General features: G+C 64.5%; 50 protein-coding genes and 2 tRNA genes (2 of these 52 running past the window's edge). 25 read left to right on the top strand and 27 right to left on the bottom strand.

Going from position 1 to position 57,671, the window contains the following annotated elements; genetic code table 11:
* Together HBA99_RS07915 and HBA99_RS07910 are read right to left on the bottom strand one after the other, a co-directional pair.
* Window positions 1-316, bottom strand: partial view of a hypothetical protein gene (locus tag HBA99_RS07915; RefSeq protein ID WP_070918557.1) — the 5' portion only. The gene continues 257 nt to the left of window position 1, outside the view; the window shows 316 of its 573 coding nt (coding positions 1-316); its start codon is at window positions 314-316; the stop codon falls past the left edge of the window.
* Window positions 317-378: 62 nt separating this feature from the next.
* Window positions 379-1,104, bottom strand: a complete 726-nt coding sequence (locus HBA99_RS07910; RefSeq protein WP_070931157.1) for a hypothetical protein — start codon at window positions 1,102-1,104, stop codon at window positions 379-381.
* A gap of 56 nt (window positions 1,105-1,160) precedes the next feature.
* Here HBA99_RS07910 and HBA99_RS07905 point away from each other — a divergent pair, with 56 nt between their 5' ends.
* On the top strand, window positions 1,161-2,360 hold the full coding sequence (locus HBA99_RS07905; RefSeq protein WP_070922529.1) for an AAA family ATPase: 1,200 nt from the start codon (window positions 1,161-1,163) through the stop codon (window positions 2,358-2,360).
* Between the two features lie 12 nt (window positions 2,361-2,372).
* On the opposite strand, the gene HBA99_RS07900 is transcribed toward HBA99_RS07905, so the two are convergent.
* Window positions 2,373-2,639, bottom strand: a complete 267-nt coding sequence (locus HBA99_RS07900) for a hypothetical protein (RefSeq protein ID WP_070914463.1) — start codon at window positions 2,637-2,639, stop codon at window positions 2,373-2,375.
* A gap of 83 nt (window positions 2,640-2,722) precedes the next feature.
* Between HBA99_RS07900 and HBA99_RS07895 the strand changes: the two genes are divergently transcribed.
* From HBA99_RS07895 to cysC, 5 genes are all read left to right on the top strand, one after another.
* Window positions 2,723-3,664, top strand: coding sequence for a LysR family transcriptional regulator (locus HBA99_RS07895; RefSeq protein ID WP_070952293.1), 942 nt, complete (start codon window positions 2,723-2,725; stop codon window positions 3,662-3,664).
* 88 nt (window positions 3,665-3,752) lie between these two features.
* Entirely contained in the window at window positions 3,753-5,114 is a 1,362-nt protein-coding gene (locus HBA99_RS07890; RefSeq protein WP_070951297.1) for a sulfatase family protein, read from the top strand.
* Window positions 5,115-5,190: 76 nt separating this feature from the next.
* Entirely contained in the window at window positions 5,191-5,994 is an 804-nt protein-coding gene (gene stf0 / locus HBA99_RS07885; RefSeq protein WP_030095061.1) for a trehalose 2-sulfotransferase, read from the top strand.
* Window positions 5,991-6,917, top strand: a complete 927-nt coding sequence (gene cysD, locus HBA99_RS07880; protein WP_070951298.1) for a sulfate adenylyltransferase subunit CysD — start codon at window positions 5,991-5,993, stop codon at window positions 6,915-6,917. Before stf0 ends, cysD begins: the two co-directional genes overlap by 4 nt.
* On the top strand, window positions 6,917-8,794 hold the full coding sequence (cysC, locus tag HBA99_RS07875; RefSeq protein ID WP_070951299.1) for an adenylyl-sulfate kinase: 1,878 nt from the start codon (window positions 6,917-6,919) through the stop codon (window positions 8,792-8,794). The genes cysD and cysC overlap by 1 nt, the downstream gene beginning before the upstream one ends.
* Before the next feature lie 22 nt (window positions 8,795-8,816).
* Here the strand turns inward: cysC and HBA99_RS07870 are convergent, their stop codons facing one another.
* Window positions 8,817-9,158 (bottom strand): DUF732 domain-containing protein, encoded by a 342-nt coding sequence (locus HBA99_RS07870; RefSeq protein ID WP_030095058.1) that lies wholly within the window; start codon window positions 9,156-9,158, stop codon window positions 8,817-8,819.
* A gap of 133 nt (window positions 9,159-9,291) precedes the next feature.
* Between HBA99_RS07870 and HBA99_RS07865 the strand changes: the two genes are divergently transcribed.
* Entirely contained in the window at window positions 9,292-11,127 is a 1,836-nt protein-coding gene (locus tag HBA99_RS07865) for an APC family permease (RefSeq protein WP_057964999.1), read from the top strand.
* Window positions 11,128-11,142: 15 nt separating this feature from the next.
* Here the strand turns inward: HBA99_RS07865 and HBA99_RS07860 are convergent, their stop codons facing one another.
* Window positions 11,143-12,522, bottom strand: a complete 1,380-nt coding sequence (locus tag HBA99_RS07860) for a cation:dicarboxylate symporter family transporter (protein ID WP_057965000.1) — start codon at window positions 12,520-12,522, stop codon at window positions 11,143-11,145.
* A gap of 136 nt (window positions 12,523-12,658) precedes the next feature.
* Between HBA99_RS07860 and HBA99_RS07855 the strand changes: the two genes are divergently transcribed.
* Window positions 12,659-13,390, top strand: coding sequence for an MmpS family transport accessory protein (locus HBA99_RS07855; protein WP_070951300.1), 732 nt, complete (start codon window positions 12,659-12,661; stop codon window positions 13,388-13,390).
* Here the strand turns inward: HBA99_RS07855 and HBA99_RS07850 are convergent.
* Window positions 13,387-14,760: an MFS transporter gene (locus HBA99_RS07850; protein ID WP_070952294.1), complete on the bottom strand. Its 1,374-nt coding sequence runs from the start codon at window positions 14,758-14,760 to the stop codon at window positions 13,387-13,389. The genes HBA99_RS07855 and HBA99_RS07850 overlap by 4 nt on opposite strands.
* Before the next feature lie 56 nt (window positions 14,761-14,816).
* Between HBA99_RS07850 and cmrA the strand changes: the two genes are divergently transcribed.
* Window positions 14,817-15,620, top strand: a complete 804-nt coding sequence (cmrA, locus tag HBA99_RS07845) for a mycolate reductase (RefSeq protein ID WP_070951301.1) — start codon at window positions 14,817-14,819, stop codon at window positions 15,618-15,620.
* On the opposite strand, the gene HBA99_RS07840 is transcribed toward cmrA, so the two are convergent.
* Window positions 15,599-16,324, bottom strand: coding sequence for a TetR/AcrR family transcriptional regulator (locus HBA99_RS07840; protein ID WP_070951302.1), 726 nt, complete (start codon window positions 16,322-16,324; stop codon window positions 15,599-15,601). The two genes, cmrA and HBA99_RS07840, sit on opposite strands and share 22 nt — an antisense overlap.
* 79 nt (window positions 16,325-16,403) lie before the next feature.
* Here HBA99_RS07840 and HBA99_RS07835 point away from each other — a divergent pair, with 79 nt between their 5' ends.
* Complete coding sequence (locus HBA99_RS07835) at window positions 16,404-17,354, top strand: AurF N-oxygenase family protein (protein ID WP_070951303.1); 951 nt, start codon at window positions 16,404-16,406, stop codon at window positions 17,352-17,354.
* Between the two features lie 23 nt (window positions 17,355-17,377).
* On the opposite strand, the gene HBA99_RS07830 is transcribed toward HBA99_RS07835, so the two are convergent.
* Entirely contained in the window at window positions 17,378-18,901 is a 1,524-nt protein-coding gene (locus HBA99_RS07830) for a helicase HerA-like domain-containing protein (RefSeq protein ID WP_070952295.1), read from the bottom strand.
* A gap of 127 nt (window positions 18,902-19,028) precedes the next feature.
* Between HBA99_RS07830 and orn the strand changes: the two genes are divergently transcribed.
* The 3 genes from orn to HBA99_RS07815 all read left to right on the top strand — a co-directional run bounded on the left by orn (window position 19,029) and on the right by HBA99_RS07815 (window position 21,235).
* Window positions 19,029-19,655, top strand: a complete 627-nt coding sequence (gene orn / locus HBA99_RS07825) for an oligoribonuclease (protein WP_030095049.1) — start codon at window positions 19,029-19,031, stop codon at window positions 19,653-19,655.
* Between the two features lie 47 nt (window positions 19,656-19,702).
* A tRNA-His gene (locus tag HBA99_RS07820) sits at window positions 19,703-19,778 on the top strand.
* Between the two features lie 569 nt (window positions 19,779-20,347).
* Window positions 20,348-21,235, top strand: a complete 888-nt coding sequence (locus tag HBA99_RS07815; protein WP_057968570.1) for a DivIVA domain-containing protein — start codon at window positions 20,348-20,350, stop codon at window positions 21,233-21,235.
* Between the two features lie 69 nt (window positions 21,236-21,304).
* Here the strand turns inward: HBA99_RS07815 and HBA99_RS07810 are convergent, their stop codons facing one another.
* The gene (locus HBA99_RS07810) at window positions 21,305-22,522 is read right to left on the bottom strand and encodes a L,D-transpeptidase (RefSeq protein ID WP_070922536.1); all 1,218 of its coding nucleotides are present in this window, start codon (window positions 22,520-22,522) and stop codon (window positions 21,305-21,307) included.
* 157 nt (window positions 22,523-22,679) lie between these two features.
* On the opposite strand from HBA99_RS07810, the gene HBA99_RS07805 reads away from it, so the two are divergent.
* Both HBA99_RS07805 and HBA99_RS07800 read left to right on the top strand, forming a co-directional pair.
* Window positions 22,680-22,755 (top strand) — tRNA-Lys (locus HBA99_RS07805).
* 121 nt (window positions 22,756-22,876) lie between these two features.
* Complete coding sequence (locus HBA99_RS07800; protein ID WP_070951304.1) at window positions 22,877-23,692, top strand: aldo/keto reductase; 816 nt, start codon at window positions 22,877-22,879, stop codon at window positions 23,690-23,692.
* Window positions 23,693-23,698: 6 nt separating this feature from the next.
* Here the strand turns inward: HBA99_RS07800 and HBA99_RS07795 are convergent, their stop codons facing one another.
* Together HBA99_RS07795 and HBA99_RS07790 are read right to left on the bottom strand one after the other, a co-directional pair.
* Window positions 23,699-25,147, bottom strand: coding sequence for a flavin-containing monooxygenase (locus tag HBA99_RS07795; protein ID WP_070951305.1), 1,449 nt, complete (start codon window positions 25,145-25,147; stop codon window positions 23,699-23,701).
* Entirely contained in the window at window positions 25,144-26,001 is an 858-nt protein-coding gene (locus HBA99_RS07790) for an SDR family oxidoreductase (protein WP_057968574.1), read from the bottom strand. Before HBA99_RS07790 ends, HBA99_RS07795 begins: the two co-directional genes overlap by 4 nt.
* An 83-nt stretch (window positions 26,002-26,084) precedes the next feature.
* On the opposite strand from HBA99_RS07790, the gene HBA99_RS07785 reads away from it, so the two are divergent.
* From HBA99_RS07785 to HBA99_RS07775, 3 genes are read left to right on the top strand one after another with little or no spacing between them, the layout of a single operon-like run.
* Complete coding sequence (locus HBA99_RS07785; protein ID WP_046253032.1) at window positions 26,085-26,711, top strand: TetR/AcrR family transcriptional regulator; 627 nt, start codon at window positions 26,085-26,087, stop codon at window positions 26,709-26,711.
* Between the two features lie 59 nt (window positions 26,712-26,770).
* Entirely contained in the window at window positions 26,771-28,060 is a 1,290-nt protein-coding gene (locus HBA99_RS07780) for a magnesium transporter MgtE N-terminal domain-containing protein (RefSeq protein ID WP_030094986.1), read from the top strand.
* Window positions 28,057-28,545, top strand: a complete 489-nt coding sequence (locus HBA99_RS07775; protein WP_030094985.1) for a DUF1003 domain-containing protein — start codon at window positions 28,057-28,059, stop codon at window positions 28,543-28,545. The genes HBA99_RS07780 and HBA99_RS07775 overlap by 4 nt, the downstream gene beginning before the upstream one ends.
* A 2-nt stretch (window positions 28,546-28,547) precedes the next feature.
* On the opposite strand, the gene HBA99_RS07770 is transcribed toward HBA99_RS07775, so the two are convergent.
* Both HBA99_RS07770 and HBA99_RS07765 read right to left on the bottom strand, forming a co-directional pair.
* The gene (locus HBA99_RS07770) at window positions 28,548-29,204 is read right to left on the bottom strand and encodes a response regulator (protein WP_057968575.1); all 657 of its coding nucleotides are present in this window, start codon (window positions 29,202-29,204) and stop codon (window positions 28,548-28,550) included.
* Window positions 29,197-30,411, bottom strand: coding sequence for a sensor histidine kinase (locus tag HBA99_RS07765; protein ID WP_070949974.1), 1,215 nt, complete (start codon window positions 30,409-30,411; stop codon window positions 29,197-29,199). Before HBA99_RS07765 ends, HBA99_RS07770 begins: the two co-directional genes overlap by 8 nt.
* Before the next feature lie 134 nt (window positions 30,412-30,545).
* Between HBA99_RS07765 and HBA99_RS07760 the strand changes: the two genes are divergently transcribed.
* On the top strand, window positions 30,546-33,449 hold the full coding sequence (locus HBA99_RS07760; protein WP_070951306.1) for an MMPL/RND family transporter: 2,904 nt from the start codon (window positions 30,546-30,548) through the stop codon (window positions 33,447-33,449).
* On the opposite strand, the gene HBA99_RS07755 is transcribed toward HBA99_RS07760, so the two are convergent.
* Window positions 33,446-33,823 (bottom strand): hypothetical protein, encoded by a 378-nt coding sequence (locus HBA99_RS07755; protein WP_057965094.1) that lies wholly within the window; start codon window positions 33,821-33,823, stop codon window positions 33,446-33,448. The two genes, HBA99_RS07760 and HBA99_RS07755, sit on opposite strands and share 4 nt — an antisense overlap.
* Before the next feature lie 99 nt (window positions 33,824-33,922).
* Complete coding sequence (locus HBA99_RS07750; protein WP_070951307.1) at window positions 33,923-34,549, bottom strand: TetR/AcrR family transcriptional regulator; 627 nt, start codon at window positions 34,547-34,549, stop codon at window positions 33,923-33,925.
* A gap of 53 nt (window positions 34,550-34,602) precedes the next feature.
* On the opposite strand from HBA99_RS07750, the gene HBA99_RS07745 reads away from it, so the two are divergent.
* Complete coding sequence (locus HBA99_RS07745; protein WP_070931097.1) at window positions 34,603-35,433, top strand: class I SAM-dependent methyltransferase; 831 nt, start codon at window positions 34,603-34,605, stop codon at window positions 35,431-35,433.
* Here HBA99_RS07745 and HBA99_RS07740 read toward each other — a convergent pair.
* The 3 genes from HBA99_RS07740 to HBA99_RS07730 form a co-directional block, all read right to left on the bottom strand.
* A complete protein-coding gene (locus tag HBA99_RS07740; RefSeq protein ID WP_070951308.1) occupies window positions 35,430-35,996 on the bottom strand; it encodes a hypothetical protein in 567 nt (188 codons plus the stop codon). The genes HBA99_RS07745 and HBA99_RS07740 overlap by 4 nt on opposite strands.
* Window positions 35,993-36,562, bottom strand: coding sequence for a hypothetical protein (locus tag HBA99_RS07735; RefSeq protein WP_070931095.1), 570 nt, complete (start codon window positions 36,560-36,562; stop codon window positions 35,993-35,995). Before HBA99_RS07735 ends, HBA99_RS07740 begins: the two co-directional genes overlap by 4 nt.
* A gap of 71 nt (window positions 36,563-36,633) precedes the next feature.
* Window positions 36,634-36,870: a DUF3618 domain-containing protein gene (locus HBA99_RS07730; RefSeq protein WP_030094977.1), complete on the bottom strand. Its 237-nt coding sequence runs from the start codon at window positions 36,868-36,870 to the stop codon at window positions 36,634-36,636.
* An 83-nt stretch (window positions 36,871-36,953) separates the two neighbouring features.
* On the opposite strand from HBA99_RS07730, the gene bcp reads away from it, so the two are divergent.
* The 3 genes from bcp to HBA99_RS07715 are packed head-to-tail and all read left to right on the top strand — an operon-like array spanning window position 36,954 to window position 39,411.
* Window positions 36,954-37,427: a thioredoxin-dependent thiol peroxidase gene (gene bcp, locus HBA99_RS07725; RefSeq protein ID WP_057968580.1), complete on the top strand. Its 474-nt coding sequence runs from the start codon at window positions 36,954-36,956 to the stop codon at window positions 37,425-37,427.
* A 5-nt stretch (window positions 37,428-37,432) separates the two neighbouring features.
* Window positions 37,433-37,804, top strand: a complete 372-nt coding sequence (locus tag HBA99_RS07720; RefSeq protein WP_070931094.1) for a hypothetical protein — start codon at window positions 37,433-37,435, stop codon at window positions 37,802-37,804.
* 14 nt (window positions 37,805-37,818) lie between these two features.
* On the top strand, window positions 37,819-39,411 hold the full coding sequence (locus tag HBA99_RS07715; RefSeq protein WP_234798038.1) for a DHA2 family efflux MFS transporter permease subunit: 1,593 nt from the start codon (window positions 37,819-37,821) through the stop codon (window positions 39,409-39,411).
* Between the two features lie 90 nt (window positions 39,412-39,501).
* Here HBA99_RS07715 and acpS read toward each other — a convergent pair whose 3' ends face one another.
* The 6 genes from acpS to HBA99_RS07685 form a co-directional block, all read right to left on the bottom strand.
* A complete protein-coding gene (gene acpS, locus HBA99_RS07710; RefSeq protein WP_030094972.1) occupies window positions 39,502-39,906 on the bottom strand; it encodes a holo-ACP synthase AcpS in 405 nt (134 codons plus the stop codon).
* Window positions 39,903-49,157 carry a type I polyketide synthase gene (locus HBA99_RS07705; RefSeq protein WP_070952296.1) on the bottom strand — a complete coding sequence of 3,085 codons (9,255 nt, stop codon included), beginning with the start codon at window positions 49,155-49,157 and terminating at the stop codon, window positions 39,903-39,905. Before HBA99_RS07705 ends, acpS begins: the two co-directional genes overlap by 4 nt.
* 476 nt (window positions 49,158-49,633) lie before the next feature.
* Window positions 49,634-49,822, bottom strand: coding sequence for a hypothetical protein (locus tag HBA99_RS07700; protein WP_131821731.1), 189 nt, complete (start codon window positions 49,820-49,822; stop codon window positions 49,634-49,636).
* Window positions 49,823-50,060: 238 nt separating this feature from the next.
* Window positions 50,061-50,783, bottom strand: coding sequence for a glycoside hydrolase domain-containing protein (locus tag HBA99_RS07695; protein ID WP_070916401.1), 723 nt, complete (start codon window positions 50,781-50,783; stop codon window positions 50,061-50,063).
* Window positions 50,784-50,893: 110 nt separating this feature from the next.
* A complete protein-coding gene (locus HBA99_RS07690) occupies window positions 50,894-51,745 on the bottom strand; it encodes an alpha/beta fold hydrolase (RefSeq protein WP_070952297.1) in 852 nt (283 codons plus the stop codon).
* Window positions 51,746-51,787: 42 nt separating this feature from the next.
* The gene (locus HBA99_RS07685) at window positions 51,788-53,497 is read right to left on the bottom strand and encodes an alpha/beta hydrolase (RefSeq protein ID WP_078322314.1); all 1,710 of its coding nucleotides are present in this window, start codon (window positions 53,495-53,497) and stop codon (window positions 51,788-51,790) included.
* Window positions 53,498-53,800: 303 nt separating this feature from the next.
* Between HBA99_RS07685 and HBA99_RS07680 the strand changes: the two genes are divergently transcribed.
* Window positions 53,801-54,541: a TetR family transcriptional regulator gene (locus tag HBA99_RS07680; RefSeq protein ID WP_030094967.1), complete on the top strand. Its 741-nt coding sequence runs from the start codon at window positions 53,801-53,803 to the stop codon at window positions 54,539-54,541.
* A 7-nt stretch (window positions 54,542-54,548) separates the two neighbouring features.
* Here HBA99_RS07680 and HBA99_RS07675 read toward each other — a convergent pair whose 3' ends face one another.
* On the bottom strand, window positions 54,549-55,241 hold the full coding sequence (locus HBA99_RS07675; RefSeq protein WP_070951310.1) for a sensor domain-containing protein: 693 nt from the start codon (window positions 55,239-55,241) through the stop codon (window positions 54,549-54,551).
* A gap of 134 nt (window positions 55,242-55,375) precedes the next feature.
* Here HBA99_RS07675 and HBA99_RS07670 point away from each other — a divergent pair, with 134 nt between their 5' ends.
* A complete protein-coding gene (locus HBA99_RS07670) occupies window positions 55,376-55,831 on the top strand; it encodes a MaoC family dehydratase (RefSeq protein WP_030094965.1) in 456 nt (151 codons plus the stop codon).
* Here HBA99_RS07670 and HBA99_RS07665 read toward each other — a convergent pair whose 3' ends face one another.
* Together HBA99_RS07665 and HBA99_RS07660 are read right to left on the bottom strand one after the other, a co-directional pair.
* Window positions 55,832-56,956, bottom strand: a complete 1,125-nt coding sequence (locus HBA99_RS07665; RefSeq protein WP_070917164.1) for an AI-2E family transporter — start codon at window positions 56,954-56,956, stop codon at window positions 55,832-55,834.
* A 102-nt stretch (window positions 56,957-57,058) separates the two neighbouring features.
* On the bottom strand, window positions 57,059-57,671 hold the 3' portion of the coding sequence (locus HBA99_RS07660) for an ABC transporter permease (protein ID WP_070931092.1). It continues 185 nt past the right edge of the window; only the last 613 of its 798 coding nucleotides appear in the window; its start codon lies beyond the right edge, outside the window — the gene reads right to left on this strand; its stop codon occupies window positions 57,059-57,061.

Here is a 57,671-nt window from a genome sequence, read left to right as displayed (position 1 = left end):
CAATACGGGCGATGTTCTCGCCGTTCGACATTCCCGGCAACTCACCCGCGCAGGCGACATCAGCGGGTGGCATTTGGAAGGTCCCCCATGCCTGCAGACGTAACCGGCAATACACCCCATCGGCGGGCGAGAAGATGTTCTCGATCGGCCACTGTTTCCCGTCGGTCGGATCGAAGCCCGCGGGATATTTGATCGAGGCCATGGGCAGCGAGTCGATGTCCGGGAACGCGGGGTCCGCGTTCGCCGGTGCAACGGAACAAAGTGATCCGACCAGGTTGATCATTAAAACGGCTGTCGCGATGGCTAGCCTGCGCATCCCCCCGGGTCCCATGCCGGATGATGGTACCGAACACCTTTGAGGCGTAGAACCTGGTGACTCTAGGGCCGTTGACGCTCTTCGGTGCTAGTGCAGAAACGATCCCGCGCCTCGTCGGCCGCGAGACCGATGCGCGCAAGGTCGTACACCTTCTCCAACTGGCACGGACTCATGCTTCCGTCCATGCCGACTCCATCGTTCTGAACCGACACGATCGGTGCAAGCTCGTCACCATCGAACCGATAGATCCGCGTGAGCCAGCTGCGTGTTGGGCCGGTCCCGTACTCCGCGATAAAACCGTCTCCGGCATGCCAGAAGTCACTGCCGAACAGTGCACCGACATCATGCATCACGTCATCACGCAGGTGCGGAGCACGCACCGCACGGAACTGTGTGGAGTTACCCGTCGTCCGCCACAGCGCCCAGTGCGAATTCGGATGCGCGCCACCGGTGTCCAATGAAAGGAGCAGCTCATCGCGGCCGTCGCCGTCCAAATCTCGCAACAGCATGATGCCGGATTCAGGCGAGTCCTCGATGGCGTGGCTGACCGTTTGAACCATCACTCCGGAACGCGTGAAGATGCGAATCCGGGCAGATGTACCAACAATCCGTTTCTCGAACCGGAGCCCCAGCGCGTCGGTCGAGGTGAACTCGCAGTTCTTGGCACCGACGCTACTGAGGATGTTCCTGCACTGCGCCAGCGAATCGGTGCCGACACGGCACGACGGCACCCCCGCAGCGCAGAGCAGCGCCGCGACAACCGCGACCAAGCCTCGTACCCTGAGCACAGTCGCAGCGTAACCGTTCACCGTGAGATGTCGGTGCCCTTGGCTAACCTGACGCCGTGCTCACCACCGTCGCCATCCGGGGATACCGGTCCTTGCGCGATATTGCGCTGCCGCTTACCCAACTCACGGTCGTCACCGGCGCTAACGGCACCGGAAAATCTTCCTTGTACCGGGCACTGCAGCTACTGGCCGACTGCGGCCGCGGCGAGGTCATCGGCTCGCTGGCTCGCCAGGGTGGACTGCAATCGGCGATGTGGGCCGGGCCGGAGTTTCTCAAGGGCGCACGACGCACAGGCGCCGTTCAGCCCACGGTCCGCACGCGCCCCGTATCCATCGAATTAGGTTTTGCGTCAACAGATTTTGGTTACCTGGTGGACCTCGGCCTGCCGATACCCAGCGATTCGGCCTTCGGCCGCGACCCGGAGATCAAGCGCGAGGTCGTATTCACCGGACCATCGGTTCGCCCGAGTTCGACCCTGGTCCGCAGAACCCGCCCTGTGGTTGAAGCCCGCGCGGATTCGGGGCGCGGGTTCAAGGATTTCAGTCGCTCGCTGCCGACCTACCGCAGCATGCTCTCTGAATTCCCCGGCAGGTTCCCCGAATTGGGCGCCGTCCGGGACACGCTGCGCGGCTGGCGGTTCTATGACGGTTTCCGTGTCGACATGCTCTCCCCGGCACGTCAGCCCCAAATCGGCACGCGCACAACGGTGCTCTCGAATGACGGCAGCGATGTGGCCGCCGCTATCCAGACCATCATCGAGACTCGCAGTGACATGCTGGACAGGGTCATCGCCGACGCATTCGACGGCGCCTCGGTGGCCGTTGCGGTACGCGACGGGGTCTTCGATCTGCAGGTGCAGCAGGCCGGCATGCTGCGCGCATTGCGTGCGGCCGAGTTATCCGATGGCACTCTACGTTTCCTGCTGTGGGCGGCAGCGCTGCTGAGCCCTGAACCACCACCACTGATGGTGCTCAACGAGCCCGAGACCTCACTGCATCCGGATCTCATCGCACCGCTGGCGACACTCATTCGCGCCGCTGCGGCCAAAACCCAGGTGGTGGTAATCACCCACGCCAATGCGTTGGTGGATCATCTTGCGGCGCGGCCGCTGCGCGAGATCCTCGCCGGCGATGAGGATCGATTCGACGATGCGGGATCAGCGGTGCGGCTCGAACTCGTCAAAGACTGGGGCGAGACGCAGATCGTGGGACTTGACGCGCTGAGAGCCCCGTCATGGCATTGGGGTACCCGATAGGCAGAGGCCGCATCACCACTGGTTGTTGAGCTTGGCACCCCCACCATTGATGACGCTCTGGTGGCTGGCGTCGCCGGTCTGGGTAACGGCGTGATGATGATGTGCGCTCTGGCTGCTGCCTTCGGCCACGACACTGGGTGCGGCCATCATCCAGAGGGCGGCAATGACGGGGGCGAGAACGGCGAGTGCCAATCCGGCCCAGATGACGACCTTGCCGACTGCGTTGGCGACGAGAGTGTTCATGGTCATTTCCTTTGCGTTGGAGGATGTCTTGCTCATGAATCAATCGTCGATCTGAGGGAGATCCGGCAGTAGACCCCGCGAATTTGTGGGCTCACAAGGCTGATTTGTGCCTAACATGGATCATGTTGAGCAGCCGGATGCCAGAACTGTCCGCGTTCGAGGTGCTGCTGGGTATCGCAAGGACCGCCAGTCTCGGTGCGACGGGCCGTGACCTCGGCCTGACCCAGCAGGCCGTATCGGCGCGCATCGCCTCCCTTGAAGCACAGACCGGCGTGCCACTGGTCACCAGAACTCCACGCGGGTCTCAGCTCACCGCCACCGGCGTCGCGGTAGCCGAATGGGCCGCCAAGCTGCTGGCGGTCGCCACGCAGGTCGACACCGCGCTGGCATCACTGCGCGAAGAGAGCCGAGCCCGCGTCAAGGTCGCGGCGAGCCAGACCATCGCCGAGCAGCTGATGCCGCGCTGGTTGGTGTCGCTGCAGGCTGCGGCGGCACGCTTGGGTACCTCGGCTGCCACGGTGGTACTCACCGCGACCAACAGCGAGCACGCCGCCGAGGCGGTGCAGGACGGCAGCGCCGATGTCGGATTCATCGAGAGCCCCCTGGCACCCAAGGGCCTGCGCAGCAAGGTGGTGTCCCATGACCAACTCGTCGTCGTGGTAGCGCCGGATCACAAGTGGGCCAAACGAACCCGACCGGTCAACCCCATCGAGCTCACTCAGACACCGCTGGTCGCGCGCGAGGCCGGGTCGGGTACCCGAGACTCGCTGACCGCAGCGCTGCGCACCGCACTCGGCACCGTCGATCAGGCCGCGCCTGCCCTGGAACTGTCCTCCGCCGCAGCGGTACGGGCAGCGGTACGCGCGGGAGCCGGCCCGGCGGTGATGAGTGCGTTGGCGGTCGGCGACGACTTGGCCATGGGCAGACTTCGCGCCGTCGCAGTATGCGACATCGACCTGCACCGCGATCTTCGCGCCATCTGGCGCGGAGCGCGCGTACCACCCGCCGGAGCCGTCCGTGACCTTCTCAGCCATATCGTGGGATTCCGGGGCTCGCGTTGAGAGTTAGTTGCTCCGGGTGAGCCGAAGGGTTGCCAGATAACCGAGGCACACTGTTGGGTAGACCGTCGAACCTCAGGAAGGGAGCGCAGTGACCGAAGCGTCACGGGACAACGTTCTGATCGTCCATTGGCACGACCTCGGTCGCTACCTGGGCGTCTACGGGCATCCCGATGTGTCCAGCCCACACCTGGACCAGCTGGCGGCCGACAGCATCCTGTTCACCCGCGCACACGCCACGGCGCCACTGTGTTCACCATCGCGCGGCTCGCTTTTCACCGGCCGATACCCGCAAAGCAATGGCCTCATCGGCCTGGCCCATCACGGCTGGGAGTATCGCGCCGGCGTGCGCACACTCCCCCACATTCTGTCCGGATCGGGCTGGCACACAGCGCTGTTCGGAATGCAGCATGAAACGGCGTATCCCGCGACGCTGGGATTCCACGAGTACGACGTGTCGAACTCGTATTGCGAATACGTGGTGGAGCATGCATCCCGGTGGTTGCGCAATTCTCCCAAGGCACCGTTTCTGCTGACCGCTGGATTCTTCGAAACACATCGCCCGTTTCCACGGGAGCGCTATGAACCTTCCGACGCCGACACGGTGAACGTGCCCGACTATCTGCCCGACACCCCCGAGGTGCGCGACGACCTGGCCGAGTTCTATGGCTCAATCGCGGTGGCGGATGCCAAAGTCGGTGAATTGCTGGACGTGTTAACCGAGACCGGCCTCGACGAGAACACTTGGGTCGTCTTCATGACCGATCACGGCCCGGCATTGCCGCGCGCCAAGTCCACCCTGTACGACGCCGGCACCGGCATCGCGCTGATCGTGCGCCCCCCACGTGGCCGACGCACCGAGTCACTGCGCTACGACGAACTCTTCAGCGGCGTCGATCTGCTGCCCACGCTCCTGGAATTACTCGGTGTCGATATCCCCGGGGAAATTCAGGGAATTTCCCACGCCGGCAATATCCTGAAACCGGCGGAAGAATTAGAACAAGTCCGCTCCGAACTATTCACCGCGAAGACATATCACGATTCCTTTGACCCCATTCGGGCCATTCGGACAAAGAACTACAGCTATATAGAGAATTACGCACCCAGACCGGTCCTGGACCTGCCATGGGACATTGCCGACAGCCCCCCGGGCCGGGCTGTCGCCACGCACATCACCAACCCACGCCCGCACCGGGAGCTCTACGACCTTGTCGCAGATCCAGGAGAAGCACATAACCTGCTGGGACTCGATGCCGATCCGGAGGCGCGGGCCGTCGCCGACGACTTGGCGCTGCGCCTCAACGACTGGCGTGAGAAGACCCTCGACGTCATTCCCTCGGATTTTGCGGGCACACGCATATCTGAGCGTTACACCGAGACATTCCTGCGCATCCATGGCCGCCCTGGAGCGAACCGTTCCGCCATCGCCGACGAACGCGGCATCGAACAATAGTTATGTTCGCTATGATTGCAATTCACGGCGAACCCAATTAGTCGAATACAAAACAATTGCGGTTAGGCTACTGCGCATGCCCGAACATCCCACCGCATATCTGGTGCTCGCCTCGCAGCGCAGTGGCAGCACACTCCTGGTGGAATCTCTGCGCGCAACCGGTGTAGCGGGCGAGCCGCAGGAGTTCTTCCAGTACCTGCCCACCACAAGCCAGTCCCCGCAGCCGCGGGAGTGGTTCGCCGACGTCCAGGACGAGTCGATCCTGCGTCTGCTCGATCCGCTGGACGCGGGCAAGCCCGACCTGGCGCCCGCCACCATCTGGCGCGATTACATCCGCACCGTGGGGCGCACCCCCAACGGAATCTGGGGTGGCAAGCTCATGTGGAACCAGACCCCGCTACTGCTGAACCGCGCCCAAGGTCTTCCCGACCGATCCGGCGACGGTCTACTCGCCGCGATACGCGACGTCGTCGGCAGCGACCCGGTGCTGGTGCACGTATACCGACCAGACGTGGTGTCCCAAGCGGTTTCGTTCTGGCGCGCGGTGCAGACCCGCGTGTGGCGTGGACGCCCCGACCCGGTGCGCGATGCCCGCGCCGAATACCACGCGGGGGCCATCGCCCATGTCATCACCATGTTGCAGGCGCAGGAAGCCGGGTGGCGCCGCTGGTTCGCCGAGGAGAACATCCAGCCCATCGATGTCTCGTACCCATTCCTGTGGCGCAACCTGACGCAGGTGGTGGGCACCGTGCTGGAGGCATTGGGCCAAGACCCCCGGCTCGCACCGGCACCGGTGCTGGAACGGCAGGCAGATCAGCGGTCTGACGACTGGGTGGACCGCTACCGGAGCGATGCGGAACGAGAGGGACTGCCACTATGAGCGACACCGCGACAACGCCCGATCTCTTACAGGTCAACGAGCTCCGGCTGTTGGAGGCCGAGGCGGTGCACATCATCCGGGAGGTGGTTGCCGAGCTGCAACGCCCGGTACTGCTGTTCTCGGCGGGCAAGGACTCGATCGTCCTGCTGAGGTTGGCCGAGAAGGCATTTCGCCCGGCACCGTTACCCTTCCCCGTGCTGCATGTCGACACCGGGCACAACTTCCCCGAGGTCATCGAGTTCCGTGACCGCCGCACCACCGGGCACGGACACAAGCTGATCGTCGCCTCGGTGCAGGACACCATCGACGCCGGGCGCGTCGCCGACCCGGGCCCGGGGGCCTCACGCAACCGTCAGCAGACGCGCACCCTGCTCGATGCGTTGGAGGCCGGCGATTTCGACGCGGCATTCGGCGGTGCCCGCCGTGACGAGGAACGTGCCCGCGCCAAGGAGCGCATCCTGAGCTTCCGCGACGAGTTCGGGCAATGGGATCCGCGGGCACAACGCCCCGAACCCTGGTCGCTGTACAACGGCCGCATCCGCAAGGGCGAACAGGTCCGGGTCTTTCCGTTGAGCAACTGGACCGAACTGGACATCTGGCGCTACATACAGCTGGAAGACCTTGAGCTGCCCTCGATCTACTACGCACACCAACGCGAGGTGTTCGAGCGTGACGGCATCCTGCTGGCCACCTCCGAGTACGCCACCCCGCAGGGCGACGAGGCGGCAGCCACCGAATGGGTGCGCTACCGCACCGTCGGCGACATGACGATCACCGGCGCGGTCCGCTCCCAGGCCACCGAGATCGAAGGGGTGATCGCGGAGATCTCCGTGGCCACCGTGTCCGAGCGCGGCGAGACTCGCGCCGATGACCGCACATCCGTGGCCGCCATGGAAGACCGGAAACGAGAGGGCTACTTCTGATGAGCACCCAGACCGCGGTGGACACCCGCCAACTACTGCGCATCGCCACCGCCGGTTCGGTGGACGACGGCAAGAGCACCCTCATCGGGCGACTGCTGCATGACACCGACAGCCTGCCGGTCGACCACCTGGAGGCCGTCACCGACGACGAGGGAAACGCCGACCTCGCTGCGCTTTCCGACGGCCTGCGCGCCGAACGCGAGCAGGGCATCACGATCGACGTCGCGTACCGCTTCTTCTCCACCGCGACCCGCAGCTACATCCTGGCCGACACCCCGGGTCACGAGCGCTACACCCGCAACATGTTCACCGGCGCCTCTAATGCGCATGTCGCGATCCTGCTGGTCGACGCGCGAGCCGGGGTGCTGCGCCAGACCCGTCGCCACGCCCGCATCGCAAAGCTGTTGGGTATCAAGCATTTCGTGGCCGCGATCAACAAGATCGACCTGGTTGACTTCGATGCGCAGCGGTTCGCGGAAGTCGAACGCGAGCTGCATCTACTGGCCGACCGGCTCGGCAAGGTAGACATCACCGTCATTCCTATCGCAGCCAAGCTCGGCGACAACGTGGTGCACCGCTCCGAGAACACCGCCTGGTACACCGGGCCGACGCTGCTCGAATACCTTGAGAACGTCGAGCTTTCGCCCCCGCAACCGGAGGCCGCCAAACTGCGCCTGCCCGTGCAGTGGGTTTCGCGCCCAACGGCCGATCAGCGTCGGCGATACACCGGACGGTTGGCGGGTGGCACCCTCAGCGTCGGAGACCCGGTGGTGAACCTGCCGTCGGGAACCCGGTCGACGGTGACGGTGGTCGACACTCTGGATGAAAACCGTTCTACCGGTGTGGCTCCACTGTCGGTATCGATCGAATTGGCCGACGACATCGATGTGGGCCGCGGCGATGTGCTGGTGAGCGGCGTAGAGGATGCGGTGCTGCCGGTGCTGGCGCGCGAGCTGGACGCCACGGTCTGCTGGTTCACCAACGGCCCGCTGCGAGCCGGTGACCGGCTCGCACTCAAGCAGGGCACCCGGACGGTGCGGGCCACCGTTCAGGCTCTGCACACCCGGCTGGACCCGGAGACTCTCGACGAGCTGGACGGTCCGGTTGAGTTGGCGCTCAACGACATCGGCTCGGTGACTCTGCGCACCAGCTCGGTCGTGGTGGCCGACTCCTACGCCGACAGCAGGGACAGCGGCGCGTTCATCCTGATCGATGAGGCATCCAACGACACCGTCGGCGCCGGCACCATCACCGAGGCACGCGAGGTGAAACCGGAGACGCACTCGCGCACCGATATCCGGTGGCATCCCTCGGCCCTGGATCGCGAATACCGCTGGGATAGCACCACTCAGCGCGGCGCCATCATCTGGTTCACCGGCCTGCCCGCGTCCGGCAAGTCGACCATCGCAGTCGCGGTGGAACGGGCGCTGGTGGAGTCCGGCCAAGTGGCCTACCTACTCGACGGCGACAACCTGCGCCATGGACTTTCCGATGACCTCGGGTTCTCACCGGGCGACCGCGCCGAGAACATTCGCCGGGTATCACACCTGGCGCGGCTCTTCGCCGACGCCGGAGTGGTCGCGCTGGCATCACTGGTGTCGCCGCTGCGCTCCGATCGGGAGACCGCGCGCAGCATCAACGCCGCAGCGAAACTGCCGTTCATCGAGGTGTACATCTCCACCCCGCTGGCCGAATGCGAGAAGCGGGACCCCAAGGGGCTGTATGCACGGGCTCGCGCCGGCGAATTGAAGGGGTTGACGGGTGTGGAAGCACCCTACGAAGCTCCGGAAAATCCCGAACTCGTTCTCGACACCACCGGTGCCGATATCGACGGGCTGGTGGCGCAGGTCATCGACGTTCTTAACCGCGCTCGCTGAGCGCGGTTAAGAACGAACCGGCTTAGGTACGGCTGGCTGCGCGCTCGAGAACCGGACGCTGCTCGGGGCAGTACTCATCGATCGAAGCGCCCAGGAACTGCCACTTCTGCTCGGTGGAGGTGTTGCGGTCCAGGTTCTTGGTCAGGAAGCTGGTGGCCTGGTAGGCGTCCTTGTCCAGACCGGTGTCCAGACGGTGGCAGGCGATCTTGCCGAGGTATGCAGTCTTGTCCGGCGGCGCGTAGATGCCGTAGGAGTGCAGTGTCTCGTTGAAGCTGACGTCATCGGCATGCGCCGGGGAGGCCATGGCGATCGCGGCAGCACCCGCACCCATCGCGATCATCGCAGTAAGACTGAGTCCCTTCATGCCGGTGAGTCTACATCCGTTGACCTCATGGGACATAGGTTCGACGATGTCATCGTGATTGACACCACTATCCGGGCCTCAAGATCGCGTAAAGACCCACGAAAAGCGCTACCTCCGGGTCTACTCTCCCTCGGTGGTTTCTGCGCCCCCGACCCAGCCCGTACCGCCGCGCGTCGCCGACCCGCGGCTGCGCCGCGTCCTGAAGGATGACGCACACAAACTGACTGCAGTCGGCGGCCTCGCCGCGCTGTCCCTGGACGCGCTGTCCTCGGTGGCCTACGGCCCGGAGGCCATCGTCCTGGCCCTGATCGCGGGCGGGGTCGGCGCCGTCGCCTTCACCTTGCCGGTGGCCATCGCGATCTCGGTGCTGCTCATCGTGTTGGTGTTCTCCTACCGCCAGGTGATCGCGGTACACCCCGAAGGTGGCGGCTCCTACGCCGTGGCCAAGAAAGACCTCGGCCGGGGCGCGAGCCTGCTGGCGGCCGCGAGCCTCGTCGTCGACTATGTGCTGACTGTCGCGGTGAGCCTGGCTGCCGGGGCGGCGAGCCTGGCGAGCGCCTTTCCCGCCCTCGCCCCGCATCTGCTGTCCATCACGCTCATCGGACTGGCCATCCTGACCGTCCTCAATCTCATCGGCATCAGCGAGTCGGCCAAGGTGCTCATGCTGCCGACCTTCGTCTTCATCGTGTGCATCCTCGCGGTCATCGTCTTTGGGTTGTCGCATCCCACCCCCGTGGCCGTCATCGGCAAGGACCTCGGGCCAATCGAACCGGTCAGCGCGCTCGGAATCATCCTGGTTCTCAAGGCATTCGCGGCCGGATGTTCGTCGCTGACGGGTGTCGAGGCCATCGCGAACGGCGTCCCGGCGTTCAAGACACCCGCCATCAAACGGGCCCAGCACACCGAGGTCGCGTTGGGAATTCTCTTGGGCGTCATGTTGATCGGACTGAGCATCCTCATCAAGGCACACCATGTGGTCCCCCGCGGTGACGTCACCATTCTGGCGCAGCTTTCCGCTGCCGCCTTCGGCACTGGAATCCCCTTCTACATCACCAATGTGACCGTCGCACTGATCCTCGGGTTCGCCGCCAACACCAGCTTCGGCGGGTTGCCGGTGTTGATGAGCCTGCTCGCCAAAGACGATCGGATGCCTCATCTCTTCGCGTTGCGAGCCGAGAAGCCGGTCTACCGATACGGAGTGGCAGCACTGGCCGCCTTCGCGGCGGTGATTCTCATCGCCAGCGGCGCCGACACCCACCGGCTGCTGCCCCTGTTCGCGATCGGTGTGTTCATCGGATTCACCATCAGCCAAGCCGGTTTGGTCAAACACTGGTTTTGTGCCCGCACCCCGGGCTGGCACTGGAAGGCCGCACTGAACGGGTTCGGCGCGGCCCTGTCGGCCATCGCCATGGTCGTGTTCTTCAGCAGCAAGTTCACCGAGGGCGCGTGGCTGCTGGTCATCGTCATTCCCCTGCTGATTCTGCTTTTCGGGCGTACCGAGAACTACTACCAGGGCGTCAAACGCGAACTGGAGCTCGATGAATTGCCCACGCTGACACCCAATCCCCCCGATCAAACACCCCTGGTGATCGTGCCGATCGACGACATCAACAAACGAACGGTTCAGCTACTCGAGGCGGCACTGCACCTCGGTGGCGAAGTGGTGCCGGTCACCATCAGCCGCACGGATCAGAAGGCGCACGCCATGACCAAACGCTGGGATCAATGGAACCCCGGGCTTGAGCTCGTGGTGCTGCCGACCGCGCACCGATCGCTGGTGACACCACTGGTGGAGTACGTCAAGAAGCGTCAGTCCGACGGTCGCCAGGTGACCGTGCTCATCACCGAGATCAAGACCAAGCGCCGCTGGCACCAGATCCTGCACAATCAGACCGGAATTGTGCTGACGGCCAATCTCATTGATCGCACCGACGCGATTGTCGCCAACTATCCATACCGCATGAACTGACGGCGCACACCGCCGTCAGTTGGCTGCCTGCGCGGGCACCTTCTCGGCGACGGCGTCGTCTGTGTGATCGTCGAGCATGGTGGTTTCGTCGAACGGATCGGCACCGGAGAGCACCGTCTTGATCCGCTCACGATCCGTTGTCTTGGTCCAGGTTCCGATGAGCAACGTGGCCACCGCATTACCGGAGAAGTTGGTCAGCGCCCGCGCCTCCGACATGAACCGGTCAATGCCGACAATCATCCCGACCCCGTCGATCAAGTCGGGCCGATGGCTCTGCAATCCACCCGCCAGCGTGGCCATGCCGGCGCCGGTCACCCCGGCCGCGCCCTTGGAAGCGATGATCATGAACGCCAGCAGCGAGATCTGCTCACCGATCGATAAGGGCTTGCCCATCGCGTCGGCGACGAACAATGAGGCCATCGTCAGATAAATCGCCGTCCCATCCAGGTTGAACGAGTAGCCGGTCGGGACAACGATTCCCACCGTCGACTTCTCGACACCGAGGTGCGTCATCTTCGCGATCAGTCGCGGCAGCGCCGATTCGGAGGAAGACGTCGAGACGATCAGCAGATACTCACGCGCCAGATAGCGCACCAGCTTGAAGATCGACACCCGGGCCACCGCCCACAGCAGCGCGCCCAGCACACCAAAGATGAAGATCACACACGTGGTGTAGAAGCCGAGCATCAGTGCGCCCAGCTCCTTCACGGCGTTCCAGCCGGTCTGGCCGACCACATTGGCGATGGCACCAAAGGCGCCGATGGGCGCCAGCCAGAGCACCATGATGAGGACCTTGAACACCAGCTTCTGAAGCATCCCGACACCGCGCACGATCGACTCACCGGTGGATCCCAGAGCTTGCACCGCGAAACCGACCAGCAGCGCGATAAACAGCGTTTGCAGCACGCTGCCTGAGGTCAGCGCCGAGAACATCGTCTCCGGCACAATCGATTTGATGAAATGCCAGGTGCCACCGGCGGCATGCGCCTGGTCGGCGTACTTGGCACCCGCCCCCTGATTCGCCCCGGACAAATGCAACCCGGTGCCCGGCGCGAGCAGGTTGCCAACAACCAGACCGATCGCCAGCGCGACGGTCGACATCGCCAGGAAGTACACGAACGCCAGCCCGCCGACGCGGCCGACACTGGCGGCCTTGCGCACCGATCCGATGCCCAACACGATCGTGCAGAAGATCACCGGGCTGATCATCATCTTGATGAGGCTGACGAAGATCTCGCCAAGCACACCCACCGACTTGCCGAACCCCGGCCACAGCATGCCGACCACGACGCCCAGCACCACCGCGACGATGACCGCGATATAGAGCCAATGGGTGCGGTCCTTGCGTTTCTTGGGCGGGGTGCTCTCGGAGGCCGTGGATTCGGTCACTGTCATGGCCCCTATCGTGCCGTACCGTGACCGGGATCACAGCACGGCCCCGCCCATTGACCCACGTGCGGCGATGAACTGCCGGAAACACGGCCGACGGGCTTTCACCTGCATCGATAGGTTGGCGGGTACCCTGGCGGCCATGGACAGCAACCGCCGCGACGATGCGGCCGCCCAGGGCGGCTCCACGTCATACGGGTCGTGGTCGCAGTCCAGCCAACCGTTGGATTACCCCGATGACCCGGCCTACGCCTCGCAGGCGTTCGAGTATCCCGCGCTCTCCAGCACTGCCCAGCCCAACCAAACGGCTGTGCTGCCGCAGCAATACGGGTCTTACGGTCCTCCCCCACAGGATCCCCCGCCCCCGCGCCGTTCGAACACCTTCTGGCTGTGGGTCGTCGGCATCGGGGCGCTGGTCGTCATCATCGCGCTCATCGCCACGCTCGTCGTTCTGATCCAGCGCCAGGATGAGCAGCCCCCCACAGTTATCGCCACTCCCTCCACCCGAACCTCGACGACCACCGCGCCCAGCGTGCCGAGCCTCCCGCCGATACCGAGTTTCACCATTCCCCCCATTCCGGTGAATCCTCCGACACAGGGAAGTCAGGCGGCCACCGAGACTGTCGTCTATGAGGTGTCCGGACGCGGCCCCGCCCTCAACATCACATACTTCGACACCAGCGGCTCCCTGCAGATGGAGTTCAACGTCAAGCTGCCGTGGCGCAAGGAAGTCAAGCTCAACTCCGAACAGTTGACGAACGCCGTCGTGATCGCCGCCGATTTCTCGCACGACGTCTCCTGCACCCTGCTCGTCAACGGAGCGCAGAAGAGCACCACCTCGGGAAAGATGGCGACCTGTAGCGGTATGGGCTAGCTTGCGCCGCTGATGTTTTCGCCGGTCACCGGGTGGTACCGGGGAACCTTCACCAACATTACCGCCACCATTCCCAGCGCGATCATCAGCACCGGGCCGGCGATTCCCGCACGGGTGGCGTGGAACAGCAGCGCAAAGACGGCGAAAAGCCACGGACCGACGAAAGAGACCGCCCGCCCGGTCATGGTGTAGAGGCCGAAGACGAACGCCTCCCGGCCCGCCGGCGCCATGCGCAGCACCAGCGTTCGGGCCGCCGACTGGGGCGGACCGACGAACGCGGCGATCGCGAGCCCACAGATCCAGAACGAGAGCTCACCGGACAGGCACATCATCACGATGCCGAGGGTGACAATCGCGACCAAGGAGCCGACGATGATCCCCTTGGAACCCAAACGAGTGTCGATCAAACCGCCAACAATCGCCCCGGCCGCCGCCATCACATTCCCGGCCACACCGAACAACGTGATGTCCGCCCCGGATAAGTGGAAGACCCCGTTGGCGATGACGGGGGTCAGCGCGAACATCGCGACCATCCCGTCGCGGAAGATCGCACTTGCCCCCAGGAAGTAGATGATGCGCCGATCCATGCGCCACTGCTCCACGAGGTCACGCCACAACTCCCGATACACCCCGAAAAACCCGGGCGAGCTCGGCGGCGGGTCCTCCGGATCGGCCGCCGGACGGCTGAGCACCAGCGGCAGCGCGAACACCGCGAACCATGCCGCCGCCAACAACGCCGAGACCCGCACGTCGTATCCGTCGGCAGCGGGTATGTGAAAGAGGCCGCGGGTCGGCCCGTCCCCCGAGATGAAGCCCACGTAGCAGATCAGCAGAACGACCACGCCGCCGATGTAGGCGGCCGCCAGGCCGAGCCCGGATACCCGCGAGGCGTTGGCCGATGTGGTGAGCCCGTGCAGCGTCGCGTTGTAGGGAACCTGCGCTAGTTCGTTGAATACCGAACCCGCGCAATACAACCCGAGACCCAGCCAGAGGTAGCGGTTGTCCTCACGCACCAGGCTCATCGCCGTGGCGACCAGCACCACCAATGTGGTGAGTGTGCCCAGCGCGATACGGCGCCGCTGCGGCGTGTCGGCCCATACCCCGATCACCGGAGCGAGCAGGAAAACAAGGACACCGCCCAGGCCCATCATCCAGCCGAGGAGTCCCTGGGGGACGCCGTCGGGCATCCCGGCGCCGACTCGGCCCGTCAGATACGGCGTGAAGATGAACATCACGATGACGGTGTTGAAGGCCGCGGATCCCCAGTCAAACGCCGCCCAGGCAGCTATCCGGCCACGCGAGGTGGGGGTGTCCGATTGTCGGCTCGGTCCTGGGTCGTGACGCCCCACAGGCTCCTCGACGCCAGGCATGCTCATTAACGACAAGCGTAGCTTGGCCCACAATGGGCAACCTTTACGATTGCCCCATGCCGATACCCGCACCAAGTCCCGATGCCCGCGCCGTTGTCACCGGAGCCTCTCAGGGGATCGGAGCGGCGCTCGCCGAAGAGCTTGCCGCCCGCGGACACAGCCTCATCATCACCGCTCGCCGTGGCGAGATCCTCAATGACCTGGCCAACACCCTCACCGAGAAGACGGGGGTGATCGTCGAGGTGCGCGCAGTGGACCTCGCTGACCCCGGTGCGCGTGGCGCCCTCTGCACGGAGTTGTCCGAGCGCAACATCTCGATCCTGTGCAACAACGCGGGGACCGCAACGTTCGGGCCCATCCGCGGCCTGGATCCAGAGGGCGAACGCAAGCAGGTGCAGCTCAACGCCGTTGCGGTGCATGACCTTACGCTGGCGGTGCTGCCGGGCATGCTTGAGCGTGGGGCCGGCGGCATCCTCATCTCGGGATCGGCGGCCGGGAACTCTCCGATTCCCAACAATGCCACCTACGCCGCGACCAAGGCATTCGCGAACACCTTCTCCGAGTCGCTGCGCGGCGAACTCAAGGGCACCGGGGTGCATGTCACGCTGCTGGCACCGGGACCGGTGCGCACCGTCGAACCCGACCCTGCCGAAGCCTCGATTGTCGACAAGGTGGTCCCGGACTTCCTGTGGATCAACGGAGAGTACACCGCTCGCGTGTCACTGAATGCATTGGAATGCAACAAGATGCGCGTCGTGCCCGGCATCACTTCCAAGGCAATGTCGGTAGCCGCGGGGTACGCACCGCGCGCCATAGTGGCCCCGATCGTGGGCAGCTTCTATAAGAAGCTCGGCGACTGACCCTCGCCCCGCAAGTCACGTAGCGTGGCGCCGGCGGTCTCGACTCGGCTCTGATCGAGCACGTGGTCGGGGTCGACGATGACGCCCTTGGACCGCAGGAAGACGTCGACCGAGGCCCACAACGTCTCGGCAAGTCGTTGGCCCACAGCCTCCTCGGGCGTGGCACCCTGCGCTGCTTGCCATATCGCCGTCGTCGCCGCCGTGCCGATCAATGCGGCGGCCAGCTGATCGACACCGGCGGGATGCACGTTGACACGCTCGAGGAACGATGACATCGCCGCGGCCAGTTCGGCGATGGCCCCATCATGCCGAAGCGCCGGGGCGGACTTTCCGCGCACACTCACCATCTGATGTTCGAAAAGGAATCGGGTCGACTGCGGATACCGCCGCACCAGCTCGATGAAGCGGGATGCGGCGCGCTGCGCGGATTCTCGCGGCGGGACGGCGATGTCAACGGCCGAGGTCAGTCGCCGCCGGATGGCGCCCACCATGGCCTGCGCCACCGAGTCGAAAAGGTCGTTGCGGTCTTCGAAATGCCTGTACAGCTTGGGTTTAGCGGAGTGCGCCGCGCGGACGACGTCCTCGACCGTGGCCGACGGGCCGTTTCTCTCGATTGCCACCACCGCCGCCGAGACAAATTTTCGACGCACCCGGACCTTGTGCTGAGCCCACCGGTCGCGCCGCGCATCACCGCCATCCGCCATGCCATTGACGATACGCGAAGTACCCGGTACTTTTCGGTACTACCTACGGAATGGCGGACTGAGCAGCGGGAGGCATGTCATGTCGCAAACGCCCATCGATCACGACGACTCACCCATCGAACGCGCGGCGGTGCGGCTCCTGCGCTCATCGGTCGAGCGTTCCTACAACCCGGAAGTGGATGTCGATTGGGACGCCCCCGACGTGCCGGGCCTGCGCTACGTGCCCGACAAGTACATCTCGCTGTTCGGCACGAAAATGTTCGAGCGGATGACCGAGGACGAGAAGATCACACTCGGGCGGCTGGAGGCATCGGCCCTGGCCAGTTGGGGCATTCTCGCCGAGAGCGCCTTGATGCACCCCATGCTCAAACTGGCCTCGGTCAGCGATCCCCGCAGCGCCACAGCGCAATACGCTCTGACCGAAGTCGCTGACGAGTGTCGCCACTCGGTGATGTTCGGCCGCCAGATCAACACGTTGAGCGACCGCAGCTATAACCCGCCCAAGATCGCCCGGGCATTGGTGGGCATCACCGCGCTCGCACCGTTGTCCGCGACGATCTTCTCGATGATGCTCATGGTCGAGGAGATACTGGACCGATTGCAGCGCCAGACCATGAATGACGAGACGCTGCAGCCCCGCACCCGTGCGATCGCCAAGATTCACGTCATCGAAGAGGCTCGTCACATCAGCTACGCCCGCACGGCGCTGAACCGCGCGGTCACACGAACGGGCCGCGCCCGAATGGCCGTCGAGCGCGTAATCGTCGCCGCCGGGGCATCGGTAATCCCACTGGTCATGGTGCAACCGGCCGTGTACCGCGACGCCGGGCTTCCGCCTCTCAAGGCAACGTGGGCCGCGCTACGCAATCCGCACTATCACGCAAATCTACGGTTCTTCGGCGAGCGCCTTGTCCGCGCCATGGATGAGGCCAACATGCTGGAGGGCCGTCTGGTGCAGTTCCTCTGGCAGCGCTCCCGGATGCTGCCCGAAGGCTTTGTGCCACAGTCGAAACGGACAGCGGACGGCTAGATCGACGATCGACTCGACAGCCCTTACTTCTTGCCCATATTGCGGATGAGCTGCTTGCCCAGCGCGCTGAGGAAGCTCTGAAAGCTCCTGTTGCTGAGTAGGCGCCGCCACCAGCTGGGCTTCTCAGGTGCCGGCTTAGCGCCCTTCTTCGCGGGAGCCTCGATGGGTGCGTCCTGTGCTGCCTGGGCCGCCTTCTCGGCGAGAACCTCGAAGGCGGATCGCGAATCGACCGTCTGGCCGTACTTGGATTGCAGGGGGCTGGACGCGGCGGCGGCCTTGATGGCGTCGTCACCGATGGCGGCCATCAACGAACGCGGCGCGCGCATCCGGGTCCACGCCACCGGCGTCGGCGCGCCTCTCTCGGAGAGCACCGTGACGATGGCCTCGCCGATGCCCAACGAGGTCAGCGCCGTGCCCATGTCGTACACGTCGGTCTTGGGATAGGTCTTGACGGTCTTGGTAAGGGCCTGCTGGTCCTCGGGCGTGAAGGCGCGCAGCGCGTGCTGAATGCGCGCACCCAACTGCGAGAGCACGTTGTTGGGCACGTCAGTAGGCAGCTGGGTGCAGAAGAAGACGCCAACACCCTTGGACCGGATGAGCTTGACCGTCTGCTCCACCTGCTCCAGGAACGCCTTCGACGCGTCGGCGAACAGCAGGTGCGCCTCGTCGAAGATGAACACGAGCTTCGGCTTGTCAACGTCGCCGACCTCGGGCAGCTTCGTGAACAGGTTGGCCAGAATCCACATCAGGAAAGTGGAGAACAGAACCGGCCGCGCAGCCTGCGCCCCTAGCTCGACAAGCGTGATGACGCCCTTGTCTCCGGATGTACGCATCAGATCGTTCGGATCGATTTCGGGTTCGCCGAAGAACGTATCGCCGCCGTCGGCCTCCAGGTTGATCAGCGCACGCAGGATCACGCCCGCCGTCGCCGCCGACACGCCACCGAGGTTCTTCAGGTCCGCCTTGCCCTCATCGCTGGTCAGGTACGTGATGACCGCGCGCAGATCCTTCAGGTCCTGCAGTGGTAACTGCTGTTGGTCTGCCCAGTGGAAGATCAGCCCCAGCGTGGATTCCTGGGTGGCGTTGAGCCCCAGCACCTTTGACAACAAAATCGGCCCGAAGCTGCGGATGGTGGCGCGGACGGGCACACCGATTCCGGTGGTACCGAGGGAGACGAACTCTGCCGGGAAGTCCGAGGCCACCCAATCGTCGCCGGTGTCCTTGGCACGTGCCGCCGTCTTGTCGCTGGCCTCGCCGGGCTTGGAGATGCCGGACAGGTCGCCCTTGACGTCGGCCATGACCACCGGCACCCCCGCGGCGCTGAGCTGCTCGGCGATCACCTGAAGGGTCTTGGTCTTACCGGTACCGGTCGCGCCGGCGATGAGGCCGTGCCGGTTGAGGGTCGCCAACGGAATGCGGATACGCGCCGCAGGATCGACGTTGCCGTCGACCACGACCGACCCCAGTTCAAGTGCCTGACCTGTGGTGGCGTATCCGGCGGCGATCTGCTGTGCGGGCGTGGATCCCGCGGTGGTCTGCTCGGCCATGGCCACGACCCTAATGCCCCCAACCGTCTCCGTCATCGCTCAGTGTGGCGTCGACACGGGATTGCTCGCGAAATTCCGTGCTGACGTCACACTCACGGATCGCACGTACCGCTAATGTGGTCAGACTGTGAGTGCCCCACGCGATGAACTGGTCTGGATCGACTGCGAGATGACCGGGCTCGACCTCGGCTCAGACAAACTGATCGAGATCGCCGCCCTGGTCACCGACGGCGACCTCAACATCCTCGGCGAAGGCGTTGACCTCGTCATTCACGCCGATGATGCGGCGCTGGCCGCGATGCCTCCGGTGGTCAAGGACATGCATGCCAAGTCCGGGCTCACCAATGAGGTCCGCAAGTCGACGGTCACTCTGGAAGAGGCCGAGGCCCAGGTACTCGATTACATCCGCCAGCATGTGCCTTCGGCCAAGGTCGCTCCCCTGGCCGGGAACTCCATTGCCACCGACCGCGGATTCATCGCACGGGATATGCCGGCGCTCGACGAGTTCCTGCACTACCGAATGATCGACGTCAGCTCCATCAAGGAGCTCTGCCGCCGCTGGTACCCGCGGATCTACTTCGGCCAGCCCGACAAGGGCCTGGCCCACCGGGCGCTGGCCGATATCAAGGAGTCGATCCGCGAGCTGCGTTACTACCGGCGCGCGGCGTTCGTTCCCGACCCCGGGCCCTCTACCAGTGACCTTGTCGCGATCGTGGCGAACCTGGACAACGCTGCGGATACCGATTCGGCCTAAGGCGCCATCACCGGTTAAGATCTTTCACGCCGCTTCGCGCGGCAATGGTGGCTGTAGTTCAGTTGGTAGAGCACCAGGTTGTGATCCTGGCTGTCGCGGGTTCGAGTCCCGTCAGCCACCCCATTTCGGAATCGCCGTCTACGCAAGTAGGCGGCGATTCCGCTTTCTACGGACACAACCTGCCGCGTCATTCGGCGTCGGAACGGGCACTGCGGTTCCGTTCTTCCTCCTGGTCCGCGATACGGCCGCGGCACGATCACACCCCGGCTGCTCGCCGGTAACCCATACCGCGATCAGGTAATTCACACCATCGCTACCTGGGATTAAGCGATCAAGATCGATTTCAGGAAACGCCCTGTGTAGGCGATACGTTTCATTACGCGATCCATGGCAAACCGACAGGCTCCAAAAGTGCACGTCGACAGTGACCGCCGCCAGAAGCCGTCAGCTAATCATGAATACAGAGCATCGCGACCGCAGGAAACCTTCTGCCCGCATGCTGATGCCGATGAAATCCTGAACGTTCCGATCAATATTGGTGCTATGACCAGGCACGTCGAGTGATGACAAATCTGGTTACGTCATGACCCAGTCTTTACCAACAGGTGTATACGAGAACTGGTAACGCGTGTCATACTCTTCGCGGGCTAACGTCCATCCACTCTTTCCGCACCTGTTTCCAAGGGGTACCAGTGACCGCGACCACCACCAACGAGTCCACTCGGAACTTCACCCGCACCCGCAACGGGTACGACCCCATTGAGGTCAACGAGTACATCAGCCGGCTGACGATCATGCACCAGTCCGGGCTGAACGACGTCGAGACGCTCAAGAGCCGACTCGAGGACGCCACCAAGCAGATCGGCTCGCTCAAGGATGAGGTGTCCAACCTCAGCGACACCTCCCCCTCGGCGCACGCGATGACCGACCGGATGGCCAAGATGCTGCGCATCGCGGTCGACGAGGTCTCCGAGATGCAGAACGAGGCGCGCACCGAGTCGGCAGCCCTGGTTGCCTCGGCCAAGTCCGACGCGGAGGCCATGCGCACCAAGCACAAAGAAATGCTGGCCGATATGGCGGCCCGGCAGAGCGCGCTGGAGACCGAGTACACCGAGGTGATGGCCCGCGCCCGCGAGGAAGCCAATCAGATTGTTGCCCAGGCCGTCAGCGAGTCCGAGCGGCTACGCGCCGCCGAGACCAAGCGGCGCGAGAAGGCGGAAACCGAACTGGACGAAGAGCTGACCAAGCTGCGCACGGAGACCCAGTCAGCCGTCGACGAGCAGCGACGCAGCACCCAGGCCGAGTGCGAGAAGCGTCTCGCTGACGCCAAGGAAGAAGCTGACCGCCGCCTGCGTCTGGCCGACGAGCAGATCGAGCGTCGCCTGGACCAGGCCCGCCGCTCCGTGGAAGAGGTTGGCCAGCAACGTATTTCCATTCTGGAGCAGCTGATGAGCGTGCACGGCAAGCTCGAGAGCATCCCGTCCATCCTGGAGTCGGCCTACCGCGATCGTGACAACTCCAAGTCGATCATCATGGTGCCGTCCAAGCGGGTCCTCGACCAGAAGGTCATAGAAGGCTAGAAGCGGACCAGTTCGCAGAAAAGCCCCCGCACGCTCGACGTGTCGGGGGCTTTTTCGTCTGCGGCGACGCTAGTTCCGGGCGTTTCCGGCCTTCCACTGCGACCACGGAATGTTCCAGTCGCCAAGCCCGTCGGTGACAGGAAGAACGGGGCCAACCGTATTGGAAACAATCACAATGTCACCGCGCTTGGTGTTCTCGTAGAACCACTTCGCGTTCGCGGTGCTGACGTTCAGGCAGCCGTGGCTGGTGTTGGTGCGCCCCTGCGCGCCGACGGACCACGGTGCGGCGTGCACGTAGATCCCGCTGTAGGACATCTGGGTGGCGTACTGCACTTTGGTGCGGTAGCCGTCGGGCGAGTTGACCGCGACACCATAGGTCGAGGAATCCATGATCAGATCCTTGAACCGCTCACCAATGATGTATGTGCCGTTGTTGGTGGGCGCCTTGTCCTTACCCATCGAGGTCGGCATCGTCTTGATGATCTCGCCGTTGCGCTCGACGTTGACGACCTTGTTGTTGTCATCCACCCGGCTGATGATCGCGTCGCCGATGGAGAAGCGGGACGTCACGTTGTCCTGCCCAAAGACGCCGTTGCCCAGGTCCACCCCATAGGTGTTGACCTTCACATCGATCGACGTTCCGGGCTCCCAAAACGCCTCTGGGCGCCAACGCACTTCGCGGTTGTTCAACCAGTAGAAAGCACCCTCGACGGGCGGGTCGGTGGTGATCTTGATGGCCTTCTCCGCCGCCGCCCGATTCGGGATGCTCTCATCGAACCGGATGGCGACCGTTTGACCGATACCGACCACCTCACCATCACCCGGCATGACATACGGCATCGTCATGTTGTCCGGCGAATGAGTGCGGAACGACGCATTGGCGCGTGCCACGCCGCCAAGACCTCTGGCATCGGCCTTGATGGTGTACTGCTTGTCATAGCCGAGTGGCTCGGTGGTGGACCACGTCACACCGTCGGCGCCGACCTCACCGGCAATCTCTTTGCCGTCGGAGTTGACCATGGTGACGGTTCCGAGCACGCCCTCGCCCGCAGTCACCGTCACGGGCGCATCGACCGGGACGCCGACCGCTCCATCCTTGACCGACATCGCCAGCTTGGGCACCAGCAGATCCGCGTAAGGCGTTGCCTTGTCAATGACTTTCGGCGGTTCCTTGGAGGTGGCATCCGTGCATCCGGCCAGCACAGCCATGGCCACAATCGGGAGTGCGAGCGCGGTGGCCCACCGCCGACGCGCGCCAACCAGCAGGCGTGGACGACCCTGGGTCATGCTTTGCTCCCTTTGAAACTTGATGCGCAAACTCACCGATGATTGTACGGGTTCAGGATGGTCGGCGACGACCTCAATAACCGCGACCGGGCTATCGGGGGGATGACAATTTTCGTTACGGGCTCCGAGGCTGCTAAGGTCTTCCACGCACGTTCACGCGCCGTTAGCTCAGTTGGTAGAGCAGCTGACTCTTAATCAGCGGGTCCGGGGTTCGAGCCCCTGACGGCGCACCACCAGAAACGCCCCACTCCCAGCATTGGGAGTGGGGCGTTTCATTTACCCCGAGCCCCCCGGGAATACTCCGTGACGCCCCGCGTTGGGTTGACCGTGACGGTTCCCCAGATAGTCCCCAACGTGACGCTCAATTCCGGTACCACGATTCCCCAGCTCGGCTATGGCGTCTGGCAGGTGCCTAGCGACGAAGCCGAGGCGGCGGTATCGACCGCCCTGCAGGTCGGATACCGGAGCATCGACACCGCGAAGGTGTACGAGAACGAGGAAGGCACGGGCCGCGCCATCGCGCAGTCCGGGGTTCCCCGTGGGGATGTCTTCCTGACCACCAAGCTGTGGAATGCCGATCAGGGCTATGACAGCGCGCTACGCGCGTTTGACGCCTCCCTGGAGCGGCTGGGCACCGATTATGTGGACCTGTACCTGATCCACTGGCCGGTGCCTGAACTCGACGAGTACGTGGCCAGCTTCAAGGCGCTGCAGCGGATCCAGGCCGACGGCCGAGCCAAGGCCATCGGGGTCAGCAATTTCACCGTCGAGAATCTCCAGCGGCTGATCGATGAAACCGGAGAAGTGCCTGCTCTCAACCAGATCGAGCTGCATCCCCGGTTCACCCAGACCGAGCTGCGCGCCTTCCACGCCGAGTACGGCATTCTCACCGAGGCCTGGTCGCCACTTGGCCAGGGCACCATCCTGGATAGCCCGACCATCGGCGCCATCGCCGAGGGCCACGGGGTGAGCGCAGCGCAGGTGATCCTGCGTTGGCATCTTCAGCTGGGCAACGTCGTCATTCCCAAGTCGGTGACGCCGGCGCGCATCGCGGCCAACTTCGATGTGTTCGGATTCGAACTCAGCACCGACGAGGTAGAGCGCATCACCGGGCTCGACGCGGCCGACGGTCGCATCGGCCCCGATCCGTCGACGTTCAATCTGCGCTAACGCGCGTCACTGCACGATGTAGTGACTCTCCTCGGGTGAGGCGAGCATGCGCTCCATGGTCTTCCGATCGAAGGGCCACAGGTCTACCGATCCGTCCTCGGTGAGATACCAGGAGTTGCACCCGGTCGCCCACACCGTGGGTTTCATCGCCTCACGCGCTTGGACGTTGAACTCATCGGTCGCCTCGCGGCTCACTTCAACCGTGGTGATCTCGCCACGGGCGAAACGATGTAGCCAGCTGATGACGTATTCGGCGGTGCGCTCGGCCGTGTGCTGAAGCCAGATCGATCCGGTCGGCGAGTTGGGGCCGAGCACGGTGAAGAAGTTCGGGAAGCCGGGGATGGCGGTCATCCGGTACGCCTTGGGCCCCTTTTCCCATGCCTCATCAATCGAATATCCGTCTTTGCCAACCAGATTCATCGGCCGCATGTAGTTGTGCGCCTGAAATCCGGTGGCCAGCACAATCACGTCGAATTCGCGCTCGGCACCGTCGACCGTCACAATGCCGGTGGGCGTGACCCTGTCGATGCGGTCGGTGACGATCTCGACATTCGGCTTCTGGACAGCGCGATGGAACGACCCGGACAAGACCTGCCGCTTGCACAGCGGCTCGTAATCCGGGGTCAGTTTTTGACGCAACTCCTTGTCGCGGATCAGGTGCAGGCACGCCCGCGCGTACTGCTGCACCAGCCGCCGACCCCAGCTGGGCCGGGTCACGATGTTCACCAACGCGTCGGTGCCCGTCAACGCACTGAATCGCACGATGCGTTCGGTGGGCAACGCCTCCAGCAGCTTGGAGACGAACTTTGGCTGCCGCATCGCCATCGGTGCCCACAGCACCCATTGCGGTGTCCGGATGAATGAGGTCACCTGCTCGACGATGGGCTGCATCGCCGAAACCACTTGCACCCCAGTAGAGCCCGTTCCAATCGCGGCGACACGCTTTCCTTCCAGCTGCACCGAGTCATCCCACCGCGCGGTGTGCACCACCTTGCCGCGGAAGCTGTCGAGCCCTGGGATGTCGGGGATGTTCGGGTGGTGCAGCACGCCGGTGGCGGCAATCAGAAAATCGCATTCCAGCACCTCCCCCGCCGCGGTGGTAACCCGCCAGCCCGTACCGGTGAACTCTGCGGCGGTGACCTCCTGCCCGCACCGAATATGAGACATGACGCCCAGATCCTCGGCGACCGTGCGGTGATACGCCTGAATCTCTGGACCGGTGGCGAAGAGCCGTGGCCAGTCCGTGCGTGGCGCAAAGGGGTACTGATAGGCCTGGGAGGGCACATCGCAGGTCAGCCCCGGATAGCGGTTCCAGTACCAGACGCCACCGACGTCATCGCCCTTCTCCAGAATGGAGAAATCGTCGAAACCGGCCTCTATGAGTTTGTGCCCCACCGCGATTCCGGCCATACCGGCGCCGACGACGACAACTCTGGGACTGCGCCGTTCGCTCACTTCTGGTGCTCCTTGCTCTGCCGCTCGATGCGTTCGATGTACGCGCCGCGGGCGTTCAGGTCCAGTGAGGTCAGTGCACGACGGTCATCGATCAGCCGGCGGCCAAGTCGCTCAAGTGGTTCGGGCACAAAAAGATCCACCAGCCCCCATCCGAATGCGAGCCAGCCCGGCACCGAGATCTGCGCGCGACGAGTGTCGACACTGCGCACGATCGCGGCCGCCACATCCTCGGGATCGACGGTCGGCATCCCCTTGCCCAGCGGTGCGCCCGAGGCCAACTCGGTGCGGACCGCGCTCGGCAGCACCGAGCTGATGCTGACGCCGCTGTCTGCGTACTCCTTGCGCAGCGCCACGGAAAGCCCGACCGCACCGAACTTGGACGCGTTATAGGTGACCATGCCGGGGACGGCCAGCTTGCCTGCCATGGACGCCACGTTGACGATGTGCCCACGCCCCCGCGCCACCATCTCGGGCAACGCGGCCCGCGCACCGTTGAGCGGACCGCGCACGTTCACATCGAGAATCAGATCGGTGGTGCGTTCGTTCTCCTCGACAAATCCGCCCAGCGGCATCACGCCCGCGTTGTTGATCAGGATGTCGATCGGACCCGACTCGGCGCGCACCCGATCAAGAAACCCGGCCCAGGACTCGGGTTTGGTGACATCGAGAGCACCGGACTGTGCACGCGGAATCGTGTCCGCGGTCTCTTTGGCGACCACGTCATCGACATCGCCGATCCAGACATCGGCCCCCTTATCGGCGAAAAGACGCGCGGTGGCAGCACCGATTCCCCTGGCTCCACCGGTGATGACGACCACCGCGCCTGGCAGCTCAATCTTCGGATAACGACTCACATCAACCTCCAACGGAATGGCTTGTCAGTTTCGGAATGATATGTCATTCTCGACAAGTGTCAAGGTCGGTAGGATCGCCGCTTATGACGTCCAGCCCGTCCACACTCAGTCGCGCCGAGCGCAAGAAGCTCGAGATGCGGCAAGAGATTCTGGACGCTGCGTTCGCGTGCTTCTCCGAGCAGGGCTACCACGCGACAGGCGTCGCGGATATCGCCGGGCGGATCGGGATCGGCCATGGGACCTTCTACCGGTACTTCAAGAGCAAGCGGGACATCATCGAGCATGTCATCGACGACGTCACCGAACAGATCTTTCAGGCGATCGGCGCGGAAAACGCCGCGGGGCTGGCCGACGATATCGAGCAGTACCGCCAGCAGTCGGTGCGTATCGGTGCCGCGCTCGCAGACCTGTTCCGGGACAACCCCCAGTTGCCGCTGCTTCTGCTGGAAGCGGGCTCGGTCGATAACGAGCTACGCGAGCGCGTCTTCGGAATGCTCTCCACAAGTGACCAACTGACCGAGGCCTACCTGCGTCACGGGGTCGAAAAAGGCTATCTGCGTGCCGATCTCGATACCGAATACACCGCCCGAGCTGTGACCGGGATGATTCTGGCCACCGGTCTGCACGCCTCACGGGGCGGCGAGGTGCAGGACAGTGAGCGATTCTCGGCCGCCGTCATCGCCCTCATGTACGGCGGAATCGGCACCTAGGCATCCAACTCACGACACCGGCGCAGGGCGCCGCAAGGCCTACCCCCTAACCTTGCACCATGGCCGCAGTGAGCAAGGTGTTCGCAGCCAGGCTCTCAGGCCTGGTGGTTCTCGGCCCGGACGGCGAATCGATCGGACGGGTGCGCGATGTCGTGATCGCGATCGGCGTTGCCCGAAAACAGCCGCGGGTCATTGGCCTGGTTGTTGAAATGCTCACGCGCCGAAGAATATTCGTGCCTATGCTGCGCGTCACCGCCATTGAGCCCGGATCGGTGACGCTGAACACCGGAAACGTCTCACTGCGCCGCTTCGAACAGCGTCCCAGCGAGGCACTGGTGCTCGGGCAGGTCCTGGACACCACGGTGCGCACCGATGACCCCGAGCTCGAACAGTTCGACGGTGTCGACCTCGTCGTGGTTGATCTAGGCCTTGAGCAGACCCGCACCCGCGACTGGGTGGTCACCCGGGTGGCCGTGCGCAGCCCACGACGACTGGGCCGGCGTAGCGGCGTACAGGTCACCGGATGGAACCACATCCACGGATTGACGCCGTCGGCGCTCAACCTGCCCGGACAGGGCGTGGCCCAGCTCATGCTCCAGTTCGAGGGCATGCGCCCCGTCGAGGTTGCCGATGCGATCCGTGAGCTTCCGCCCAAGCGGCGTGACGAGGTGCTCGGCGCGTTCGATGACGAACGGCTGGCCGACATCCTCCAGGAGCTTCCCGAGGACGATCAGGCCGAGGTGCTCACCAAGCTGGAAGACGAGCGCGCCGCCGACGTGCTGGAGGCCATGGACCCCGACGACGCCGCCGACCTGCTGGGCGAACTGCCGCCCGCAGAGGCCGAATCGCTTCTGGCGCTGATGGATCCGGAGGACTCCGAGCCCGTCCGACGGCTGCTGACCCACTCCCCCAACACCGCCGGCGGCATGATGACCCCGGAACCGGTGATCCTGAGCCCCAACACCACGGTGGCCGAAGCCCTTGCCCGCGTGCGTGATCCGGATCTGACTCCCGCGTTGTCCTCGCTGATCTTCGTGGTCCGGCCACCCACGGCGACACCCACCGGGCGCTATCTCGGATGTGTCCACCTGCAGCGGCTGCTGCGTGAGCCCCCCTATGCGATGGTCGGCGGCATTCTCGATACCGACCTGCCCTACCTGGATGCCGAGGCGCCGTTGGCCGAGGTCACCCGTTACTTCGCCGCGTACAACCTGGTGTGCGGTCCCGTGATCGACAGGGAGAACCACTTGCTCGGCGCCGTTACGGTCGACGACGTACTGGATCACTTGATGCCCGACGGCTGGCGCGCCGACGAACCCGAGAGCGTGACGGGAGGTAACCGTTCGTGAGCGACGCATCGGCGCGGCAGCGGCTCGATACTCCACGGACCTCCCGGCGTCTGTCGCTCGGCCTCGATGTCGAGGCAGTCGGCCGGGTCAGCGAGAACATTGCCCGGTTCCTGGGCACGGGACGTTATCTCGCCATGCAGACGGTGTTCGTCATCGTCTGGATCATCCTGAACCTCTTCGCGGTGGGCTTCCAATGGGATCCCTATCCCTTCATCCTGCTCAACCTTGCTTTCTCCACCCAGGCCGCCTACGCCGCGCCCCTGATCCTGCTGGCCCAGAACCGCCAGGAGAACCGCGACCGGGTGTCGCTGGAAGAGGACCGCAGGCGCGCTGAACAAACCAAGGCCGATACCGAATATCTGGCTCGGGAGCTGGCGGCACTGCGGCTCGCGGTGGGCGAAGTCGCCACCCGCGACTATCTGCGCCGTGAGCTTGAAGAATTGCACGAAGCCATCGAGGGGCTTCGCGTAAAAGAGACCCAGTAACCCTATTTGGGCGTCACGATGCCGTGGTCGTAGGCGTACACGATGGCCGCGGCCCTATCTCGCAGATCGAGTTTGACGAAAATTCGGCCGATGTGGCTCTTGACCGTCACCTCGGATATCACCAGCTGCTCAGCGATTTCGGAGTTGTTCGCGCCGGATGCGATGAGCGCCAACACATCCAGCTCCCGCACGGTGAGCTTGTCCTCGGCGGCACCGGTACTGGCCGCGGGGGCGCGTCGATAGGCACTGAGAACCCGCGAGGTTACCGACGGATCCAGATATGCCTCACCACGGGCGACCGCGTGCACGGCGCGCACGAGCTCTTCGGCCGGAGAATCTTTGAGAATGAACCCGGCGGCGCCGGCACGCAGCGCACCGGACAGCAGCTCGTCGTCGTCAAATGTAGTCAGTGCCAATGCCGGCGGCCCCTCGGCGGCGTGCAGTAATCGGATCGCCTCGATACCGCTCATCTGCTTCATACGCAGATCCATGATCACCACATCGGGCCGCGCCTGGGTGACCGCCGCTGCTACCTCACTGCCATCCGCGCACTCCCCGACAATCGAGAATCCGTCCTTGCGGCGCAGAATCCGGCGCAGTCCCGTGCGCACCAACTCCTGATCGTCGACCAGCAGCACGGCCACTTCGGTATCAGTCATGACGCCATAACACCTTTCGCCGCACGCGGCACTGAGCCCCATCGGTTTCCAATGGGACGCTGGCCGAAACTGTCCAGCCGTCCTCCGCCCGCCCGGCCCGGAATTCGCCGCCGAGCATCTCAATGCGCTGCCGCATGCCTGCGAGCCCGCCTCCCGAGCACACATCGTGGGGTAATCCCGCGGCCAGGTCGTTACTCACGGTCAAACTGGCCGCCGACCCGTTGATATCAAGGAGAACCGCCGCCGACGACCTTGGCGAATGCTTGGCGATATTGGCCAAAGATTCCTGAGCCACGCGGTACAGCGCCAAACCCACTCCAGCGCTGACGGACTCACCCGACCCGTAGATATGTGATTCCACTGCCATCCCCGCCGCCGTGAAATCAGCGACCAGATCAGGTATATCGGAGATGCCGGGTTCTGGAGACAGCCGCATCGGCTCGGTTCCGCCGGGTCCAGTGCTCAACAACCCCACCGTGCCGCGGATATCCGACATCGCCTGACGCCCAAGACGTTCGGCATCGAGCAATCCGGCAACGGCATCATCGACATCGTGATCCTCCTGCAATGCCCGCCGCGCCCCGGTCAGATGAAGCATCGTCACGGACAGGGAATGCGCTATCACATCATGGATTTCACGTGCGATGCGGCGTCGTTCATCGGAAGCTGCCTGCTCCAGCATGCGCACCTGCTGTGCGCGTTCCTGTAAGAGCAGGCGTTGTTGTAGTTGCATGATGCGCCCGATCAACCATCCGCAGAGCACAAAGAACACCATGTAGAGCGAGAAGGTCCCAAGGTGATGCAGCTGTTCGGCCGCCACGAGCAGTGCCACGCAGGCGCCAACCGCGAGAAGACCAGCGCGCACCGACGCGATGGCTCCCACTTCCCCGAGCGTGAACATCAGCAGGAAGGGCGCACCATCGACGACATTGGGCGGCCAGGTGAGAAACAACCCGACCCCCGCCAGCGCGAACGCCACCGTCCAGAACGCGTTCAGCTTGCGACCAGCGATGATGAACGACAGTATCGGGGTCAACGCGAGCAGAGCCGCTAAGGCCAGCAGCCACGGACGGGTGAAACCTCGCTGCAGGACAGAGCAACCCACGATGAGCAGTGTGCTGCTGTACATGACCAGCGGCACAGCCCACGGAAATTCATACGGCACCAGAGCACGGCGCTGCAACGCAGTCTCCCGGAACCAATCCATAGCGCCAGCGTAGAGGCGGTCAGGACGTCACACATCATGCTTCGCGCGGATTCGCGTCTCCTACCACGGTAGGAGAGCAAGTCTCGCCCACAGCACGACGACGGCCCCACCGCCTCTCCGTAGCGTCGGCATGCATGTGGGAAGCCATCGCAAGGTTCTGCAGCCGATACGCGTTTCTCGTTATCGGGATTTGGGTACTCGCCGCAGCGGCAGGCAATCTGCTTGTGCCGCAGGTGGAAAGCACGGCACATAACCACGCGCGCGGGTTCCTGCCACAAAGTGCCCCGGTGAATACCGCGGGCGCCGTGATGGGCAGGCAGTTCCAGGACGGCGACGGCGGGAACCTCAACTACCTGGTCCTCGAGAGCGACCACAAATTGGGGCCCGTCGAGCACCAGTATCACGATCGGCTCCTGGCGAAGCTACGCGCAGACACCGCCCATCTGGATTCGGCGATGGACCTGTGGGCGGACCCGCTGACCGCCGAAGGCGCGATCAGCCCAGACGGAAAAGCGGCGTACACCATGCTGCGCGTGACCGGGGAACTCGGTGGTGCGCAGGCCAACGCGTCCCTGGACGCGGTCCGGAAGATCGTCGCCGACGAACCGGCACCAGTTGGGATGCACCCCTGGGTCACCGGGCCCGGCGCCACCATCGCCGACGAGCTCACGTCCATCGATACCCAGATGCTGATGATCACCGGCGTCACCGTGGTGCTCATCGCGGTACTGCTCTTCGCCGTCTACCGATCTGCCATCACCGCTGCCATTCCTCTGATCACCGTGGGCATGGGCCTGGGGGTGGCGCGCTCCATCGTCGCCTTCCTCGGGGAACGCAATCTCATCGAGGTCTCCATCTTCTCGGTCGCGCTGCTGGCCGCCCTGGTCCTTGGCGCGGCGACCGATTACGGCATCTTCCTACTCGGGCGTTATCACGAACAGCGACGTTCAGGGTTAGCGCATGAGCAGTCACTCGAAATCGCCAACCGCAGCGTGGCGCCGGTCATCGCGGCCTCCGGGCTGACCATCGCCGCCGCCCTCTCCTGCCTCATGTTCGCCCAGGTAGGCATGCTGCGCAGCGCCGGATTACCTTGTGCCATAGGAATCCTCACTGGCATGGCGGCATCGCTGACGCTGCTTCCCGCGCTCATCGGGCTGGCCGGCCGCCGCGGGTTGGCCCAGCCCCGCCCACTACGCGGACAGCCGGGGCGCCGGTGGCGCAGAGTGGGCACCATGGTCGCGCGTTGGCCCGGGCCCGTCCTCGTCGGCTCGGCGTTAGTGCTCATGGTGTGCGCCATTCCTGTGGCCGGCCTACGCCTCGGCTTCGATGAGCTTGCCTCGCAGCCGCTTTCCACACACGCCAACCGGGGCTACCAGGCGATGGACAGGCATTTCCCGCCGAACCGATTGCTGCCGGAGATCGTCTCGATCGAATCCGACCATGATTTGCGTAACCCGGCAGGAGTCATCGGTATCGAGCGAGTCACCAAGAAGCTCATGGAGATTCCTGGCATTCGGATGGTCCAGTCGGCCTCGCGCCCGGCAGGTGCCATCCCCGAGCAGGCGGCATTGACCGAACAAGCGGGAATCATCGCCGATCAGCTGGATGACGGAACCACCCAGATGAGCCAACGTCTTGGAGCCGTGGACCAGCTCTCGGCAACGCTGGGCCAATTCTCCAAGGCGATCGCGCAACTGCAGAACGGTCTCGCGGGCGGCGTGAGCGGGTTGGGCGAACTCAACGGCGGCGTCGGAGACATGCACTCGGGAATGAAAGCACTGCAGGACAACGTGTCCCAGGTCTCCGGTTACATGGAGCCTTTACGGAACTTCACCAACGGCAACCCCAACTGTGCCAACGACGGCATCTGCTCGCTGGTTCTCAAGGCGGTCGAACCGATGGATTCCGTGGTGGCGGCAACCGCATCGCTGACGGCCAGCACTGCCAAGTTCGGTACCGGCGCCCAGGGAATGCAGAAATCCTTCTCCGGGGCGGTGGACTCGGTCAAGAACATGCGAGCGACGGTGGCGCAGCTCAGCACGATCACCGATCAACTGACCAAGGCGGTCGGCGAGACACGCACCATGTTCTCCGGGCTGACCGAATACCTGCGCGCCATGCGCGAGGATTTCCGCAGCAGCGGCGAGGGAGGTTTTTACCTACCCCAGCGGGCCTGGCAGGACCCGCGCTTCCAGCGCGCCGCCGGCTTGTACTTCGCCCCAGACGGCCGCTCGACCCGCATGCTGGTGTTCGGGGACGGCAAAGTGTTCGGCGCGGACGGCGCCCACCGGTCTCCGCAGATCACCCTCGCGGTGACCGAGGCCACCAAGGAGGGCACCCTCGCCGGTAGCACCGTGAACATCGCTGGATTCGGCACCGGCACAGCCGAATTGCGCGGATATGTCAGCGACGACTTCTTACTACTGGCGGCCGTGGCGCTGGCGCTGGTCTTCCTCATCGTGTTGGTGATGCTGCGCAGCCCGGTGGCAGCAGCGGTGGTCATCGGCACCGTGGTCATCTCCTACGCCTCGGCGCTGGGAATCACCACTCTGATCTGGCATGACATGTTGGGGCGCGACCTGCACTGGTCGGTTCCCTCGATCGCCCTTATCGCGTTGGTCGCGGTGGGCGCCGACTACAACCTGCTGTTCACCATGCGCATGCGTGAGGAGATCTTCCTGGACGGCGCCGGACTGCGCACGGGAATGATCCGCGCTTTCGGCGGCACGGGCGGTGTGGTCACGACGGCCGGGATCGTCTTCGGTATCACCATGTTCGCCATGCTTTCCAGTGACGTTTTGAGTATCGAGCAGGTGGGCACCGCCATCGGGGTCGGGTTGATCATCGACACGCTCATCGTCAGAACGTTCGTCGTGCCTGCGGTGGCGGGCCTGCTGGGCAAGTGGTTCTGGTGGTCACCGGCACCGCTGCTGCGCGGGCTGTTGTTCAGGTGGTCGAAGGCACGCTCGCCCCGCACCGCCGGGGTGCTCGCGTACCTGCTGACGCGGCCATCACGGCTGGAACGAACCGGGGCCTAGCCGTCGGCATCCCTGTCGATGAGCCGGCGCGGAAACGCCAGAATGCCGGCGACCGAGAGCAGCCATGCCAACAGGCGCGCCACGCCGATTCCGATACCCGGCACCAGCGTCCCGTCGATAACCCAGGTCGACCATGCGTCGAGCGCAAAGGCGAGCATCAGGCCGACCGCAACCGCTATCGAGATCCGGTCGAACTTGTCACGGTCCGGCCAGTAGTGCAGTGCCGTCGCTGCGATGCCGACGAGAAACACCACGGCAAGCCGCACACTATCGATGCCGAAGAACACCGTGAACGCGAATCCGACGACGTACAGCAGCATCGCCGCAGCTTTGGCCACGGTCGCATCTACCCTCAGACCAGCGACAACAATCATCGAAACTCCAGCCGCGCGCGGAAACTTCGCACGCCCATAGAGTAACCAGGTAGTAGGGCAAATGCGATGCCTGCAGCGAATATTGCGCGATAAATACAGCTATCCCATTCTGTGCGCGAGATCCTCACGAGCCGAATTTGCCTGTTCAGGGGTCAGCAGAGGGTTGGCGTAGATATCGACGAGCGTGGCCGCCATTTTCAGCTCACCCTCGGGCGAACCGACATCAACACCAAGCCCACGCGAAACATGTTGCTGAAGCAGTGGCACCGCCAGGGCCATCGCGGTGATGACGGTGGCACGGGACTTGACGTCGATATCGGCCGGAAACACACGATTCTGGTCGGCACTGGCCAGCCAGCCCTCGGTCATAGCGACCATCTCGTCGAACACCTGGCCCGCGGAGCCGTCGACCAAAGCCCTGGTGATGTAGTCCTGGTATTGGCCGATCGGAATGCGCGCCGAAACATAGTGCACATCACCGCGTTCCACGTTTGTCCGGACCTGCTCATTGATGTTCCGCATCGTCTTGACGAGGTATTCATCGCATGCCTCGCGCAGTTCCTGCTTGGACCCGAAGTGGTGCCGCAACAACCCGGAGGAAACCCCCGCTCGCGCGGCGATGCCTCGAATGGTCGCACCGTCGTACCCCCTCTCACCGAACTCATGCAGCGCGGCGTCGCGGATGCGGGCGCGGGCGGTGAGGTCGTCAGGGTCCACGGTCTCCATCGCCACATATTACACGCCTGGACAATTGACTACACGTTTGTATAGTCGACGGTATGAGCATCGACACCAGCGGAATCACCCCGGAGGAAGAGACCGCCTTTCTCACCCTGAAGGCACGGGCCGTCAATGACGGCTGGCAGCGACCGATCCTTCCGGATCCGGGAGCGACAGCCGCTGTCGCCGCGATCAACTACGACTTCGACGCACTGGGGGTAATAACCCCTGTGGTATGCCAATCCTCTTTACGCGCAAAACTTCTCGATGATCGCGTGCGGAGGTTCATCGTCAAGCACCCCAACGCGGTAGTGGTCGATCTCGGAGCGGGTCTCGACGACGGGTATCGACGCATCCAACCGCCACCTACCGTCGATTGGTACAGCGTCGATCTGCCTGGGATGGCCAGGCTGCGCGATGAAGTCATGCCCCCGGGGGCAGGTGAGCACACCATCGGGGTGTCGGTCACCGACCCGACGTGGATCGACGCAATACCGTCGGACCGTCCGGCGATGGTGGTCGCCGACGGGTTCTTCGCGTTCCTGACCAAGGAGCAGATCATCGCCACGATGCGCGCCGTCACCGATCACTTTCCCAGCGGACAGCTCGCATTCAACGACTACGGCCGCATGGTGGTGGGCGTGTGGATCTCAAAGCTGTTTCCACAGAAGATGTTCAAGAAGGTCAATCAGCTGCGCGGGTTCGAGGGTTATGACGATCCGCGTACCCCGGAGCGCTGGAACCCGAAGCTGCGGTTCGTTGAAGAGTTCAGCCTGGTGGACGCCCCCGAGGTGGAACTCTTTCCGAAGTGGCTGCAGATATCGTCTCGGCTGGCGCGATACAGCCCGTCGATGAGACGTTCCGCGCGCATCCTGCGTTTCGAGTTCTAGGCTTGCGCGCCTTCGAAATTCAGCATCAGAACGCGTCGTGCTTCGACAAGCGGAACGACGTAGTAGATCTGCACGGCCAAGCACAGCCAGATCGGCAGGTTAGTCACTGCGATCGCGGGATTTGCACCCCCATCAAAGCCCTGCAGAATCGCCATACCGGTCCAGATAACGACGGCGGACAAAATCATTGGCCCGAAGAATCGGGGTAGCTGCCCGGCGCGCCACAAATACACGTCAGCCAGACGAATAGCCGCGACTCTTACCGAAGGATCGGTGGGCATTGCGCCACGCACCAAAATCCTCGCGGCCTGCCGAGAATGCTGGGGTGCAATATCTTTCACGACGGCGCGATACTTCACACCTTCTACCTGTCCTATGGCCGCACCCAGTGCCCCAAACACCATCCCGCCAATACCGACGGCGATCCACCAACCCACGTGCTCGCGGGGCTGCTGCCCACCTGACCGCCAGAAGCCCAACGCGAGGCTTCCCATTGCCCACCAGATCGTGATCGATGCGAGCAGCTGTACCCAGAGCGGGGAGAGCTCCAGTCGGACCGTCATACGGGTTCACCCACTACCGGCTGGTCAGCAGCCGTCAGCAGCTGCAACCGCGCCTGCACGAGCCGCGGAACGCGAAAATTCTGTATGGCCTGGAATGCCGCCAGGACCGCGAACGCCAGCCACGCTACCGAGACGTTCGGAGCACTCCCGTCCCAGTTCATCGCTCGCGCGTTGAATACGCAGGCGCCAATCCACAGCACAGACATTCCGATGCCGAAGCGTCTTCCCTGCATCGCTTGGTTCAGGTACCGCCGTGCGACCGCAATGGCTGCCGATCGCAAAGCTGGATCCTCCGGCACGGGCCCGCGTGTGATCGCCCGGTACACGTCGCGATATTGATCTGCCCGGACATCCGACATGAGTTTCCCGTAGGAACGAACCTCAAAGCCCCACGCCCACCCGCCGACCAGCCCGAGAACGGTGCACGCAAGGAGCACAGTGATCTGAACACCCACGCCATCCCATTGCAGCCTCGCGACAATCAGAAACCCAGCAATCAGCCATCCATAGACCACCGCGGCCAGATAGCGAACCCGGGCAGGTTCAAGCAGCAAGCGAAGCTCCACTTGCCCAATATAGCTAACTGCACGTCAACGCGACAGAAAGAGTCGCCACCACACCTGCTAGCGCAGGTTGATCAGTCGCGACGGAACTTGCGCACAACCTTGCGCGCCACCAGTGCGGCAACCACAGCGCCGACACCGAGAATGGTGAATTTGATGGCCGGCTTGTTGAGAGTCGCCAGCACCGAGGCCTTGGCGTCCTCAGCCAGACGCTGCGGATTTGCGCGGTCACTCAGGGTGTCGACAGTCGCCGCGAGCTGATCGCGGGCCTTGTCGATATCGGCCTTGATTGCCTCGGGATCCCTGGCCACGTGTACTCCTCCACGTCCGCGGTTGAAACTCAAGCAACTACCCTAGGGCAACAACTGTACGGGTCAACAGAAAGGCATCGGTCATGGCGGAAACCAAGCGGCTCGAAGTTGGCGACAAGGCCCCGGCGTTCACCTTGCTCGACGCCGATGGCAAGAAGGTGTCGCTGTCCTCCTACAAGGGCCGCAAGGTCATCATCTACTTCTACCCGGCCGCCATGACGCCCGGCTGCACCAAACAGGCCTGCGACTTCCGTGACAGCCTCGCCCAGCTCAACGAGGCGGGCCTCGACGTCATCGGCATCTCCCCGGACAAGCCCGAGAAACTCGCCAAGTTCCGCGAACGCGATGGCGTGAACTTCCCGCTGCTGTCCGACCCCGACAAGACGACGCTGACCGCATACGGCGCCTTCGGTGAGAAGAAGCTCTACGGAAAGATCGTCGAGGGTGTCATCCGGTCCACCTTCGTCGTGGACGAAAAGGGCAAGATCGAAGTGGCGCAGTACAACGTGAAAGCCACCGGACACGTCGCGAAGCTGCGCCGCGACCTCTCCGTGTAGACCAGATGCCACTGATCGACATCACCTGCGGCCCCACCGTCACAGATGGCACTCGCACACGGCTCGCCGCAGTCCTTCCCGACGCGGTCTCGCTGGCGGTGCAATGCACGGACGAGCCTTATGACCACCATCTACAACCCGGTGACGTCCTGATCCGGTTCCACGAGGTCGGCCCCTTCGACCGTTTCGATATCGACGTACTCGTCGAGGTGAAGTCGAAGTGGTTCAGCGACCGAGCGCAGGACCGTCAGCGTCGCGCCGAGGCAATCCACGACGCGGTACGACACGTCATCGAGGACGAACAGACTGCTGGCGTCTATCTGACCTTGCCCGTCGCGGCATGGGATCAGAGCGATTCTGAAGCCACAGGCCGTTGAGGACGTCCGTGCCAGTGGGTGCCCGCAAGTGGCTGGGCTTGGCCGCCATCGCATTGGGAGTGGCGCTGATCGTCGTCGATACGACGATTGTCAACGTCATCATCCCCTCGATCGTGCGCGACCTCGGCGTCACGTCGGCACAGGCGCAGTGGGTACAGGAGTCGTACGCAATCGTCTTCGCGGCGCTGCTGCTGCTTGTCGGACGATTCTCTGACATTCTCGGCGCCCGCCGCGTCTTCCTTACCGGGGTAGTGATTTTCGGTGTGACGAGCCTGCTGGCCGGTATGGCCACCACCGGAAGCTGGTTGATACTGGCCCGCTTCCTGCAAGGTGCCGGGGCGGCGCTGATCCTGCCGACGTCGCTTGCACTGCTCAATGCGCAGTTCACCGGAAAGGCCAGGGGCCAGGCGTTCGCCGTCTGGGGGTCGACCATCGGAGCCGCGACGGCCCTTGGTCCGCTGCTCGGCGGATGGCTCGCCGAACACGCCTCGTGGCGTTGGGCTTTCGGCATCAATATCCCGCTTGTCGCAGTGATCTGTATCGGCGCACTGGCGTTCATCCCCCGCTCACCGCGCACTCAGGCACGCGTGGATGTCGCCGGGGCGGTGTTCTCGATCCTCGGGCTGGGATTGCTTGCCTTCGGTCTGATTGACGGTCGCACCTACGGGTGGGTCCGCAGCACCGAGCCCTTCGAGGTGCTCGGCATGCGCTGGACGCTCGACGTGTCACCGGTTTTCGTCGCACTTGTCCTGGCAGCGCTGTCCCTCATCGCCTTTGTCATCCGCCAGGTCACGCTGACCCGCGATATCGATCCCGCACAGCCGACCACCGCACTGATGGACGTGCGGCTCTTCTCCATCGGCTCGTTCCGCAACGGCAATATCGCCACGCTGATCATCGGGGTGGGCGAATTCGGCATCGTGGCCGTCCTTCCGCTGTGGCTGCAGTTCGCGTTGGGATACAGCGCCGTTGAGGCGGGATTGGCTTTGGTACCCATTGCACTCGGCAGTTTCGTCGCCAGTGGCGCCAGTTTCGCTATGACGTCACGTATCTCGGCGTTGGGATTGGTGCGCATCGGGCTGGCACTGGAGGCACTGGGGTTGGCGGCGCTCGGCTACATCGCCCGGCCCGACAGCACCTGGTGGGCCATCGCGGCGGCGCTGTTCGTGTATGGGATCGGCATCGGATTCGCCACTGCTCAGGTGACCAACGTGGTGCTCGCCGATGTACCCGAACGTAGCTCCGGTCAAGGCTCGGGCATGCAAAGCGTGTTCCGGCAGCTGGGCTCGGCCCTCGGGATCGCCGTGCTGACGACGGCCTTCTTCAGCGCTATCAGCGCACGGCTCAGCAGCACTCTCACGTCCACCGGGGTGCCAGCCGATCAATCCGATGCGCTCACCCGTGCGGTCGTCCGCAGTGCGGGTGCTGCCATCGACGGGTTCGCGCGTCAACCCCAGACCGAGGCCGTCGCCGATGCCGCGCGCCAGGCGCTGGCCCATGGAGTCGAGTTGGGCAGTTACCTAGCCGCGGCGTTCCTCACGCTGGGACTTGCCGCGACATTTCTCATTTCACCGGCAACGACGACCACATCGGCGCAACCGCGCTAGCGACTTTGGCGCGCAGCGAGTGCGAACGTGACGCGGAATTTTGATCCAAATTCCGCGTCAGACTCGCACTCGGCGAAAAGGGAAGCCAGGCTAGGAAGGCGTTTCGCCTTCCTGTTCCAGAACGACGAATGCCGCCGCGGTGTCGCCGTCATGCGTCAGAGTCACATGCACCGTCATATCGGCGAGGTACTCGGCGATCGCCCCGGAAAGCCGTATACGGGGGCGGCCCCAGGTGTCCGTCACGACCTCGATGTCCCGGTGGATGTTCTCCGGTAACACCGGCCGCTGCGAGTACCGCGACCCCGACCACGCCTTGATGACGGCCTCCTTAGCGGCCCAGCGGGCAGCCAAGTAGCGCGCCTCTCCACCAGTCTTCGAGGCCGCGTCACGCCGCTCCCCCGGCGTGAACGCGGACCCGAAAGCCGTTCCGGGACTCGCTAGTTGCTCTCCGAACTCGGAGATGGTGACCAGGTCGATCCCGATACCGACAATCACCGGTGGTAGACCTCGTCCTCACTCAGGCGCGAACCTGGATCAAGCAGCATCGACGCTTCCTGGCGCTTCTCCGACTCATCGTGGTCATGGTCGAAGCGACGTCCGTCCGGCCGCTCGTACATCGGGCGGCCGCCGGCCATGGCGGAGGCCAGGCGACGCTGTCCGGCGAGAACACGCCCACGCGAGCGCTTCTCGTAATCTTCACGATCCTCCGGACGCAGCGAGGCGATGAACGCCTGCGGATGCACCAGCGCGACCAGACCCGACACGTGACCGAAGCCCAGGCTTGTCACCAGACCCGCCTTCAACGGCAGCTTCTCCTTGAGCGGCAGCGACTCGCGCAGCCACACGAAGTGCTGGCTGGTGGCCAGTTCATCGTCGACACAGTCCAGGCTGCGGTTCGGCGGAATGACGCCGTCGCGCAGCACCTGGCACAGGCCAAGCATCTGGAACACCGCGGCGCCGCCCTTGGCGTGGCCGGTCAGGTTCTTCTGCGAGATGACGAACAGCGGCGCACCATCCGAGCGCCCGAGCGAGGCGGCGAGCCGCTCATGCAGCTCGGTCTCGTTGGGATCGTTGGCGAGCGTTGACGTGTCGTGCTTGGAGATGACGGCGATGTCATCGGCGGTCACGCCCAGCTTGTTCAGCGAGCGCGCCAGATCCGAATCCCTGCCACCGCGTCCGGCCGCGAGCGCGCCCAGACCCGGAGCCGGGATGGAGGTGTGCACACCGTCACCGAACGACTGTGCGTACGCGACCACCGCGAGCACCGGCAGACCCATCTTGAGCGCCAGATCACCGCGTGCCAGCAGCACGCTGCCGCCGCCCTGCGCCTCGACGAACCCGAGGCGACGACGGTCATTGGCCCGCGAGAACCGCTTGTCCGCAATGCCCTTGGCTCGCATCATCTCGGTGTCGGCGGTCGCGGCCATGTCGCCGAAGCCGATGATGGCCTCCAGCGTCAGGTCGTCGAACCCGCCGGCCAGTGCCAGATGTGCCTTGCCGAGGCGGATCTTGTCGACGCCTTCCTCGACGGACACCGCCGCGGTGGCGCACGCGGCCACCGGGTGGATCATCGAGCCGTAGGAACCGACGTAGGACTGCACCACATGCGCGGCAACGACGTTCGGCAGCACTTCCTGCAGGATGTCGTTCGGCTTGTTACGGCCCAGCAGGTTTCCGTGGTACATGGTCTGCATCGAGGTCATGCCGCCCATACCGGTGCCCTGGGTGTTGGCCACCTGGCTCGGGTGCACCCAGCGCATCAGCTCGGTCGGGGTGAAGCCCGCCGACAGGAACGCATCCACCGTCGCGACCATGTTCCACAGCGCCACCCGGTCGATGGAACTGACCATGTCCGGCGTGATGCCCCAGACGGTGGGATCGAAACCGGTCGGAATCTGGGCACCGACGGTCCGCGACAGCTTGGTCTTGCGCGGCACCCGAACCTCGGTACCCGACTTGCGGGTTACCTGCCAGTCGCTGCCATCGGCCAACGGCTGGATCACCGTGTGCTCGGGGTCCCACTTCACGAACTCGCGAGCCTCGGCCTCGGTCGACACCGTGAAGGTGAAGTCCTTGTCCAGGAACACCGAAACCAGCAGTGGCGAAGCGTGATCGGGGTCGATCGCACCGTCGTCGACGAACTCGCGGACACCGATGTTGGCGACCACCTTGTCGTGGTAACGCTCCACCAACTCCGATTCCGGCACCAGTTCACCGGATTCGGTGTCGTACCAACCGGCCTCGGGATCGTCCTCCCACTTGACCAGTCCGGTGGTCCACGCGAGTTCCAGCACGCCGGCGGCCGACAGTTCGTCGTCGACCTCCATCTCGTAGCGAGTCCGCGAGGAGCCCAGCGGGCCCAGCTCGCCACCGCCGACGATGACCACCAGATCGGCCGGGTCGACGTCGAGGTCGGCCCATTCCGGAGGCAGCGTCGAGGTGTAACCGCGCGGCGGAGACGGCAGTGCCGCAATGAGGTTCGGGTCGTCCTCCTCCTCGGCGGACGCGGCGGCCTCGGCCTTCGCCTTGGCCTCCATGTCCTCGCGGGCCTTGGCGGCCAGCTCGGCCATGTCGAGTTCGACCTCGGCCAGCCCACCGGTGAGGTCCTTCTCGACCGGTGTCTGTGCGGCCTGCACGCGTGCTTCAGGTGAGCACAGCGCCAGCAGCATGGATGCCATGTCCGCGGTGGAGTACGTGGTGACTCCCGCCTCTTCGACGGCGGTGACGATGGCGTCGTTGTGACCCATCAGCCCGGTGCCACGGGTCCAGCCGATCAGCGCGTGCGCCAGGCTGACTCGCGACGCCCACGACGACTCCGCCTTCCAGCGGGTGACCAGTGCATCGAGCGCCGCCTTGGACTCGCCGTATGCACCGTCGCCACCGAACATGCCGCGGTTCGGCGAACCCGGCAACACCACATGCAGACGCGAGGCGATATCGCGCTCAGCGCCAATGGCCGACAAGCCACCGATGAGCCGCTGCACGGCCCACAACAGCACCTTCATCTCCATCTCGGCACGCGAACCGGCTTCCGACAGATCCCCGACCACCTTCGGTGCGGCGAACGGGAACAACAGCGTCGGGGTCTGCGCGTCCTTGAGGTGGATCGACATCGGCCCAAGGCTTTCGGACTGCTCGGTGCCCACCCACTGCACCAGCGCGTCGATATCGGCGTACGAGGCCATGTTGGCCGGTACGACCCACAGCTTGGCGCCGAACCGCGCACTTTCGCGGTACAGGTTGCGGTAGAACGCCAGCCGGTCCTCGTCAAGACGCGAGGTGGTGGCGACGACCGTCGCGCCACCGGACAGCAGCGCCGCGACCACGGATGCGGCGATCGAGCCCTTGGAAGCACCCGTCACCACCGCGACCTCGCCGCCCCACTTGCCCTGCTCGGGGCTCTCAGCGCCGGCGGCGATCCGCCCGTACAGCGAGGCGTGCACGTTGCGGCCCTGTGCCAGCGACTTGCCCTGCCACCAATTGGCCTGAGCGCCAACGGCATGCCCGGCACCTTCGAAGCTTTCGGCCAACTGTGCCCACTGGCTGTCGATCTCACCTTCCTCGGTGATCCACAGGCGCGCCAGATCCTCGCGGGCGCTGGCCCAGCGGTCGTCGAACAGCACGGCCTTCTTACCGTCGAAGCTCGGCGCCACCAAACGCGGCCAGTCCGAACCTAATTCGGCCGAAACCAGCTCGATGAGCTCGGTATCGGTCGCACCGTCCGAGGTGGCGATCGGGGCCGACAGACCCAGCTGGTCGAGCACCAGACGTGCAGCCGAGGCGAGAACGCCGTCGCGACCGGTGATCTGGTCGGTGAACTCGCTCAGCGCGGCAGCGTCGACGGTCGCACCGCCGCCTCCACCGGCCGAGGGCAGAGATACCCCGACGCCACGGCGCGCGGCCACTGCCGCAACACCGGCGTCGATCGCGGCATCGACGGCATTACCGTCCGCCAGCGTGCTGGGTGCCAGGCCGCCGAGGTCGCCACCGCGGACGCTGGTGCCCTCACGGGTGCCCAGCGCCAACTCGACCGTCACGTGCTTGACCCAGCCCGGACCCAGTTCCCAAGTCTTGGTGATCCGCTCGGCGATGGCGGCCGGACGCTTACCCGAGGGGCCGAAGACCGTCTTGAGCTGATCGTTGATCGAGTCCGAAAGCACTGGGCCGAACGGCTTGTAGGTACGCGCCAATTTGGTGACCTGCACCCGCAATCCGGACAGGTCCGCCTCGGCGGCACCGTCGATAGCGCTCAGGTTCAGCTCGGAGCCCAGGTCGACCAGCAGCTGGTTACGACGCGAGGACGCACCGTCGGTGAGGCTCTCGATGGAGTCCACCGGCTCGATCTGATCGATGCGCATCTTCGTCGAGAGCGCGATCAGCGCAAGCGTCGCATCGGAGGCGTCGAAGCCGATGTCCTCCGGACGCGGGCCGCCCGACGGCGCCGCAGGAGCGGCAGGTGCCGCGGCCGGTGCAGCCTCGGCAGACGCCGCGGCCGCGGTGCTTTCCGCGGGCTCCTCGATTTCAGGCTCGGGCTCGGGATCGCTGTCCGTTCCGAACAGCACCGCGTGATCGCGCTCGACGTTGAGCACCTCGATCGAACTGTGGCTGTACTCGGGCAGTTTCAGGGTGTTGTTGGCCAGACCGGCGACGGTCGGCATGGACTTCACGCCCACCTCAACGAAGCGCTCCACACCAAGGCCGCCGGCGGCCTCCTCGGTGAACAGCAGATCCTGGGTCTCGATCCACCGCACCGGGCTGGCGAACTGCCAGGCGAGCAGCTCGATAAGCACCTTGCGGCACAACAACACCGGCTTCTCGTTGCGCCAGGTGTCGTAATCAGCCAGCACCTCGTCGAGCGGTTCGGCGGGAACCAGATCCCGGATCTCCTGGATGAATTCGCGATCCAGGGTGAACGGCTTGGGCACCAGGTTCGGGATGTACTTCCCGATGATCAGGTTCGGGTCGCCGTCCATGGGCAGCACCCGCTCCAGTGAACGGCGGAATTCGGCAACGCCGACCCGCAGCACCTCGGAGTGGAACGGCACGTCGATGCCCGGCACCATGATGAAGGAGCGCCGGCCACCGAACTCTTCGCGACGCTTCTCGACCTCGGCCTCCAGCAGCTCCAGGCCGCGCACTGTTCCGGCGATGGCGTACTGCGAGCCCCGCAGGTTGAAGTTCACGATCTGCAGGAATTCTCCGCTGTGTTCGGCGATCCCCGCGACGAACGCGCTGACATCGGCGTCCTCCAGCCCGATCTGCGACGGGCGGATCGCGGCGAGGCGGTAGTTGCTGCGCCCCTGCTCATCTCGCGGCACGATGTCGTGCATCGCCGACCCGCGGTGGAACACCACCTCGAGCAGACCATCCTGCGGAATGACGCCACTGACGGTCGCCAGCGCGGTGTACTCGCCGACGGAGTGACCACACGTGATCGCATCCTCGACGAACGAACCGGATTCCTTCATCTCGGCAATCTGCGCGGTGGCCAGAGTGGCCATCGCCACCTGGGTGAACTGCGTCAGGTACAGCACGCCCTCGGGGTGCTGGTAGTGAACGCCACCGGCGATGAGGCTCGTCGGGTTGTCCTTGACCACATGCAGCACGGAGAAGCCGAGACGCTCGCGGGTGAACTTGTCGGCGTTGTCCCAGACCTTGCGGGCGGCCTTGGAACGTGAACGCACGTCCATACCCATGCCCTTGTGCTGGATGCCCTGCCCCGGGAAGGCGTACACCGTCTTGGGGGCTGCGAGCCGAGCGGTCGCAGACATCACCAGGTCGCTGCCGACCTTGGCTTGGATCTCTACAACCTCTGCACCGGAATCGATTCCGACACGGTCAACCCGAACGTCAACCTCGTCTCCCGGCTGCACCATCCCCAGGAATCGCGAGGTCCAACCGACCAGTGTGCGCGGCGGAGTGCTGGAGCCATCGGCCGAGGTGACCACGTGCTGCGCGGCGGCCGAAAGCCACATGCCATGCACGATCGGTGATCCCAGTCCGGCCAGCAGCGCGGCCGACTTATCGGTGTGGATCGGGTTGTGGTCGCCCGAAACCACCGCGAACGCCCGCATGTCGGTGGGCGCGAAAATCTTTGCGTCACGACGGCGGCGACGAGTGGTGTCCGCCTCGTGCTCGGAAAGCGCACCACCGGCACGGACCGGGTCGGTGAGTTCGGCCGCCCCGTTGCGGCCCAGAATCGCAAAGCGCTCCTGCAGCGTCGCCAACACGGTGCCATCCGCTGCCGCCACGGTCACGTCAACCGGCACAACCCGGCCGACCTCGGTGTCGGTCGCCACAGAAGCCGTTGCGGTAACAGACAGTTCGGCTGCTTCGGCGGGGAGAGCGGCGATCAGGTGGGCGGCATGGTCCAGGTGCACCAGCGAGAGCAGACCCTCGATGACGCCCGTACCGTCCGCGGTCTTGGCATCGCCGATCGCGGCGAACACCGCGGGCCAGCACAGGCCGACCAGCGCGTCGGGCACGGTCGACGACCCGGGCGCCAGCGGCGCCGGAAGGACGGCGGTAACGCCGGTGTGGTCGGCAACGCGCTCCGGATCCCACTGTGCGACAACACGTGCCGTACCGTTTTCCACCAGCGGAAGGCCGGCCGGATCCTCGGCGCCAGCGGCAACCGCGAGCACGGTCCGCATGGCGGCGCCCGCAGCTTCAGTGGTGACCACCGGGGTACCACCGTCGCGAGTGGTGGCAGGCAAGGTCAGATCGATGTCGACCCAGATGCCGGACAGCGGCACGCTCAGACGCACCGAGTCGTCGCCGGTGACCTCCAGGCGTGCACCGGTCGACGGGTGCGACGCGGTGCGGTCCTCGAAGACCTGCCAGGCACCATCCGGGGCGATCCGATGCACCGGGTTGACGGCAATTCGCCCGGACCACAGCACATCTGGGGCATCCAGGACGGTCGCCAATGGGCCCTCGACATCCCAGCGGCGACGCAGCCGCGAGCGCACCGGCAACGGTTCGGCGCCGGTTGCCACGACCTCGTCGATCGCGGTCTGCTCGAAACGGTTGAGCAGCTCGCCCACCGGCTCGTCGACCCGGGTGATCCCGGCCACCGCGGCGGTGCCGGGGATGATGCATACCTGCTCAGCGGTGTAGCGCGCGTCGTGGGCCTGCCACAGGGAGTCGCTGCGCCACCAACGACGCACATCCTTGTCGATGACGGGTACGAAGTTGACGGGCTTACCCAGTGTCTTGCACAGCGCGACGAAGAAGGGGACGTCGGCCGGGTGCAGCTTGATGGCCGCCGCCTCGGGGTAGCGCCGCAGCAGTGCCGCGATGGCATCGGCAGGGCGTTCCAGCAGCGTCTCGTCGGCGAACAGCGTCTCGACGGGACCGGATTCCTTGGGGTGCAACCGCGCCTCTGCGCGCTTGAGCATCTGCTCGAAGCGATCGCGCCACGTGATGTCCAGCCACGGCGAGTGCGCCACGGCGGTATCGGCGGTGCTGTCGCCGTCACCGATGGACAGCTCCACATAGCGGTTCAGCCACTGCGCATACGTCATTTCGGCCACATCGCCGAAGTACTGCTTGGCGGTCAGCTCCATCGCGGCGATGATCTCGTCGCGACGCGTGGCCACCGCGTCGGCATCACCGGCGACATCGTCGAGCAAGCGGCCGCAGCGCGAGGCCGCGTTGTCGATCTCGTGGATGTCGGCGCCCAGCTGGCTGCGCCCGGAGGCCATGCCGCCCTGGGCTTTTCCGGCGGGAACCCATTCAGGCGTGCCCTGGGTCTCGACAAGCATCTGCTTGACCGACTGCGAGGTGGTGGCCTCCAGCGTGGCCATGGCCGCGGTACCGACGAGGATGCCGTCGACCGGCATCAACGGGAAACCGAACTTCAACGCCCAACGGCCACTGAGGTATTCGGCAGCTTGCTCGGGAGTTCCGATTCCACCACCGACACAGACGGTGATGTTGGAACGCGAGCGCAGCTCCGAATATGTGGCCAGCAGCAGGTCGTCCAGGTCTTCCCAGGAGTGGTGCCCTCCGGCGCGGCCACCCTCGACGTGCATGATGATCGGCCGGGTGGGCACCTCGGCGGCGATACGCACCACCGAGCGGATCTGCTCAACCGTGCCCGGCTTGAACACGATATGGGCGAAGCCGATGTCGGTGAGTTCGTCGATGAGTGCGACGGCTTCTTCCAGCTCGGGAATGCCTGCGGTCACCACGACACCGTCGATCGGCGCACCGGCCTGACGGGCCTTCTGCACCAAGCGTTTCGAGCCCACCTGCAGTTTCCACAGGTAGGGATCCAGGAACAATGAGTTGAACTGGATCTGGCGACCGGGTTCGAGCAGGGTGGTCAGCTCTTCGATGCGGCTGCTGAAGATCTCCTCGGTGACCTGCCCACCGCCGGCAAGCTCGGACCAGTGACCCGCGTTCGCAGCGGCCGCAACAATTTTGGCGTCAACCGTTGTCGGCGTCATACCCGCCAACAGGATGGGCGAACGTCCGGTGAGGCGGGTGAACTTGGTGGAAAGCTTGACCGAACCGTCGGGCAGCGACACCACGGTGGGCGCGAAGCTGGTCCAGGCCCGGGCAACCTCGGGAACCGCGCCGTGCATGAACAGGTTGCGCTGACCCCCGCGCGTGGCGGTGGGCACAATCCCGATCCCCAGGCCACGGATCACCGGCGCGGTCAGCCGGGTCAGCAGGTCTCCGGGACCAAGATCTAGGATCCAGCGGGCGCCGGCGTCGGCGACGTGGTTCACCTCGTTCACCCAGTCCACCGGGGTGACGAGAATGGCCTCGGTCAGTGCCTTGGTCAGCTCGACGTCCAGTCCCGCGGCGGCCGCCCAGCGGCCGGCGATCTCGACACCGTCGGCCAGACGCGGAGTGTGGAAGCCCACCTCCACGTTGACCGGGTCGAAGACCGGGCTGAACACCGCGCCTCCGCGCACCTTGTCCTTACGCTCGGCGGCCTCGCGATCGGCGATCTGCTCGCAGTAGAGCTCAAAACGCGACAGCTGATCGGGGGTACCGGTGATGACAACGGAGCGGCGACCGTTGCGGATGGACAGCGCGGGCGGCTGCACGGTACGGACATCCTGGGCGAACTCGTCGAGGAGCGCCTTGACGCGCTCGGGGTCGACATTGGTCACCGACACCATCGGGGTGCGGTTACCGCGCACCACAATGCCGCGGCGGCGCGCGACCAAGGTGGCCGCCGCACCCACGAGCTGGGCGATGGCCAGCAGCTCGACATCGCGATCGCCGTGCGCCTTGAGCGCCTCAACGGCGAGCACGCCCTGCGAGTGCCCGATGACGGCGACAGGCGGAAGCTGGGCCACATCCAGGCCCTGGATCTTCAGCGCGCGGACAGCGGCCAGCTGGGCCAGCAGCACGCCGGGCATGGAGACCGCGGCCGAGGTCAGCTGGGCAGCGGCGGGTACCGGCTCCTCAGCAGTCAGCGCACGCACCCAGGTGAGCGGCGTGAAGCCGACCGGGCGCACCACCACGAGTTCCTTGGCGACGGGCTCCAGGCGCAGCTCAGCCTCGCCGGCAAGGGTGGCGAGCTCCGATTCGATACCGGCCGAGGCCGCCAGCTCCGCGAGCGAGTCCAGCCAGTCGCTGCCCTGGCCGCCGAAGGCCACTGCGTAGGGCTCACCGGACTCCAGGCGGTCGATCAGCGCGGGACCCGCGCTGGGACCGGGATCGACCGCACTGTTCGCGTCGGGGTCCTCAGAGCTGGTCACCTTGTCGTATTCGTTGATCGTCACGTCGCCGCTACCCGTCTTTCCATCAGTCATGAATCCAGCCGCGCCCGTGTCGTCGTCCTTGTCGATCGGGAGCGTTGAGGCACGTTCATCGGCACCATCACCGCAGGTCTGGATTTAAGAGTGTCATAAGAGGGGTGACGATTTCTTCTGGCGTAATAGTTACTGCCGAGTTCTACGCGAGAGTAACCACCGCTTACGTAACAGCAGGCCGCACGCTGGCTACTGACCGCCGAATCAAACGCGCTGCATGCAGGTGGTTACGGTCGAGTAGGTATAACATCGCAGATCAGGGATCGATTGTTATCGAATCGTTATGTTAGATTCCGATACCGCCGAACGTGTTCGCGCGTGTCGCGCACCACGGCCCCAAAGAGGTCTTCGTGGCCCCAGAAATACAGGACACGTGTCACAAGTTTGCTGGCATTGCGACGCAGCGCCGACTTCTGTGACAGGTGAGACTGGTGATGTTTGTCCAGCTACGCATCCACACGCCCGAAGCCATGCCACATGCGGGCGCGCGGGGGCCGCCGATCCGTCGGCATCTGCCTCGCCAGCGCACGGCCCACCCCGCGCACCACGGGCTGAAATCCACGGTCCATGGCATCGAGTTGACCCGAACAGCCGAGGGCGGTGCACGCCGTGGGCATATCGGGAAATCGTGGCACCCGACCACTTCATCGGGTGCCTCGAGCCCTCGATCGACTAGGCAGTCGTGCGGGGCATCGGCGTGCTCAACCGCGAGGCTGTAGCCGAAACATCAAGAAACGCAATCATCCCCGCTGCTCACGGCGCGATGTCTCCCGTCATGACCGGCCTCGTAGCAGTGCCTGGTGTCCCGACATGTACACGCCATGGCCCGCAGAGCACGGCCATCCACGCGCCCGCTCCTGACGAGGTATGCGCTCAGACCCACTGCCCGAAACTGGGCTTGAGAATGTCGTTGAGGTCGACACCGATTCCACCAACTTGGCGCTTGTCGATCTCGAACTGATGCAGGTGCGCCTCAGGGTGAACGAAGCCCTTGGGACTTCCCCAGTTGTGCTGCCAGAAATACGAGCACAGCCCGTCCTGCAGCGCCCAATCAATGGTCTTGGAGTTGCCATACAGCCCGGTGCGGGCATGGCCGACCACTGATTCCCAGGCCCTCAGATACGGCGCCACCTGATTCTTGTACTGCTCGGGCGTCGGGTTGTCGTCGATGGAGACGTATATCGGCACGTTGTAGGAGCCGCCGGCCGCGACGTGCAGCTGCCAACCACGCTGCGCGTGCTTGATCCCGGCCTCCTGGCCGCCCAGCCAGTCGGCGGTGTCCTGCTTTCCGTACTGGTAGTTGGAGACGATCTTCAAACCGGCCCGATAGAGATCGCGGGCCTCGGCGAGCTTGATGGGTTTGCCCGCTGACAGCCCCGGGCTGCGCGGATCTGATACGTACCGAATAGCACCCAAGTGCCCCGCTGCCTTGATCGATTCGGGAGTCGGGACACCGCCGGCGTAATCGATGAGTGTTCCCAGTGAGGCCGCATTCGCGCGGGGGGCGGCTACGGCCGAGGCGGCACCACCCAGCGCCACTGCGGCCGGCATGACCGCGGCGTATTTGAGGACATCCCGACGGGATATGGACACCACTGTTACCTCGCAAGGGCCGTTCCGAGAACTTAGAAGAACTCGAGCCTCAGATTACGACAGCTACCTCAACAAACACGGCAGCCACGCTTGTCACATACGACACAGAGGGTCTATGCCCCCGCCATCCGAAATACCTCGTCGGCGATCAATCGCGGTTCGGTGAGGACTATCTGATGCCCGGATTTGCGGGCCACGACGTGGCGCGCTCCCAGCCGATGCGCGGTCAATTGGTGGGCAGCGTTCAGCTCCGACCGCGTCTCCTCGTTGAGAAACTCGGCGCGGGCTCCCGATATGACGGTGACGGGGATGCCGTTGATCATCGGCGGGTTATCACGCAACCCCGTCAGCCCTGCCACAAAGCGCCGGTCCTCCTCGTTGGCGGCCCGCCCGGCCCGCCACGTGAGATCTTCGGCCGTCATGTCGTCGACGACGTCGCGCGGCATCCGCGGCATCATGCGGCGGACGATGTGCGACAGCAGACCCACCCGCCCCAGCGCATCGAGCGCCGCGCGATGCATGGTGCCGAGGATCTGGAGGCGGAGTGAGGTCGGCCGGAAGTACGAATCCAGGTTCTCGTCGGAGTGATCGACGAGAATGATCCCCGCGATGCGTGACGGATCGGCAGCGGTCGACGCCAGTGCGATGGTTCCGCCGTAACTGTGGCCGACCAGGATGTACGGACCCGAACCGAGCGCCGTCAGCAGTGCATCCAGGTCCCCGGTGATGCGCTCCAGTGTGCGCGGTTGATCATCGTCGTCGCTGCGCCCCAAGTTCGCGCGGTCATAGACCACTGACCGAAAACGCTGGGCGACAAGGGGTTGCACAAGACCCCATGCCGACCGCGAAAATCCCATTCCCGACTCGAAGACCACCGTCGGGTCACCGGTTCCGGCGACCATGTAGTGCAACGCACGCCCGTCGGCGGTGCTCGCGTAGTTGCTCGACCCCAGGGTGTGGCTCACCCAGCCCACCGTACGGAACAGCCGCCGCCCAGGCGCGGGCCGCTACTCCCCCGAGCGCAACAGCGGCCGCAGCCGTTCGGTCTTCTCCGGCGTCCAGCCCGGAGGCTGCAGAATCGCCGCCCAGGCATCGGCCACGGCTCTGACGTAGACATGGCCATGCCCGTCGGGAACATCGACCGCCACGGCCATATCGGCGGACACCTGCAAGAAGGTGACAAACGGAATCCACTCCATGCTGGGCAACACGTCGTAGCCGCGAGGTTCGCGCAGCCAGTCGGGCTTGCTCAGGATGAGGTCGGAGTTCCACCACGCGATCGGATCCGACGCGTGCTGCAGATAGACAATGCGCGGGCGACCCCACGGATCGGCGGGCCGTTTGAGATCTTCTGGGCGCGAAGCGAATCGGACGTTTCTTCCGTTGTCGTAAATGGGTAGCACTTCCGGAGAACCGTCGTCGCGGTTGTGGGTGGCTTCCAGCCACATCGTGTTGTTGAAGGTCGGGCCGGAGAACAGCGCACCGTCGGTGCGGGCCACGATGTTGTTGACCGACAGGAACGGTGCCTCACCGCCGAACGACCCGAGGCTCTCCCCGAACACCACGAGCTTGGGCCGCATCCCCTCCGGCATCGCGCGGACCCGTGCCGAGACGGCTTCGAACAACGCTTGTCCCGCCTGGCGCGCGTTCTCCTTGTCCACCAGGAACGAGAGCCAGCTGGGCAGAAACGAGTACTGCATGCTGACGATGGCGGTGTCCCCGTTGTACATGTACTCGAGGGCGTCCGCCTCGGCTTCATTGATCCAGCCGGTTCCGGTGGTGGTAGCCACCGCGACCACCTTGCGGTGCAGGCCTCCCTCACGTTCCAGCTCGCTGGCCGCCAGCTCGGCCGTGGCCTTGATGCTGTCGGCCGATTCCATACCCGCATACGCCCGGATGGGCTCGGTGGCCGGAGCCTTGTTGAACGCCGAGAGCTCTTGTGTGGTGGCACCGCCTCCGATGAAGGCACGCCCCTGGTTACCCAGCGAAGCCCAGGAAACCAACGAGCCCGGCCCACCCGAGCGCAGCGCCGTCGTGGGCGCCGGATTGTCCGGGTTCTCCTCGTTGTTCACCGCCGAGAAGGTGTTGTTCAAGAAATCCATCGCGACCCTGACGACAACGCCGTTGATGAGTGCCATCGCCAGAACAACAACCAGTGTGACCGCAACCACAGCCGAGACACGTTTGGGGGCCACGCGATTGAGCCGTTCGATGAGAAACAGAATCAGATGGCGGATCTGCTGGCCGATCTCGACCAGGATGAACAAAACGAGGATGGACATCGCAGCGGTCTGCGGGTGCGCCCAGAAACTCAGCCGCGGCACACCCATGAGGTCGCGCACGCGGTCCTGCCAGAAGTGGAACCACACGATCATCAGGGCGGTGCCGATGATCCCCACGACGATGAGAATCCACCACGCGATGCGCGGCGCCTTAGGACTCGCATCCTGCGACCGCATGTACCGCACCAACCACACCGCCAGCACACCCAGCGCGTACCCGATGGCGCCCGAGCCCCCACTGACCAGCGCCTGGAAGAGCGGTCCACGCGGAAGCAACGAAGGAGTCATGGACAGCCAGAGAAAGACCAGGCCCACCGCAGTGCCGGTGAAGGTGTACTGCCGCGCCCACCAGTGCCTCTTCCCTGGCTTCTGCACAGCGGTCTCCACCACCGGTTCCTCGTCGATATCGCTGTCGATATCCCTGTCGATTGCCATCGCCACACCCTTCTCGATGCCGCCAGCTGCGAATGTCAATGGTGCCTGCACGTCGCCGTACCGCACAGAGGTATCACCAGATCGGCGACACGTCGCGGTCGCACTACCGCGACGTCACCACCACCGGAAACTCACGTGCGCAAATCTCTGAGGCGGATCGGCCGGCACCGTCTCAGCGAACTGTGCACGACGGGGAGCTGACCGCCCACCCAGGTCTCTGCGGTATCCTGCCAACTTGCTATCAGGGCGTTTGTCCGTAGGGCGGGGCAGATCGACGCAACGGGGGCACGACGAGGATTACACATGCGACATGCCGGTGTCGGCCGCGAGGCCAGGACGACCAGCACCCAAAGCCCCAAGCGGGAACGACGGCGCCGCGGCTCCATCACCGCCGAGGACATCATCGCCGGAGCATTCGAGCTTGCCGAGGAAATAGGGATCTGTGGGCTGAGCATGCCGCTGCTAGCGAAGCATCTCGATGTCGGTGTGACCAGTATCTACTGGTACTTCCGCAAAAAGGGCGAGCTTCTCGACGCGATGACCGACCGCGCCACCAAGCAGTATCACTTCGCCGCACCCTTCGTTGGCGACGAAACCTGGCAGGACGCCCTGCGCAGTCATACCCGCCGAATGCGGCAGGCGTTCCGGGAACGTCCGGTGCTCGTCGAGCTCATCTTGATGCGCACCAGCGAGCTCAGCGCCGAGGCGTTGCAGGCCAGCATTCAAAACCTGGAATCGCTTGTCCAAACCCTCATCGGCGTCGGATTCAGCCCGGATAACGCGCTCGATGTGTACTTCTCGCTGTCGCTGCATATCCGGGGCATCGTGGTGCTTGAGCACATGGACACCGTCATGCCCGCATCCGGTGAGGCTCGCAGCGTGGTGCCGAACGCCTCGCTGGCCCCTACCCTGCATGATCTGGCGTCCCGCGGTCATTCGATCGCGACGATCTCTGACGCCAACTTCGACTTCACCGTCGATGCCATCATCGAACGGGCCGAGAACCTGCTCGCCCAGGACATCGCGGCGCGCGAAGCGTCCTGATCGGCGCTCAGACCTTGGAGTTGAGCAGCTCCTCGATCTTCTGGAGCCGCTTGTCCGACAGCGCCTTGTTGTCGATCGATCGATCCGCTGAGCAGGTGACCAACTGCGAGATCACGTTTGCCTTGGCGATCACGGTGAACTCGCAAATCCATTGATCGCCATCGAGATTCGTCGACCAGCGGACCATGTCCGGCGAACCAGGGACCACCGGGCCGGGCGTGACCGTACTGCGTTTCTGATCATCCCCCCAGGCAGCTACCGAAAGCTGACATTTGGAGACGGTGGTGCGCACCGACTCGAGGAATCTCGACGCCTGGAAATCACCGGGGTAGGTAGCCGACACCTCGAGGAGTTGGTGCTGGTTCGGGTACTGGTTATCGGTCTGCGTCCGCGCTTCGCGCCCCGTGTAGTTCGTGGGGAAAAGCGGATGACGGCCATATCCGACGACCCCCTGGCATTCGGCAGGATCGGCACCGATCCATAGAACCGACTGCATATCGGTCTCGAACAGCGGCTTTCCCGGCGTCACGCTCAACGATTGCGCGGGAGTAAGCAGCTGATCGAGCTGAGCGGGCTGGATGGGTCCCGCCGATACAGATCGATCGGCCGTCGCCTCGCCGTCGACCCCACGTTGGCAGGCCACCACCCCGAGCAGCAACGCGACCACCAGCGGCACCGACCACCTCATGTCGGCAAACATTACCCGCATGTACCGTGCTGCCGGATTTCGGCATTGTCCCGTGGCAGGCATGCGATCTCGGGTAAGAAGGGTCCAGCCGGCATGAGAAGTCGGTAATGCGATCAGGCACCACGACCCGAAAAGGAGTGCGCGGTATGTCCACCAAGCTGGCGACACCACAGGAGCTGCTGTCCCTGGGCAGAGTCGAATTGGGTACCAGCAGTTGGGTTCAGATCACCCAGGAGCAGGTCAACGAGTTCGCGGATGCGACGGGTGACAGGCAGTGGATTCACACCGATACCGAACGCGCCAAGGCTGGCCCGTTCGGCGGGACCATCGTGCACGGATACCTCACGCTCGCACTCGCCCCGGCGTTCCTGGACGAGGTGCTTGAGATCGCGTCATATGACGCCGTGCTCAACTACGGCGTGAACAAGGTGCGGTTCCCTGCGCCCCTACACGTGGGAGCACGGGTACGCGGACATGTCACATTGCTGTCGGCCAAGTTGCGCGATAAGGGCACCGTCGAGGCGACGTACGGCATCAAATACGAGATCGAAGGCAAGGATCGGCCGCCGTGCGCGGCCGAGAGCGTGTATCTATACCAGTAGTCACGCCTCGTCGAGCGCCGGGAACAGCAGTTCCTGCGCAAGCACCTGAACCGCCGCCGCGATCGGAATCGCGACCAGCACACCGACGATGCCGAGCAGCGCACCGCCGATGAGCACTGCGACCACGGTGACTCCTGCCGGCACCTTGACTACACGCCCAATCACCTTGGGCGTCAGCACATAATCCTCGAACCAACGGAATCCGACATAGAAGGCCAAGGTGCCGGCCGCCACCGGGATGGACACCGTGAGCGCCACCGCAGCAACAACGATGCCCGCGACGGTCGATCCGTAGGGAATGAGGTCGAACATCGCGACCAGTACGCCGAGCAGCACCGCATAGGGCACATCGAACGCGGCGCACCAGATGAACGTGGCGACCCCGGCGATGATCGAGGTCACCACATTGCCGCCGACATAGGCCCCCACCTTCGCGAACACCTCATCGCCAATGAGGACGGCTCGTGGCCTACGCGAGTGCGGCACAAGGCGGTACACCGTGGCACGGATGCGGGGCATGTCGACGAGGAAGTAGATGGTCAACACCGCGACGATGCCGAGGTCCGCGAGCGCGCCGAAGACGGCGGTTCCGGCGCGCAACAGATCCGAGAACGCGGTGTCGCCCTCGCGGTTGACGAACTCGCCGATGTGGCGCTGCACATCGAACCGGTCGTTGATTTGACCGATGAATGACGAATGGTCCTGTGCCGCTTGAATGTAGCGAGGAGTTTGGTGCACTAGCTGAGTTCCCTGCTCCACCAGCGGCGGGATCGCCGCGGCCAGGAAGGCGGCCAGCGCCCCAAAGGCCACCAGCACCACCACCGACACGGCAGCCCAGCGCGGGCATCTGTGGTTGACCAACCATGACACCGCCGGTTCCAGCCCCAATGCGACGAACATCGCCAGCCCGACGAGAATCAACACCGAGGACATGGCCGCCAAGAGATGGACGACGCCGTAGGTCACGGCCACACCGGCCGACGCCATCAGCCCGACGTAGAACGGAGCATGACGGTTCCAGGTGGTACCACGGCGGCCGAGCGGGTGTTGATCCGAACGTATTTGTGCCGCACGGCGTTCCGCCTCAGCGATCGGACCTTCATCCTCGCTGTGGGGCTGTGCCACCAAGCGATGGTGGCCGTCGCCGGTATCTGCCAATGCGTACCCGTCTGGTGATGTGGACAGCGACATCATAGGAGCGACAGACCCGCTTGGAGGCAGTTCGGCCTAGCGAAGTGCCGCCTTCCCGCGAACCCTGCCGACCACGAGCAGCGCGAGTAACGTCACCAGCAGCAGCAGCGTCGTGGATGCAGCCGCCGAGAACACTTGTCCACGGTCCGAGAGACCGAAGATGGTCACCGGCAGGGTTCTCCACGTGGCCGGATACACCATCACCGTCGCTCCCAACTCCCCCATGGACAGCGCGATCGCCAGTCCGGCGGCCGCACCCAGTGACGGCATCAGCAGCGGCAGCGTCACCTTCACCAGTACCCGCCCCGGCCCCGCGCCCAACGACTCCGCCACGTGACGGTAGGCCGGATCAAGACGTTCCAGCGCCGCCGCAACGGAACTGAAGGCAAAGGCCAACACAAGTGCGGTATGCGCAAGGATCACAATCCATTTCGTTCCCCCGAGCAAGAAAGGGCGTTCGTTGAAAGCAATCAGCAATCCCAGACCGATCGCCACCGACGGAATTGCGATCGGTAGGTGGAAGACGACATCAATGGCTCTCCGAAACCATGGCGGCACCTCACGCACACTCAATGCGGCCCAGGCACCGAGCACCAACGCGAATGCACTCGCGATGAGGGCCGTCTGCAGACTGACGGCCAAACTGGCG

The sequence above is a fragment of the Mycobacteroides chelonae genome (assembly GCF_016767715.1).
Lineage (GTDB): Bacteria > Actinomycetota > Actinomycetes > Mycobacteriales > Mycobacteriaceae > Mycobacterium > Mycobacterium gwanakae.
The sequence above is the reverse complement of the archived record's forward strand: the minus strand, read 5'-3'. Positions and strand labels throughout refer to the sequence as shown.

Excerpts from the sequence above, each read along its gene's own strand:
- HBA99_RS07900 (WP_070914463.1), bottom strand. The coding sequence starts at position 2,639 with ATGAGCAAGACATCCTCCAACGCAAAGGAAATGACCATGAACACTCTC.
- stf0 (WP_030095061.1), top strand. The coding sequence starts at position 5,191 with ATGCCCGAACATCCCACCGCATATCTGGTGCTCGCCTCGCAGCGCAGT.
- cysD (WP_070951298.1), top strand. The coding sequence starts at position 5,991 with ATGAGCGACACCGCGACAACGCCCGATCTCTTACAGGTCAACGAGCTC.
- cysC (WP_070951299.1), top strand. The coding sequence starts at position 6,917 with ATGAGCACCCAGACCGCGGTGGACACCCGCCAACTACTGCGCATCGCC.
- HBA99_RS07870 (WP_030095058.1), bottom strand. The coding sequence starts at position 9,158 with ATGAAGGGACTCAGTCTTACTGCGATGATCGCGATGGGTGCGGGTGCT.
- HBA99_RS07860 (WP_057965000.1), bottom strand. The coding sequence starts at position 12,522 with ATGACAGTGACCGAATCCACGGCCTCCGAGAGCACCCCGCCCAAGAAA.
- HBA99_RS07855 (WP_070951300.1), top strand. The coding sequence starts at position 12,659 with ATGGACAGCAACCGCCGCGACGATGCGGCCGCCCAGGGCGGCTCCACG.
- HBA99_RS07850 (WP_070952294.1), bottom strand. The coding sequence starts at position 14,760 with ATGCCTGGCGTCGAGGAGCCTGTGGGGCGTCACGACCCAGGACCGAGC.
- cmrA (WP_070951301.1), top strand. The coding sequence starts at position 14,817 with ATGCCGATACCCGCACCAAGTCCCGATGCCCGCGCCGTTGTCACCGGA.
- HBA99_RS07840 (WP_070951302.1), bottom strand. The coding sequence starts at position 16,324 with ATGGCGGATGGCGGTGATGCGCGGCGCGACCGGTGGGCTCAGCACAAG.
- HBA99_RS07835 (WP_070951303.1), top strand. The coding sequence starts at position 16,404 with ATGTCGCAAACGCCCATCGATCACGACGACTCACCCATCGAACGCGCG.
- HBA99_RS07830 (WP_070952295.1), bottom strand. The coding sequence starts at position 18,901 with ATGGCCGAGCAGACCACCGCGGGATCCACGCCCGCACAGCAGATCGCC.
- HBA99_RS07810 (WP_070922536.1), bottom strand. The coding sequence starts at position 22,522 with ATGACCCAGGGTCGTCCACGCCTGCTGGTTGGCGCGCGTCGGCGGTGG.
- HBA99_RS07785 (WP_046253032.1), top strand. The coding sequence starts at position 26,085 with ATGACGTCCAGCCCGTCCACACTCAGTCGCGCCGAGCGCAAGAAGCTC.
- HBA99_RS07780 (WP_030094986.1), top strand. The coding sequence starts at position 26,771 with ATGGCCGCAGTGAGCAAGGTGTTCGCAGCCAGGCTCTCAGGCCTGGTG.
- HBA99_RS07770 (WP_057968575.1), bottom strand. The coding sequence starts at position 29,204 with ATGACTGATACCGAAGTGGCCGTGCTGCTGGTCGACGATCAGGAGTTG.
- HBA99_RS07765 (WP_070949974.1), bottom strand. The coding sequence starts at position 30,411 with ATGGATTGGTTCCGGGAGACTGCGTTGCAGCGCCGTGCTCTGGTGCCG.
- HBA99_RS07760 (WP_070951306.1), top strand. The coding sequence starts at position 30,546 with ATGTGGGAAGCCATCGCAAGGTTCTGCAGCCGATACGCGTTTCTCGTT.
- HBA99_RS07755 (WP_057965094.1), bottom strand. The coding sequence starts at position 33,823 with ATGATTGTTGTCGCTGGTCTGAGGGTAGATGCGACCGTGGCCAAAGCT.
- HBA99_RS07750 (WP_070951307.1), bottom strand. The coding sequence starts at position 34,549 with ATGGAGACCGTGGACCCTGACGACCTCACCGCCCGCGCCCGCATCCGC.
- HBA99_RS07745 (WP_070931097.1), top strand. The coding sequence starts at position 34,603 with ATGAGCATCGACACCAGCGGAATCACCCCGGAGGAAGAGACCGCCTTT.
- HBA99_RS07740 (WP_070951308.1), bottom strand. The coding sequence starts at position 35,996 with ATGACGGTCCGACTGGAGCTCTCCCCGCTCTGGGTACAGCTGCTCGCA.
- bcp (WP_057968580.1), top strand. The coding sequence starts at position 36,954 with ATGGCGGAAACCAAGCGGCTCGAAGTTGGCGACAAGGCCCCGGCGTTC.
- HBA99_RS07720 (WP_070931094.1), top strand. The coding sequence starts at position 37,433 with ATGCCACTGATCGACATCACCTGCGGCCCCACCGTCACAGATGGCACT.
- HBA99_RS07685 (WP_078322314.1), bottom strand. The coding sequence starts at position 53,497 with ATGGCAATCGACAGGGATATCGACAGCGATATCGACGAGGAACCGGTG.
- HBA99_RS07680 (WP_030094967.1), top strand. The coding sequence starts at position 53,801 with ATGCGACATGCCGGTGTCGGCCGCGAGGCCAGGACGACCAGCACCCAA.
- HBA99_RS07675 (WP_070951310.1), bottom strand. The coding sequence starts at position 55,241 with ATGTTTGCCGACATGAGGTGGTCGGTGCCGCTGGTGGTCGCGTTGCTG.
- HBA99_RS07670 (WP_030094965.1), top strand. The coding sequence starts at position 55,376 with ATGTCCACCAAGCTGGCGACACCACAGGAGCTGCTGTCCCTGGGCAGA.